We start from the raw sequence: 54,315 nt of genomic DNA on the forward strand, positions 1-54,315 counted from the left end.
CCCTACTTTCCGGAAGCCGTGCCCGCCCCGCGCGCTCGACGCGAGTCTCACGCGGGCGTGATGGCATGCGCGTCGCCGATCGTGTCTCGGACGACGCCCACCGTGTCGATCGCCAGGCCCCCGGCCGTCGCCTCGGTGTACGACAGCACCGGCAGCCCGTCGGTCTGCGACGAGATGAGGCGCCGCACGGCCGAGCGCAGCGACGGCGCACACACGAGCACGGGCTCGGGGCCTGGGCCGGCCGCTTCGAGGGCGGCGCGAGCCGAGGCCACGACCGCCTCGAGCCGGTGCGGGTCCAGGGCGATGTGCGGACCGTCCTCGCTCGGTCGCATCGCCTCGAGCATCGACTGCTCCAGCAGCGGGTCGATCATGACGATGCGCAGCCGCCCCTGTTCGGCGAAGCGCGTCGCCACGGCGGGACCGAGCGCGAGACGTGCCGCCTCGATCAGGGCGTCGGGGTCGGTCGTCGTCTTGGCGCGCAGCGCGAGCGCCTCGTAGATCCGCGTGAGGTCGTTGATCGGGATGCGCTCGGCGAGCAGGCCCTGCAGCACGCGCTGCACCTCCGCCAGCGAGAGCAGCGCCGGCGTGAGCTCCTCGACCGCTGCCGGGCTGGACTGGCGCAGCGTCTCGGTGAGCTGACGCACGTCCTCTCGGCTGAGCAGCCGGGCGGCGTGGGCCTGGATGACCGCGGACAGGTGGGTGATGATGACGCTCGCGCGGTCGACGACGGTCGCTCCGGCGAGCTCGGCGCTGTGCCGCATCTCGAGGGGAACCCACTTCCCGTCGATGCCGAACACGGGGTCGGGCGACGCCCGCCCGGGCAGGGTCTCGAGGCCCGAGCCGAGCGCGAGGAGCGAGGCGCGGGGCGCGACGCCGCGACCCGCCTCGATCCCCGCGACCCGGATGACGTAGGTCGAGGGCGGCAGCTCGATGCTGTCGCGCGTGCGCACGGGCGGAACGATGAGCCCGAGCTCGAGCGCGGTCTTGCGCCGCAGCGACCGCACGCGTCCGAGCAGGTCGTCGGGACCGCCGGTGACGAGGTCGACGATGTCGGGAGCGAGCAGGATCTCGAGCGCGTGGACCCGCATCCGCTCGGCCAGCTCCTCGGGGGTGTCGACGGCGCCGCGCGGGTCGACGGCGGGGGCGTCCTCGGCCGCCTGCGTCTGCTCGCGCCGGCCGACACGCTGCGCGATGAGCAGCAGGGTGGCGCCGATGACGAGGAACGGCAGCATCGGCATCCCGGGGATGAACGACATCACGATCGCCGCGCCGCCCGCGATCGACAGGGCGTTGCGCGACTGCGTCAGCTGCGCCGCCGCGGCCGAGCCCATGTCGGACTCCGCTCCCGAGCGGGTGACGATCATGCCCGTCGCGACCGCCATCAGCAGCGCGGGGATCTGCGTGACGAGGCCGTCGCCGATCGTGAGGAGGGCGTAGGTGTTGAGGGCCTCGCCCGCCTCCATGCCCTTCGAGAGCATCCCGATCGCGACGCCGCCGACGAGGTTGATGATGATGATGACGAGTCCGGCGATCGCGTCGCCCTTGACGAACTTCGAGGCGCCGTCCATCGCGCCGTAGAAGTCGGCCTCGGCCGCGATCTCGGCGCGCCGGCGCCGCGCTTCGGCGTCGCTGATGAGGCCGGCGTTGAGGTCGGCGTCGATCGCCATCTGCTTGCCGGGCATGGCGTCGAGGGTGAACCGGGCGCCCACCTCGGCGACGCGCTCCGCGCCCTTCGTCACGACGACGAACTGGATGACGATGAGGATCAGGAACACCACGATGCCGATGACGAGCGATCCGCCCACGGCGATCGCGGCGAACGCGTCGATGACCTGCCCCGCGTGCGCCTCGCCCAGCACGAGCTTCGTCGAGGCGACGTTCAGGCCGAGCCGGAACAGCGTCGCCACCAGCAGCAGCGAGGGGAAGACCGCGAAATCGAGCGGCCGCTTGACGAACATCGCCGTCAGCAGGATGAGCAGGGCGAACAGGATGTTGGTGATGATCAGGACGTCGAGGATCGGCGGCGGCACCGGCACGATCAGCAGCATGATGATGCCGACGACCCCGATCGGCACGAGCGACCTTCTCAGGATGTTCATCGGGGTGCCTTCCTCTCGGGAACGGTGTGGACGCCGCGCGCCGCGCCGCGGCGCTTGAGCCCGTCGACGAAGACGAGCACGCGGGCGACGGCGGTGTAGAGATCGCCGGGGATCTCCTGGCCGAGCTCGCAAGCGCCGTGCAGGGCGCGTGCGAGCGGGATGTCGCGGACGAGCGGGACGCCGGCCTCGTGCGCCCGCTCGCGGATGCGCTCGGCGATGAGGCCCTGCCCCTTCGCGACGACGCGCGGCGCCGACTTGCCCGGCTCGTAGCGCAGGGCGACGGCGATGTGCGTGGGGTTCACGAGCACGACATCCGCATCTCCGACGGCGGCGATCATGCGGTTGCGGCTCATCGCCATCTGCCGGGCGCGGCGCTGGCTGCGGATGAGCGGGTCGCCCTCGGAGTTCTTGTGCTCGTCGCGCGCTTCCTTCTTGGTGACGCGGGTGTGCTTGCGGTTGCGCCGCATGACGACGAGGACGTCGATCGCGGCCAGCAGCACGCCGACGGCGACCGCGGTGATGAGCAGCGCGGTCACGACGTTCGAGGCGATCTCGAGCAGCCGGGTGATCGGGTGGGCACCGCTCATCGTCAGCACGGGCATGAGCCCGGCGACGACGAACCACAGGGCGAGGCCGATCGCGGCGGTCTTGAGCAGCGCTTTCGCGCCCTCCCACAGTGCCTGCACGCCGAACAGCCGTTTGACGCCGTTCAGCACGTTGAACTGCTCGAAGCGCGCCGGCACGCCGCGCAGATGGATGCCGCCCTGGGCGACCGACCCGACGATCGCGACGATCGCGACGGCGAGCAGCGCCGTGCCCAGGATGGCCGGGATGCTGCCGAGCGCCGACGACAGGACGGCGACGGCGTGCTCGGGGTCGGGGTGGCGGATGACGGCGGCGATCTCGACGAACTGCGCGGCCCCGGCATCCGCACCCGCTCCGATCATGGCGGGGAGGACCAGCGCGACCGTGCCGATCGCGAGCCAGGCGGACAGGTCCTGGCTGCGCGACAGCTTGCCCTTGCGGTGTGCCTCGCGCAGCTGCCGGCGGCTGGCCTGCTCGGTGCGTTCCCCGCTGTCGCTGCTCATGACGCGCCGCCGTTCATCGGGTTCCGCCGATCAGCAGCCCGGTCGCCTGGTCGGTGAGCGCCCCGACGACGGCGGGCAGGGCGAGGATGACGCTTCCCGCGAGGAGGAAGGTCAGGATGATCTTCAGGGGGAAGCCGAGCGCGAACGCGTTGAGGGCGGGGGCGACGCGGCTGACGAGCCCGAGCGCGATGTCGGCGAGGAAGAGGACGAGCAGCAGGGGACCGGCGATCTGCAGCGCGGCGACGAGCAGCTGCGACGCGGTGTCGACCAGCAACTCGGCCGGGCGGGCGAGGTCGAGGACCCCATCGACGGGGATCGCCGTGAAGCTCCGGGCGAGCCCCGCGAGGATGAGCTGGTAGCCGTTGCTCGCGAAGAGCAGGGCGAGGGCGATCATCTGGAACAGGCGCGTGAACTGGGCGCCGTTGACGTTCATCTGCGGATCGAAGGCCTGCGCGAGCTGAAAGCCGCCGAAGACGTCGATCAGCCCGCCGGCCGACTGCACGACGGCGAAGCACGTCATCACGAGGAATCCGAGCAGCGCCCCCGTGACGACCTGAGCGGTCAGGGCGAGGAAGAACGGGCCGGTGCCGAGGCTCTGGTAGCCCGGCGCCACCGTGCCGCTGAGAGCGAGGGCGACGCCGATCGCGACCATCGCCTTGATGCGCGCGGGGAAGGCGCCGTACGAGAAGGGTGGGGCGGTGAAGACGAAGGCGGTCGTGCGGACCGCGGCGAGTCCGGTGGCCTCGATCCAGGCGAAGTCGAGCAGCAGCTGCATCTCAACCGCCCGAGAGCAGGTGCGGGATGCGGTCGAACATGGTGTGGGTGAAGGCGATCGCCTCGGCGATCATCCAGTGCCCGCACACGACGAGTGCGATCGCGACGGCGACGGCCTTCGGCACGAACGAGAGCGTGACCTCCTGGATCTGCGTGATCGACTGCAGGAGCGAGATGGCGAAGCCGACCACGAGTGCCGTGATGAGCAGCGGAGCGGCGAGCTTCGCGGCGAGCACGACGCCCTCCATGCCGATGTCGAGGACGGCCTCAGGGTTCACGCGTACCCCCGGTCATCCGCCCGCTCCGTAGCTCTCCATCAGGGTGCGGAGGATGAGTCCCCACCCGTCGACGAGCACGAACAGCAGGATCTTGAAGGGAAGCGAGATCATCACCGGCGGGAGCATCATCATGCCCATCGACATCAGCGCTGCGGCGACGACGAGGTCGATGACGAGGAACGGCACGAAGATGACGAAGCCGATGATGAAGGCCGCGCGCAGCTCCGAGATCATGAACGCCGGGATGAGGGTGATCATCGGGACGCTCGCCGGGTCCTCGGGGTTCTCGGCGCCCGCGAACCGGGTCATGAGCGCGAGATCCTCCTCGCGCGTGAACGACAGCATCCAGGTGCGCAGTGGGTCGGCGCCGACGCCCACGGCATCGGTGAACGTGATCGAGCCGTCGACGTAGGGCTGGACGGCGACCGTGTTGATCTCGGTCAGCACCGGCCACATCACGAAGAGGGTGAGGAACAGGGCGAGGCCGGCGAGCACCTGGTTGGGCGGGATCGTGGGCAGCGAGAGGGCGTTCCGGGTCATCGCCAGCACCACGAAGATCTTCGTGAACGACGACATCATGAGCAGCAGTGCCGGGGCCACCGACAGCAGCGTGATGCCGATGAGGGTCAGGACCGACGACGAGGGTGTGCCGTCGATGCCGTTGATGTCGACGGAGATGCCGCCGTTCGGCGGGGGCGTCGAGGCGGCGACGAGCACGAGCGCGCCGAGCGCGCCGCCGGAGATCACGCGCCCAGGGCCCGGCGCAGCACCTGTGCGGCATCACGCGCGGTCATGGTCGCCGGGCGGGTGGTGCGGGCAGTGCGTTCGGCGCGGGCCTGCGCACGGAGCAGGGGCACGGGCGGTGCGAGGGGCGCGTCGTCCGCGACATCCCGCAGGACCGGGCGCGCCGTGTCGTCGCCGTGCGCGGCATCCGCTGTCGCGTGGGGCCCCGTCGTGGTGCCCGGCGTCGAGTCGATGCGGTCGAGCATCGACACCCCGCCCTCGGTGATGCCGAGCACGTAACGGGCCCCATCGATCTCGACCACGGCGACCTGGGCCTTCGGCCCGATGCCGCGCTTGGCGACGACGGTGATGTCGGCGACGGCATCCGTACGTGTCGACTTGAGGCCTCGCGGGCGGTTCGCGCGTGCTCCGTTAGCGCTGCCGCGAGAGAAGCGACGCTGCAGCACCCACACGATCGCGAGCACGACGCCGAGGGAGACGACGACGCGCAGCGCGAGCAGCAGATCGTCGATCTCAGGCCTCCGCGTTCTCGATGATGCGCGTGATGCGCACCGCGTAGTCCTGGTCGACGACGACGATCTCGCCATGGGCGATCAGCCGCCCGTTGAGCTTGACGTCGGCGGGGGCGCCGGCCGAGCGGTCGAGCTCGATGATGCGCCCGGGCTCGAGATCGAGCACGTCGCGGACGGTCATGCGGGTGCGACCGACCTCGACGGTCAGCTCCATCTCGACGCCGGCGATGCGCTGCAGGCGGCGCGGCGAGGCCGCGGCGGGGTGCGACACGCGCACGGCGAGGCGTCCGATCACGCGGGCATCCTCGTCGACGAGGTCGAACACCTGCGCGGCGGGGTGCGCGAAGAGCGCCGAGGCGTCTCCGATCGTCGCCTCGCCGAGCACGCTCGGGCCGAAGGCGGTCGCCGCGGCGTCGAGCGCGTCACGGAGTCGTTCGGGCAGCGGCAGGGCGGCGTCCGCGCCGAGGAGCGCCGACTCATCGAGGACCACGACCGCGAGCGCGGCGCTCGTGTCGCCGACCGACGAGACGATGACCGCGTCGCCGGTCTCGCCCGCGCTCGTCCCGGGGCGGGCGGTGATGCGCGACGCGGTGGGCAGCCGGTCGGCGAACGCGGCTGCGGCTGCGGCCTCGTGGGTGGTGGTGCTGGTCATGGCGACTCCTCGGACAGTGCGGGGGAGAGATCGGATGCCGTCACGACGCACGCGAGCCGCGCGCCATGAGATCCCACGGCGGCGGAAGCGACGACCTGCTCGTCGACGGTGAGATCGAGGGGGCGGTCGGCGGCGTGCGCGAGCGAGATGACATCGCCGACGGCGAGGTCGAGCACCTCGGCGGGGCGGACGGCACGCGGCGCGAGCCGCAGCGTCACTTCGACGGGCGTCTGCTCGACGTGCCGGCGGACGAGGCCCGGGTCGTTCGTCGCCCGCGGCGCCGAGGCGCTGTCGGACAGGCGCTCGAGCAGCGTCGCGGCGGGGAGGGCGATCGTCGCGGTCTCGGTGCGGTCGGCCAGACGCATCGAGAAGCGGGCCACGACCACGAGGTCCTGACCGCCGACGACCTGAGCGAAGGCCGCGTTGTACTGCACCGCGCCGACGCTCAGCTCGCGAGGCAGGAGGGAGCCGAGGGCTGTGCGCAGGTGGCCGAGGGTCTCGTCCATCAGCGACCGGATGAGCGCCTGCTCGATCGCCGTGAGGGCGCGGGCCTCGGGGCGCTGCGAGCCGTCGCCGCCGAGCATCTTCACGATCCACGACAGGGCCGACGGCAGCGGGAACTCGATGACCGCACGATCGTCCGAGGTCGCATCCGAGCACAGCACGAGCGTCGTGGTCGGCGGGATCGTCGCGACGTACTCGTCGTAGGTCTCGAGGCTCACCCGTTCGAGGGCGATGTGCGCGCGCACGCGGGCCTTCGCGGCGAGGAGCATCGCCCACTGGCGCGCGAACGCGTCGAAGGCCCCCGCCAGAGCGCGCGTGTGCTCACGGGACAGTGCCGCGGGTCGGCCGAAGTCGTAGCGTTCCGGGGCCGCGGTCGCGGCATCCTCGGTTCGCACGCTCGGGGCGGTCGGCACGGTCTGCACGCCACGGACTATCGGTCGCGTGTCGCCCGCGGTTAGGCCCGGGCCTCGCGGGTGGGTGTGGGCTCAGGTTGGGTTGGCAGTTTGTGCCCACTCGGGGCACGGGATGGGGCGGGAACTGCCAGGTGGGTCCTGGCGGTGACGTGAGCTCAGGTTGGGTTGGCAGTTTGTGCCCACTCAGGGCTGGGGATGGGGCGAGTTCCGCCAGGTGAGACCCCGGGTGGGCGCGGGCTCAGGCTGGGTTGGCAGGTTGTGCCCACTCAGCGCACGGGATGGGGCGGGGGCTGCCAGGTGAAGGCCGAGCCCGGAGTCAGCCGTCGGCGGCGGCGAGAGCGGGGAGCTCGCCGCGCACCTGGGCGTCGGCGTCCGAGAGCACGACGATGTCGACGCGACGGTTCTGCGCGAGGGCCTCGGCGCTCGAGCCCTCCGCGAGCGGTCGCGACGACCCGAACCCGACGGAGCTGATGCGCTCCCTCGCGACCCCGCGCGCCTCGACGAGGTAGCCGAGCACACCATTGGCCCGCGCGGTCGAGAGCTCCCAGTTGTCGGCGAACGGGGCGATGGCGGGGCGGGCGTCGGCGTGGCCCTCGACCGAGATGAGGTGCGCGTCGGCGGCGAGGACGGTCCCGGCGGCGTCGAGCACGGCCCGGGCACGGTCGCTCAGGTCGGTGCTGTTGGTGTCGAAGAACGTCTCGGCGCTCACGAGACCGATGGTGAGGCCCCGGTCGTCGATCGTGAAGGTCGCGGCGTCACCGAGGCCCTGCTCGGCGAGAGCGCCCTCGAGGCGTGAGCGCAGGTCGTCGAGCGAGCTGTACTCTTGCTCGGCCGGGGTCGGGGCGGTCGGGGTCTCGACGAATCCCTCGCCCTCCTCCTCGACCAGCTCGGGCGGCACGACGACGCCCTCCGAGACGTCGCGGGTCTCGGAGATCTCCGAACCGAACCCGGTCGCGAGCGAAGCGCGCAGCTGCTCGAACTTCTCCTGGTCGACGTTGGACATCGCGAACATGACGATGAACATGCACATCATCACGGTGATCATGTCGAGGTACGACGCCATCCAGCGCTCGTCGGGGCCCTCGTGCGAGGACTCCATGACCCGGCGGCGACGAGGCGCGCTCATACTCCGGCGTCCGCGGGCTCGTCGGCCGCCGCCTTCGCGCGGCCGCGCCCGGGCTTGGTCTCGGGGGCGAGCGCCCGCAGACGCTCGGCGACGAGCATCGGCGGGTTGCCCGCCTGGACGGCGAGCATCCCCTCGGTCACGAGCGTCATGCGGTCGACCTCGATCTCGGCGAGGCGCTGCAGCCGCGTGCCGATCGGCAGCCAGATGAAGTTCGCCGACAGGAGGCCCCACAGGGTCGCGACGAAGGCGGCGGCGATGAGGGGCCCGAGCTGGTCGGGCTTGTCGAGGTACTCGAGCACGTGGGTGAGCGAGACGACCGTGCCGACGATGCCGACCGTCGGGGCGTACCCGCCGAGGGCCGAGTAGAAGCGCGAGGCCGTGCGGCGCTCCGCGGCGACGGTGGCGACGCGGTCTTCGAGGACGACGCGCAGGTCTTCGGCATCCGTTCCGTCGGCGATGCTCTGCAGGGCATGGCGCAGCAGCGGGTCCTTCTCGTCTGCCACGGCGCTCTCGAGCGCGAGCAGCCCCTGGGCGCGCGCCTTCTCGGCGTATCCCACGACGGTGTCGATGAGCGCCTCGGTCGATCCCTTGATACCGACGAAGGCCCGCGGCAGCGCGCGCACGGCGCCCGCGGCATCCCGCAGCGTGCCGCCGGCGATGCCGATCGCGATCGTCGCGCCGAAGACCAGCACCATCGGCGCGGGCAGGAGCAGGGCGTTGAGGCTGGCCCCCTCCAGCTGGATCATCGCCCACAGGCCGCCGAAGGCCAGCAGGATGCCGATGAGGAGTGACGGATCCATCAGCGCTCACCCTCCGGCGCGGCGGCGGCGGCCGTGGAGGCCGACTGGGATGCGGACCCGGATGCCGCGGCATGGCCGAGCGCCGTCGCCAGCACGCGGGCGCGGAACTCGACGATGCTCTGGATGACGGCATCCATCGTCTCGGCGACGACGAACGTCGCCCCGTCGACCAGGGTGAGCGTCGTGTCAGGGCTCGCCTGGATGCGTTCGACGAGGTCGGGGTTCACGGCGAACCGGTGACGGTTCAATCGTGTGAGAACGATCATGTCGCCCTTCTCGTCGGTCAGCGCGCGGGGGAACGGGTCGTCGCGGGTACGGCGGCTCCGAGGAGACTGTCGGCAGCGGGCGGCGGTCGGTTAGCGTTGCGCTCGTGTCAGCGTCGTCATCGGAGCCGTCGTTCTTCCGACCCGTCGAGCCGCGGGAGATCCCCGGCGACGACCATCCGCCGCTCGACATGCCGGCGTGGATGGGGCCGCCCTGGCATGTCGCTCCGGCGATCGTGGCGCTCGACCGCGAGGTGGGTCGCTCGTCCGACACGGTCGTGTCGCTGGAGCTCGCGCGCGTGTACCGCGAGGGCGTCGTGCTGCGGTTGGCGGTGCGCGTGGCCGAGACCGGCCGGGTCGCGCGGCAACGGATCTGGGGATACCTCGATCGTGCGCACGGCCGGGGGCAGCTCGATGACCGGTTCGATCCGACGGGCCTGCGCTGGGGCGTCCGCTTCGCCGATGGGCGGACGATCACGACGCAGGACGATTCGCCGTGGGCACGGGGAGACGTGACCGACGCGCAGGTCGAGGGGCCGGTGATCGAGGGGCTCGGCCGCCCGCAGGGTTATGCCGACAGCTGGGCGCGCGAGTTCTGGGTCTGGCCGACACCCCCGCTTCCGACGTTCGAGGTCGGGGTGGAGTGGAGCGCCCGCGGTATCCCCGAGACGGTGACCGAGTTCGACGCGGCTGCGCTCGGGGCGGCGTCTGCCCGAGCGCTCCCGCTGTGGCCCTGACCGGCCGCGCACAACTCCTCAGAAACCGTCGTGACCGGCGCCGCGCGCGGGCCGCGAGGCCGAACCAGCGGGGATTCTGAGGAGTTGCGGGCCGCGCCCGCGATCAGCGCTTGAGGTTGGTCAGCTCTTGCAGCACCTCGTCGCTCGTGGTGATGATGCGGGCGTTCGCCTGGAAGCCCCGCTGAGCGACGATCAGGTTCGTGAACTCCTGCGAGAGGTCGACGTTCGACATCTCCAGAGCCCCGCTGACGAGCCCGCCGCGGTCGTCGGTGCCCGCGGTGCCGACGGCGGCCGCGCCCGAGTTGGCGCCGGCGCGGTACTGCGACGACCCGGCCTTCTCGAGCCCCTCGGGGTTGTCGAACGATGCGAGGGCGATCTGCGCGAGCACCGATGTCGCTCCGTTGCTGAAGGCGCCGACGAGGCTGCCGTCGGCCGACAGCGTGTACGACACGAGGCTTCCGGGCGCGCGGCCGTCCTGACCGCCGAGCTTGACGGTGCTGAGGTCGGCGTAGCCGGTGATGGCCGAAAGGTCGACCGCGACACCGCCCGAGGCGATCGTCGCGGGCGTCGTCGTCAGGCGTCCGTCGGCGAAGGCGAGCTGCGTCGTCGTGGCGCCGTCGGTGACGTCCCAGCCGCCCGCGGTGCGGGTGAAGGTGAGTGCGAGCTGGCGGGACTCGCCCTGCGCGTCGTAGACGGTGACGTCGCGGACGAGCTTCTCGCCGACCGCGGCGCCCGAGGGCAGGTTGCCGGTCACCGCGGCGGACGTCGTCGCGCGCCCGGGCGAGGTCGCGCCCACCGGGAGCGCGATGTTGCCGACCGGCCCGCCCGTCGGCACGACACCGTCGACGGCGGTCCAGCCCTGCACGAGCGCGCCGTCCTTGGTGGTCAGGCGACCCGCGGAGTCGAAGCCGAACGAGCCGTTGCGCGTGTAGAGCGTCTCGGCGCCGTTGCGGACGACGAAGAAGCCGTCGCCCGCGATCATGAGGTCGGTGGGCACGCCGGTGGCCTGCTGCGATCCCTGCGTGAAGTTCGTGCGGACCGCCGCGACCTGGGTGCCCAGACCCACCTGCGCGGCGTTCGTGCCTCCGGCGTCCGCCTGAGCGGCGCGGGAGTTCTGGACGATCTGCGAGAGCGTGTCCTGGAACTGCACCGAGCCCGCCTTGAACCCGACGGTGTTGACGTTGGCGATGTTGTTGCCCGTGACGTCGAGCATGGTCTGGTGTGAGCGGAGACCGGAGATTCCGGCGTAGAGCGAACGAAGCATGGGGTGTCCTTCGGTGAGGGGCTGACGTGGTCGTGGGGTAGCCGGAGTGGCCGTGGCTCAGGATGCGGATGCCGCGGGCGGCGCCGTCGCGGCATCCGACACCGCGATGCCCGAGACGACGTCGAGGGGGACCGCGGTGCCGCCGATCGTCACGAGCGGCACGCCCTTCTCGAACGACACCTGGGTCACGCGACCGCTGCGGGTCGCGCCGTCGGCGTCGACGTACGAGGCCTGCTGGCCGACGAGCGCGGCGGCGGTCTGGCGCATCGTGAGGGCGAAGTGCTCCGACGAGGTGGTGGTGAGCGCGACGAGCTGCTCCATCATGGCGAGCTGCGTCGTCTGCGCCATCATCTCGTTGGTGTCGAGCGGCGAGCTCGGGTCCTGGTTCTTCATCTGCGCGACGAGCAGCTGCAGGAAGACCTCGGAATCGAGGGTCTGCTTCGGCGCGGGCGGCGGGGCGGCTGCGGTGGGCGTGGCACCCACGACGCCGACGGGCGGAATGCTGCTCATGGTGGTTCTCCGATTCAGGCGTAGAGGTCGATGCGACCGGCCTCGAGAGGCGCGGGATGGGCTGGGTCGTCCGTGCGGTCCGCGGGAGCGGCAGGCCAGGCGGGCCCGTGACCGGGGCGCCCGCCGCGGCCCGGATCGTCGGCGGTCTGCTGCGGCGTCCGGCCGGATGCGCCGCCGTCCGATGGGTGGCCGCCCGACCCGCCTGCTCCGCCCGCCGCGGCGTGCTGTGCCAGGGCGGGGAGCTGCGACGACGCCCGTGACGGATCGTCGCCCGGGGTCAGGCTCACGGACGAGAAGGGCGCGAGCGCGGCGAGCTCGCGGCGCAGGTCGCCGAGGACCGCCCGGACCGCGTCGTGCGCCGCCGCCGTGCCCGAGCTCAGCTCGACGGTGATGGAGGACCCGGAGATGTGCGCCGTGACGGTGATCGGTCCGAGGCTCTCGGGCGAGACCCGCAGCACCATGGTGTGGCGGCCGGGCTCGGCCGCGACGAGGGAGAGGACGGGGCCGCGCAGCTGAGGCGCGAGGGCCGGCGCGGATTGCGCATGAGCGCCTTGCGTGGGCGTGGGCGTGGGCGTGGGCGCAGGCGCGGACTGAGCCGGGCCGGGCTGAGCGGGCGCGGGCTGCGAACCGGGCGTCGGCGTCACGGATGCCGCTGCGGACACGTCCGCGGATCCCGGCACGGGCTCCGGTGCGGTCCGCGCCGTCGGCGCGGCCACGGCGGGGATCGTGCTCGCTGCGTCCGGCGGTGACGCGCTCATGGCTGCGGGTGTCGCCCCGGCGGACGTCGTCTCTCGTGCTGTCGTCTTCTCGGGCGCCGTCGTCGGGGCTGCGTCGGTCGCCGTCGCGGCTGCTGTTTCCGTCGCGGTTGCCGTCTCCGCCGTCGCTGCCGTCTCCGGCGCTGTCGGCGCCTCTGCCGTCGCCCCTGCCGCCGGCGCGCCCCTCGTTCCTACCAGCGCTCCTCCTGCCAGCGCTCCTCCGGCCATCGGTGTCGCGCGATCGGCGCCGACCGGCACAGTCCCGGTCGACGGCAGCGTCTCGGCGCCGAGTTCTCTGCTCGTCATCCCCGCAAGCGGACCCGCATCATCCGAGATCCCGATGCCCGACATTCCGCCCGTGGGCCCGGCGCCTGTGCCCGCACCCATGACGGCGAGCAGCGCTGCCGCATCGCCCGTTGCCGCGTCCGCGTCGTCGTCGAGAGCTGCCGCCTCCGCCGCGTCCGACGAGTCGATGCCGAATGCCCCGCCGAATGCCCCGCCGCCCGCTCCGACGCCGGCCCCGGCAGCGTCCACTCCGCCCACGGGCACCGCGACCGCGGCCTGCCCGGCGAGCACGAGCGCGAAGGCATCCGATGCCGTCGCGCCGTCGCCCCCGTCGTTCGAGGCTCCGCCGCCCCGCGGACGCACCGCAGCGCTCGTCGTTCCGAGTGCGAGACCCCACAGACTCATGACGCCCCCTCTGTCCGGTCCGGCGCGTCCGGTGCGCCCGACGTCCCGCTCGCCGAGCGCAGCGCGATCTCGTCGAGAACGGCCTGCTCGGCGGCATCCCGTCTCGCGCGTTCCCGTTCGTGGAAGGCATCGGCCAGCCGCTCGATGCCTCGCTCGGCCCGGCGGGCGTCGTCGAGGCCCGCGCGAGCCGCGTCGACTTCCGCGCGCTGCGCTCGCCGGAGCGTGTCGAGGTCGGTCAGCAGGCTGCGCGCGGCCACACGGCTGGCGGCGAGGGCCGCGAGCGTGCGGATGTCGCCGGGCGTCTCGGCCGACGTCGTCAGGGCCGCGCGCAGCTGCCGATCGCGCGCCTCGGTGCGCTGCTCCTCCATCGCGGCGCGCGAGAGGTGCGCTGCCGCGGCACGCTGCTGGATGCCGCGGATGCGCAGCAGCCCGGCCAGGGGGAAGCCCCGCTTCATGAGACGTCCCCGAACGATGCGACGAGCTCCCCGAGGCGGCGCCACGACTCGGCTGCGGGGGAGCGGTCGTCGAGGTCTTGCCGGAGGAAGGCGTCGATCGCCCGTGCCGAGGCGACCGCGGCGTCGACCCGCGGGTTCGCTCCCGCCTGGTAGGCGCCGACGCCGATGAGGTCCTGCGCCTCCTGGCGTGCCGCGAGCACCGAGCGCAGCGTCGTCGCGAGGCGTCGCTGATCACCGGTCGCGACCTTGCCCGCGAGCCGGGACACCGATCCGAGTACGTCGATCGCGGGGTGGTGCCCGGTGACGGCGAGCGTCCGGTCGAGCACGAGGTGTCCGTCGAGGATCGAGCGCACGGTGTCGGCGACGGGCTCGTTGTGGTCGTCTCCCTCGACGAGCACCGTGTAGATCCCCGTGATCGAGCCGTGCCGGTCGGTGCCGGCGCGCTCGAGCAGCCGCGCGAGCACGGGGAAGGTCGAGGGCGGGTAGCCGCGGGTCGCGGGCGGTTCGCCGGCGGCCAGTCCGATCTCGCGCTGCGCCATGGCAACGCGGGTCAGCGAGTCCATCATGAGCACGACGTGCTGACCGTCGTCGCGGAACGACTCGGCGATGCGCGTCGCGGTCGAGGCCGCCCGCAGGCGCGCCATGGCGGGCTGATCGGAAGTCGAGACGACGACGACCGAGCGTGCGAGCCCCTCCGGCCCGAGATCGTCCTCGAGGAACTCGCGCACCTCGCGGCCGCGCTCGCCGACGAGCGCGATGACGTTGGCCGAGGCCGACGACCCCCGCGCGATCATCGACAGCAGGGAGGACTTGCCGACGCCAGATCCGGCGAACAGCCCCACGCGCTGGCCGCGGCCGAGCGGCGTGAGGGTGTCGATCGCGCGCACGCCCGTGACGAGCGGCTCGGTGATGCGCTCGCGTCCCATCGCCGAGGGAGGCGCATGGTCGAGGTCGACGCGAGGCGCGACGAGAGGGCCGCGACCGTCGATGGGTCGGCCGAGCCCGTCGACCACGCGCCCGAGCACGGCGGCGCCGACCGGCACGCGGGCGCGGCCGGAAAGAGCGCGGGCCGTGTCGCCGACGCGCAGTCCGTCGGTGACGCCGAGCGGCATGCAGCGCAGGATGCCGCGGTCCGCGGCGACGACTTCCGCGGGGATGCCGGCGGCCCCGCGATCGGCCGTCCCGCCGAGTTCGACCAGGTCGCCGACGGCCCCGTGCACGCCGCGGATGTCGACACCGAGCCCGACGATGCGCGAGACCGTGCCGGTCCGCAGCGGACGCGCCGCCTCGATGACCGCCGGCCAGCCCCCGCTCACGCGCTCTCCTCGAGAGCCCGGCGGGCCCGCGCGAACGCGGCGGCGATCCGCAGGTCGATCGCGCCATCGGCGAGACGGATCGTCGCGTCGCCGGGCGCGAGTCCCGGGTCGACCTCGACCTCGACCGATCGCGGCAGCGTGGCGGTCCCGCTCTCGGCGGCATTCGCGGCGCCGGTGAGGATCGCCGCGTCCGCGGGGGAGAGCCGGACCACGGGCGCCTCCGCAGCCTCGAGATCCGAAACGGCGTTCCCCACGCGTGCCGCGGTCGTGAGCGCCGCGCGCACGGGGTCGGACAGCTCGCGCTCGACGATAGCCTGCGCCAGCTCGATCGCCATCGCGTGGAGCTCGGCGACGACGGGCGCCGTCAGTTCGGTTGCGCGGGCGTCGAACCGGGCGGACGCGCGCTCGAGCGCCGCGAGGGCGGCAGACGCGCGCGCCCGGGCGGCTGCGTCCGCCGCCTGCTCCCGTTCGGCACGTTCCGCTGCCTCGCGTTCGGCGTGGGCCGCGGCCTGTCGCATCCCCTCGGCGTACCCGGCGGCGTGACCGCGGGCGCGGGCCCGATCGCGTTCCTCGGTGAGAGCCGGGCCCGACAGTCGGGGGATCTCGAGGCGGGTGAAGGCGTCAGACGACATACTCCTCCTCGACCCGTTGCACCCGGATGTCGCCGGCGGCCTCGAGCTCGCGGATCGTCCGGACGATCGCCGCGCGCGCCTCCTCGACCTGCGAGACGCGCACGGTGCCGAGCAGACGCGACTCCTCCTGCAGCGCCTCGCGGTTGCGCTCGGTCATATTGCGGAGGATCACGTCGGCCACCGGGCCCGACGAGCCCTTCAGCGCCAGAGCGAGCACACGGACGTCGATGCCGCGCAGCACGCGCTGGGCGTCGCGATCGTCGAGCACGACGATGTCGGCGAAGGTGAACATGCGCGAGCGGATGTCTTCGGCCAGGGCGCTGTCGCGCGCCTCGATGCTCGCGAGCAGGGCCTTCTCGACGGTCGCATCCGACCGGTTGATGATGTCGACGAGGGGCTGCACGCCGCCGAGGGTCTCGCGGGCGTCGCGAGTGGTCAGCGCCCCCGAGCGAGCGCGCAGCGCGGTGGCGACGACGGCGACGGCATCCTGTGTCGCGGTTCCCATCGTCGCGATCGCCTGCGCGACATCGGTGCGGGCGGGGTCCGCGATCTCGGCCAGGACGGCCGCGGCGCGCTCCACCGGCAGGTGCGCGATGACGAGCGCGACGGTCTGGGGCAGCTCGCCGTCGAGGATGCTCGCCACCTGGGCCGGCTCGACGGCGGTGAGGAACTCGAACGACGAGCTCGTCATCGACGACGACACCTTCGTCAGCACACCGGCGGCGCGCTCGGGGCCGAGCGAAGCCTCCAGCAGTCCCGTCGCGAGGTCTCGCCCGCCGCGGACGGGCGGCAGGTGTCCCCGCACGACCCGCTGGAAGTCGGTCAGGGCATCGCGCGTGGTCTCGAGGTCGAGGTCGCGCAGCCGGATGATCTCCGCCGCGATCGCCTCGGCCTCGTCGTCGGAGAGGTGCTTGAGGACTTCGACGGCCTGCGCCCGGTCGAGGTTCATGATGACGACGGCAGCCGTCTGTGTCCCGGTGAGCTCGCTCATGCGTCGGTCGAGTCCCGGACGAGCCGGCGCAGCAGGTCGGCGGTGCGGGCGGGGTCGCGGCGGGCGAAGTCGCCGATCTCGGCGCGACGGCGGTCGAGGGCGACCTGCACGGGCTCCGGGTCGGGCTCCGGCTCGGGATCGACCGACATCGCGGGCAGGGGGACCGTCGGCGCCTCGTCGAGGAGCGGGGTCGCGAGGCCCCGGGTGAGCGCGTCGAAACGGTCGAGCGGCTCGTCGACCGGCGTGAGCGTCATGACCGGCTCTTCCGCCGCGGCGGCGCGTCGGCGGCGGACGATCACGACGCCCGCGATCGTCGCTCCGATGAGCCCGAGCACCACCACGACGGCGATGATCGCGGTGCGGAGCGTCTCGGCGGCGCGCTCGGCTTCCTCCGTCTCGCGCGCGGCGTCGAGTGCCGCCTGGGCGGCCGCGGCGCCCTGATCGCTGAAGGCGACGAGCTCGACGGTCACCTGGTCGCCGCGGGCGCGGTCGATGCCGGCGGCCGAGGTCACGAGGGCCTCGAGCTGCGCGACGTCGACGACATCGGTGCCGTCGGCGTTGACCGCGACGGCGACGGTCTGCCGCGCGACGGCCCCCGCCGGCGTCGAGGTGCTCTCGACGGTCTTGTTCACGACGTTCGAGCGGTTCGTCTGGGTCGATTCGTAGGTGCCCGCACCGCCGACGCCAGCCGGAAGCTCGGTGCCCAGCACGCCGGTCTGTCCGCCGGTGCCCGTGTAGGTCTCGGTGCTCGACTCCTCGGTGGCCGGCAGGGCACCTTCGACCGGCGTGTAGGTCTCGTCGACGCGCTCGGTCGCGGCCTGCTGCATCTCGGCGGCGACCGACACGGTCGCATTGCCGGTGCCGAGCACGGTGTCGAGCATCTGCTGCACGCTCGCCGTCATGCGAGTCTCGTACGCCCCCGCCTGCTGGTCGGCGTTGCGCGTGCCATCGCCGCCGATCGCCGACAGGGTGCGGCCTGCGGCATCCACGACCGCGACGTTCTCGGGCTTCATCCCGCTGACGGCCGCCGAGGTGAGGTGCACGATCGCCTCGACCTGCTCGGGCGGCAGCGCGACTCCGCGGGAGGTCTCGATGAAGACGGATGCCGTGGGCTCGACCTTCTGCGAGACGAACACGCTCTCCTCGGGCAGCGCGAGCTGCACCGAGGCCGTCGTCACGTTCTCGAGGGCGCCGATCGTGCGGGCGAGCTCGCCCTCGATCGCGCGCTTGTAGGTGACCGACTGCTGGAACTCCGAGCTGGTCACGCCCATCTTGTCGAAGAGCGAGTACCCCGACGACTCGGCGCTGGGAAGTCCGGCCGCGGCCGCGGCGAGGCGCTGCTCGTACACCGCGGTCTCGGGCACGAGCACGGTCGAGCCGCCGTCGGTCAGCTCGTAGGGGATCGAGCCCGAGCGCAGCTGCTCGACCACGGCGCTGGCGTCCGAGGCCGACAGACCCGAGAACAGCGGGGTGAGGGTCGGACGCGACATCCAGCTCGCCAGGGCGAACACGCCCATCGCGAGCACCGCGATGCCGATGATCGCGATCGTGCGCTGAGCCAGGGTGAACCCGGCGATGGTCGTGCGCAGGCGCGTCCAGAGCGACGTGACGGCGGCGGGCATCAGGCCTGCATCCGCATGATGTCGTTGAACGCCTCGATGCCCTTGTTGCGTACGGCGGCGACGAGCTCGAGGGTCACCGACGCGCGCGACGACGCGATCATCGCGGAGTGGATGTCGTCGAGGTCACCGGTGACGGCCGCGACGGCCAGCTCGTTCGACGTCGACTGCATCGCGCGGAGCTCGTCGACGGCGCCGGTGATGCTCGCGCCGAAGTCGGCGCCGTCGGTCTGCTGGGGCGGGCGGGTGCTCGACGTGAGGGCGGATGCGGCCGCGCCCAGGGCGTCGATGCCCGACAGCGGCGGCATCAGCGGCGTCCGATCTGGAGGGCGGCTTCGTAGGTGGTCTTCGCACGGTCGACGACCGCCGCGTTGGCCTGATAGCCGCGCTGCGCGAGGATCAGGTGGCTCATCTGCTCGCCGAGATCGATGTCGGGGTAGCGCACGTAGCCGTCGGCGTCGGCGAGCGGATTGTTGGGCTCGTGCACGAGCCGGCCCTCTGTGCCGCCCCAGACGGCGCCCGCGACGCGCACGCCGCCCGGGTCGCCGGCCGACTCGACCGCGATGTAGCGCTGGCGGAACGCGTCGTCGCCGGGCGCGACGGCGGTGTTGATGTTGGCGATGTTGTCGCTGAGCGCGTCGAGCCAGGTGCGGTGGGCCGTCAGGCCCGACCCGGCGATGCCGATGGCGTCGAAGGTCATGAGGTCCTCATCGCGGTCTGGAGCGAGCTGAAGGTGCCGCCCACGGCCTGCGCTGCGAACTGGTACCGCAGCACCGCCTCGATGTTGGCGAGCGTCTCGGTGTCGAGGTTGACGTTGTTGCCGTTGAGCCGGGTGGGGGCGGTCGACTCGCGGACGGTCGCCGTCACGGCGCCGTCGCCGCGCTCGACCGAGCGCGCCAGAGCGCTCTCGAAGCTGACGACCTTGGCCCGGTAGCCGGAGGTGTTGACGTTCGCGATGTTGTCCGCGATGGCGCGCTGGCGCTCGGCGAGGCCCGAGAGGGCGCTCGTGAGCGCGGTGGTGGTCACAGATTCGAGCACGAAGGCGTCTTCCGTCGAACGATGTGGCCGATCCCTGGCCGATGGATGAGCGATCCGTGCTCAGCATCCCCTATCGGCCGCCGCAGCGACGCCGTTAGACGGGCATCCGGCGATCCGCGCGCCCGGTCAGCCGTCGACGTCGAGGTAGACGGCGTCCGACTGTGACTGCGGGATGCGATCGAGAGCGTCGAGGTGTCGGCGCAGGGCGTCCCGTTCGGCGCGCAACGCCCGCGCGCGATCGGCCTGCGCGCGCAGGATCGCCCGGGCCCGGTCTTCGAGGTGCGCCGGGATCGGGCCGAGATTCGCGGGCGCATGCCACGGCTGAGCCGGGGAGGTGTCTGCAGCGAGCTCCGCCTCGAGCCCGTCGAGCAGGTCGGACCAGGTCACGCGGGCGCCGCTTCCGCCGCGCCGTGCCACGCCTCGCGCAGGGGAGCGATGAGATCGCGGCATTCGCGGGTGCGCTCGGGATCGCGGCCGATGTTGGCCCCGATGAGCGTGCGGGTGATGTAGTCGTAGACGGCCCGGAGCGCCGCCGATCCGCTCCAGCTGTCGTCGAGCGAGCCGGTCAGCTCGACGAGGATCCGCTGCGCGTGCTGCAGCTGCTCGTTGGCCGTCTGCCAGTCTCCCGACCGCTGCGCCGCCTCTCCGCGTTCGACGTCGAGGAGCAGCCGGTCGAACAGGAGCGTGACGAGGCGCGACGGGCTCGCCGAGAGGATCGTCTCTTCGCGGTAGCGCTGCTGCGCGCGGAGGGCGGCGTTCACTTCTTCGCCGTTCCCGACAGGGCCGACAGCTGCGACTCGAGGTACGACGACTGGGTCTGCAGCCGCGAGAGCATCGTCTCCATTGCGGCGTACGTGCGTTCGAGTGTCGCTCGCCGCTGCTCGAGCCGCAGGTCCCAGCGCGCCAGCTGCTCGCCGAGCATCTTCACCTCGGACTCCTGCCCCGTGATGCGGGCCGTGAGCAGGCCCTCGTACTTGTCGGAGTAGCGCTCGGCGACATCCTGAACCCGCGCCGCGACCCCCGCGAAGACCTGCTGCACGCCGGCGGGGTCGTCGGCGAGGGCTTTCGTGAACGCGTCCTGGTCGAAGGTCAGCGCGCCCCACCGGTCGACGCTCAGGCCCATCGTCGAGGGGGCGACCCCGTCGAGCGGCAGCTGCACGGCGCCGGTGAGCGCCTGGTGGAGCGCGCGCACGGTGCTGTCACCCGTGAACACGCCGAGGGTCGTCTGCTGGCCCGGGGTCGTGGCGGCCGTGGCGGTGGACCCGCGGGCGATGCCAGCCAGCAGCGTGCCGATCTGGGTGACGAACGCCTTCGCGGCGGCCGCGCTGCCATCGGCGTCCGCGGCCACGGTGACCGAGACCGGCGTGGCCGCGGCCCGGGTCACCGTCACGTCGACGCCGGCGAACAGGGACCTGAAGGTGTTGCTCGCCGAGGTCACGGTCTGCTCGGCGGCGGTTCCCGCCCACAGACGCACCTGCGCATCCGCGCCCACCGTCACGATCGCCGATCCGGGTTCCGTGGCGAGGTCGCTCGCCGTGCCTGCCGCGACCGCTGCCGCGTCGCCGCGGAACACCTGGAACGTGTTCTCGGCGCCCGTCTCGGTCGCGGTGATCTGCAGGCGCCACAGGGCCTGGCCGTCAGCATCGACGCCCGCCGACACCGCCGACGCGGTGATGCCGGTGCCGGTCGCGCTCAGCGCGTGGGCGATGTCGGCTGCGGCGCCCGACGTCGGGCGGACCTCGACGGGCTTGCCGTCGGCGCCGAGCACCGTGAAGACGAGCGGATCGTCCGTTGCCGAGCCGAAGGCCCCCGTGACGACGCTGTGGGCGGTGGCGACGCGGTCGACGACGACGTCGGCGCGCAGGACCGGGGCCCCCGCGGATGCCGTCACCGTGAGGCTGTCGTCGGAGCTGGTCGCCGTCCGCTGCCGGAGCGCCGTCGGGCCGGCGGCATCCTTCGCCTTCGTCGCCAGGGACTGCAGCGACGCATTGAGTGACTGCAGCTGGGCGATGACGGCTTTGCGGTCGTCGGACTTGGCGCTGAGGATCGTCCGCGGCAGGCGCTCGACGTTCATGAGCGCGTCGATGATCGCCTTGGTGTCGAGTTTCGAGGCGAGGCCGTCGATCGAGATCGCCATGTGCCCGTCCTGTCGTTCGTCGGTGCGGCCGCGTGCGCGCCGTCCGTTCGCTCTATCGACCGTGCGGGCGGGATCGTTAGCCGGCGCGACGCGTCAGAGCGCGACGGATGCCGCCGGCGCCACGCCGCGGCCGCTGCGGGGCACCATCGCGGTGATGCGGGCGAAGTACGCCTCGCGCGTCTCGACCGAGACCCGTGAGATGGGTTCGGCCTGCTCCTCGGCCGCGAACCGCTCCAGGGCGTCGCGGAGCAGCCGGATGGCTTCGGCACGCTGCTGCGAGACGGCGGAGTGCGAGACGCCCAGCTCGGCCGCGATCTCCTTGACGGGGCGCTCGTCGATGTAGACAGCCTGGACGATGGTCCTCATGCGCTCGGGGAGAGCCGCCACGGCGCGCTCGAGCACGTCGCGCCGTTCGCGGAGCACGGCGGCCTCGTCGGGCAGGACCATCGGGCTCGGCACCTCGAGCGCCGTCGCGTCGTCGATGCTCGTGACCGTGCGCGCCGCGTCGTCGAGGGCTTCGACGACCGCGGCACGCGGCAGGCCCATCGTGGCCGCGATCTCGTCGACGCCGGCGACACGGCCGAGGCGAGCGGTCAGGGTGTCGCGGACGGCCGTGGTCTCCTTGATGCGCTTGCGGATGCCGCGCGAGGCCCAGTCCATCGATCGCATCTCATCGGCGAACGCGCCGAGGATGCGGCGCCGTGCGTACGCGCCGAAGGGGACACCGAGGGCGGGGTCGAACGCGTCGGCGGCCGTCACGAGGGCGAGGGCGCCGACCGACGCCAGCTCCTCCAGCGGCACGTGCGTGGCCCGCGAGTGCAGATCCCGCGCCAGATAGCCCACGAGGGGCAGGTTCTCTTCGATGAGTCGATTGCGTTCCGCGTGACCGAGGATGTGCAAGGGGGGCCTCTTTCGTGGCGTGCACCCGCTTCCGCGGCCCGAATTCGCGGAAGCCGTCACGCCGGCTGAGGCCATCATAAGCAAAATGAGAAACATCTCATACGGAATCCTGAGGAGATGTAACGGGATCGACTCATCGGCCGATAGACGAGGATGATCGCTTCAGAACGGTTCGTCGGAAGAGCGAGTCGTTCGATGCGGTCCATGGGGGGCTGCTCAGGTAAGGGGGACACCTTGGGAGCTAATGAACTGTCGATGCAGCTGTGGCGCGAACGCGAGCTGCTCGAGATGCTGATCTTCAAACTCGAGGAGCAGCGCCTGCTGCTCGAGGCCGGGAACACGCGCTGGATCCATCTCGCGTCGCGCGAGATCGAGCGCGTCCTGGAGGAGCTGCGCGAGTCGGGCCTCGGCCGCGACGTCGAGGTGGCCGCCGTCGCGCGCGAGTGGGGCGTGCCCGAAGCCGCCACGCTGTCGGAGCTGCTCGATTCGGCCCCGACCGGCACGTGGCGGGATGTCTTCGCCGAGCACCGCGCCGCGCTCACCGAACGCATGGCGGAGGTCTCGCAGCTGAAAGAGGCGAACGAGACGCACCTGCGCGCAGCCAGTCGCGCAGTGGACGAGACGCTCGCCGGACTCGAGTCCGGCACGGGCGAGTACACCACGGGCGGTGGGCGAGTCCGCGAGGACACCGCGCGCATCGTCGACCGGGAGATGTGAGGACGCAGATGTCGACATTCAGCGGGTTGGGGACGGCCGCGAGTGCGCTCGCCGCGGCGCGGCGCGGCATGGACCTCGCGGGACAGAACGTCGCCAACCAGCTGACGCCCGGATACACGCGGCAGCGGCTGGAGACGTCCGCGGTCGCGCCGCCGGCGGGCGCGACGCGCTTCGGACCGGTCGCCGGCCAGGGCGTCTCCGTCGACGGGATCGCGCGGCTGGGGGATGCGGTGCTCGATGCGCGGGTCCGCGACACCCTCGCGGCATCCGGCTACTGGTCCGCGCGTGCGCAGGCCGCGGTGCGCGCCGAGGCCTCGCTCGCCGAGCCGGGCAAGAACGGCCTGGCCGACCAGCTCTCGCAGCTGTGGACCGCATGGCAGGACCTGTCGAACGCTCCCGACTCCACGGCGGCTGCCGCCGCCGTCGTGACCCGGGGTGAGACGCTCGTCGCACGGATCGCCGACGGATACCGCTCCGTCGCCGAGCAGTGGTCGTCGGCGCGCGACGCCGCCGAGCTGACGGTCGATCAGATCAACGCCGCCGCGGCCGAGATCGCCGAGCTCAACGCTGGGATCCGCGAGGTCGGCGTGGCGGGCGGCTCCGCGAACGAGCTCATCGACCGGCGGAACCTGCTCGCGCAGACCGTCTCGCGGCTCTCGGGCGCCGTCGGCACGGTGGAGTCCGACGGCACCCTCACCCTGAGGGTCGACGGGAACGCCCTCGTCTCGGGCACGCGAGCCCGCGAGCTCGAGGTCATCGGTCCCCGCTCCATCGGCGCGGACGAGCCGGTCGTGCTCGCCTGGCGCGAGCCCGGTGCTCCGCCCGTCGGGGTCTCCAGCGGCGAGCTGGCCGGCACCCTGTCGGTGCTCGCGCCTGCCGAGTCCGGCGGCGTGCTGGCGGGGCTCGCGGCGTCGTACAACGACCTCGCGGCATCCCTCGCCACGACGGTGAACGCGCAGCACCGGCTCGGGTCGACCGCGTCGGGCGTGCCGGGCGGTGACTTCTTCGCCGTCGCGGCGGACACGCCCGCTGCGCTCGCGCTCAGCGTCGTACCCCGCGGCCGCGACGACTTGGCAATCGCCGCTCCCGGTGCGGGCGCTCTCGACGGCGGGAACGCCGACGCGCTGTCGGGCATCGGGAAGCGGTCCGACGGACCCGACGCGCGGTGGAGCGATGTCGTCTCGCGTCTCGCGGTCGCCACCGCCGCCGAATCGGGACGGGCCGCGCGCGCCGAGACGACGGCGGTGGCCGCGGCGGCCGCGCAGCAGTCGGTCGCCGGCGTCGACAACGACGAGGAGACCATGAGTCTGCTGACGTACCAGACCGCCTACCAGGCGGCGGCGCGTGTGCTCACCGCCGTCGACGAAGCCCTCGACATCCTCATCAACCGCACCGGCCTCGTCGGCCGCTGACACCCGGAGCGCCATGATCAGCCGAGTCACATCGCAGACGCTCGCGCAGTCCGCCCTGCGGAACCTGCAGTCGGGCCTGAACGACCTGTCCCGCCTCCAGAACCAGGCGACCTCGCAGCGGGCGTTCGCCGCCCCGTCCGACGACCCCGCCGCCGCGTCGGCCGCTCTCGACCTCCACGCGGCCCAGCACCGGAACGCCCAGTACGCGCGCAACATCGGCGACGGCCTCACCTGGGTGACGACCGTCGACAACGCCATCTCGGCCTCGACGTCACTGCTCGGGCGTGCGCGCGACCTCACCCTGCGCGGCGCGAACTCGGGGGCACTCGACGCCAACGCGCGCGAGGCGATCGCGCTCGAGCTCGAGACCATCGCCGATGAGCTCTTCGCCCAGGCGAACACGACGCTGCTCGGACGCTCCGTCTTCGCCGGCACCACCGAGGGCAGCGCCTTCGCAGCCGACTTCACGTTTGCGGGCGTGCCGGGCAGCGAGGTGCGCCGACGCGTCGCCGACGGCGAGACGGTGCGCGTCGACGCGAGCGGCGCGGAGGTGTTCGGCTCGGGCGAGGACTCGGTCTTCGCCCTGATCGGATCGATCGTCGCCGATCTGCGCGGCGGAGCCGACATGCGCGGCCGCATCGACCAGATCGACGACCGCATGAACGCGATGCTGGGGGTGCAGGGCACGGTGGGGGCGAGGCAGAATCAGATCATGCGAGCCAAAGACGCGGCGGCCGACGCGACGGTGTCCCTCGAGGCGCAGCGCGCGGCGGTCGAGGACATAGACACCGTCGAGGTGCTCGTCGCCCTGAAGTCGCAGGAGCTCGTCTACCAGTCCGCACTCGCCGTCACCGCGCGGGTGATGCAGCCGACGCTGATGGACTTCCTCCGATGACCGCGCTCCAGTTCGTGACACCGCCCCCCGGGCTGTCGCCGCACACGTCGTTCTCCCTCGACGAGGTCGACAGCGCTGGAGGCCTCTACGCGCTGACGGCCGCCGACGACCCGGGGGTGCGGCTGTTCGCCGTCGATCCGGGGGCCGTCATCGACGACTACGCGCCGACGCTCTCCGACGCGAACGTCGCCGACCTGGGACTGTCCGAGCCGGCGGATGCCCGGGTGCTCGTGGTGGCGCGGATGACGGACGAGGGCATCGGCGTGAATCTCCTCGCCCCCGTCGTGATCAACCGGCGCACCGGCGTCGCGGCGCAGGTCATCCTCGAGGGGCAGGACCTGCCCGTTCGGGCCCTGCTGGCCTGACCCCGGCCCGGCCCGTCTCAGGCCGCGGTGCGCGCCGCGGCCGTCCGCGGAAGCGATGACGCCGACCCGGCGGCATCCGCATCGATCGCCGCGAGATAGCGCGGCTTGTGTCCCGTGCGGATGCCGGTCGCGCTCGGCTTGTTCTCGTAGACGCCCGCCGCCCAGTTGCCCTCCACGAGCACCGGACCGGTCGGCGACACCGCGATGTCCCAGCCGACGTATCGCACCTGCGGTACGACGCGGGCGAGACGGTCGACGAAGTCGAGCACCTCCTCGAACATCGGCAGGCGGAAGTCGGCGATCCGGATGCCACTGTCGGGGTGCGTCGGATAGACGCGGTCGTTCGAGTCGTAGCCGTCGCCTGTCGCGCGTCCCGTCTCGTCGAGCATCGCGTAGAAGCCGCCGAAGGCGTTCTGGTCGCTCACGGCGCCCCGGCCGAACTTCTGCGCCATCGCGAGGATGTGCGTGCGCTCGCCGTCGAAGTAGGTGGTCACGCGCGTCGTGTTCACGGTGCCGGCGCAGAGGGCGGCGAGCTCGTCGTGCTGGCTGATGACCTCTTCGATGAGCGTCTCGCCGCGCTCGAGCAGTCCGCCGTGGAACCGGGACCAGTCGGTGACGTCGCGGGCGAGGTAGCGGTGGACGCCGAGTCCCGCGCGTCCCATCGGCTCCTTGGTCACGATCGTTCCGTGTCGCAGCGCGAAGGCGCGCACGTCGTCGGCGTTGTCGTCGGCCACGACCATCCACTCGCGCTGCAGGTGCGGGGCGAAGGTGTCGTTGAAGGCGATCTTGTCGTGGAAGAGGTGCCGGTAGGCCGGATCGTCGAACCGCACTGCGAGGCGGTGCGAGACGGGGCTCGTCATGTAGGTCGCGCGCTCAGCACGGGTGAGCATGGCGAAGTCGTAGTCGATGTAGTCCTGGAACCCGACGCCCCGCGCCCCGGCCTGCCAGAGCATGTCGACGACGACGCCGAGCGTGCTGCGGCCGTGCCGCTGTCCGGCCCGCCGCGCGCGGGCGACGAGGCTGCTCGGGTTGACGCGTCGAGCCCGCTCCCACAGGAAGGGGAGACCGGGCGTCAGGGTTCGGGGGGATGTCATCGGGTTCCTCGTGTGGTTCTCAGGCGCGTTCCCGCGGTGCGCCCGCGACGGCGATGGGTCCTGCGTCGGGCGGCGCAGGACCCACCGTCGCGAGGCTTACCGGAGCAGCTGGAGCACGCCCTGGTTGGCCTGGTTCGCCTGCGCGAGCATGGCGGTGCCCGCCTGCGACAGGATGTTCGCCGCGGTGTACTTGACCATCTCGGCCGCCATGTCGGTGTCGCGGATGCGGCTGTTGGCCGCCGACAGGTTCTCCGCCGACACGTTCAGGCTGTTGATGGCCGACTCGAAGCGGTTCTGCGAGGCACCGAGGCTCGCGCGAGCCGTCGAGATAGCAGCGATCTGCGTGTCGATCGTGCCGATGGCCGCGAGACGCGTGGTGGCGTCGGTCTCGACGTCGACGCCCTGCGCCGCCGTCGCGATAGCGCTCACGTTGGTGAGCGAGACCGCGATCTGGTCCTCCGCCGCGACGTTGCCCGCGCCCACCTGGAAGGTGAGCGTGGCGTTCGAGCCGTCGAGCAGCTTGATGCCGTTGAAGTTCGACGACGACGCGACGCGGCCGAGTTCCTCGCCGAGCGAGTCGAGCTCGGTCTGGATCGCGGTGCGCGAGGCGGGGTTGTTCGAGTCGTTGCCCGCCTGCACCGTCAGGTCGCGCATGCGCTGGAGGATCGAGTGGACCTCCGTCAGGGCGCCTTCCGCGGTCTGGATGACCGAGATGCCGTCCTGAGCGTTGCGCGCGGCCACGTTGAGCCCGTTGACCTGAGACTTCAGGCCCTCCGAGATCGCGAGGCCGGCGGCGTCGTCCGCGGCGCGGTTGATGCGCAGACCGCTCGAGAGCTTCTCGAGCGACTTCGACACATCGTTCTGCGTGTTGGACAGGTTGCGGTAGGCGTTGAGCGCGCCCACGTTGGTGGCGATCTGCATTCCCATGGTTCATTCCTCCGTGATTGGGATGAGCGGGAGCCCGTCCTGGGCTCCCGGAGTCCGTCCGTGGACTCCTGGATGCCTCTATCGACCGCTCATCGTCATCGGTTAGGCGGGTACGCTGACCCGGTGAGCCTGCTCGATATCCGTGGTGCCGCGCTGCGGCGTTCGGGCCGCGAGCTGTGGAGCGGTCTCGACCTCACCGTCGAGCCGGGCGAGCTCATCGCGGTCCTCGGTCCGAGTGGTTCGGGCAAGACGACGCTGCTGCGTGCGATCCTCGGTCTCGAGCGTCTGAGCGAAGGGTCGATCACGGCGCTCGGCCGGCCCGTCAAGCACAAGGGCAACCGATCGATCGGCTACCTGCCGCAGGCGCGGCCCCTGCCGCGCGACACCGCGCTGCGCGCCCGCGACCTCGTCGCCCTCGGCGTCGACGGTCACCGCTTCGGTCTGCCGCTCCCGCGGAAGCGCGACCGCGAGCGCGTCGACCGGCTGCTCGACGGCGTCGGAGCGAGCGCATTCGCCGACCGTCCGGTCGGGGTCCTCTCGGGCGGCGAGCAGCAGCGCCTCCGCGTCGGCCAGGCACTCGCCGACGACCCGCAGCTCCTGCTGTGCGACGAGCCGCTGACGAGCCTCGACCTGGCGAACCAGCAGGCCGTCGTCGGACTCATCGATCAGCATCGGCGCTCGGGCGCCGGGGTGCTGCTCGTGACCCACGACATCAACCCGGTGCTCGGCAAGGTCGACCGCATCCTCTACATCGCGAACGGCCGCTTCACGCTCGGCACCCCGAAGGAGGTGCTGACCTCGCCCGTGCTCACCGACCTGTACGGCGCGCCGGTCTTCGTGCTGCGGGCGGGCGACCGGCTGGTCGTCGTCGGGGCCCCGGACGCCGACGCGTCGCACCACCACCACGACCACGGAGACCACGCATGAACTGGGCCGACGTCTGGGACGCGATGTTCGGCGGCCTCCCCGTCTACGGCGACATCCTCGCGCTCGTGCAGAACTCGGTGTGGGCCGGAGCCGTCCTCGGGCTCGTCGGCGGGCTCATCGGGGTCTTCGTGCTGCAGCGCGACATGGCCTTCGCCGTCCACGGCATCAGCGAGCTCTCTTTCGCGGGAGCCGCCGCCGCGCTCCTCATCGGCGTCGATGTGGTGACGGGATCGATCGTCGGGTCGATGATCGCCGCCGCCCTCATCGGGTGGCTCGGGTCGCGCGCCCGCGATCGCAACTCGATCATCGGCGTGCTCATGCCGTTCGGTCTGGGGCTCGGCATCCTGTTCCTCTCGCTCTACGACGGCCGCAGCGCCAACCGGTTCAGCCTGCTGACCGGCCAGATCGTGTCGGTGCAGTCCGGTCAGCTGGGGTGGCTCATCGGCATCGGCGCGTTCGTGCTTATCGCCCTGCTGCTGATCTGGCGTCCGCTGCGCTTCGACTCGCTCGACCCGCAGTCGGCCGCGGCGCGCGGTGTTCCGACGGTCGCCGTCTCGCTCGGGTTCATGCTGCTGCTCGGCCTCATCGTCGCCGTCGCGGTTCACATCATCGGCGCACTCCTCGTGATGGCGCTGCTCGTCACGCCCGCCGCCGCGGCCGTGCGGGTGGCGACGGGGTCCCTCGCCGTTCCGCTGCTCGCGGCCCTGTTCGGCGTCGTCTCCGCCGTCGGCGGCATCCTGCTGGCGGTCGCGGGAACGCTGCCGGTCAGCCCCTACATCACGACCATCTCGTTCACGATCTACGTGGTGTGCCGCATCGTCGGCGCGCGCCGCGGGCGGGTGCTGCGCACCCAGCCGACCCTGAGGCGCGCCGAGTAGACTCGCCGCCATGGCTCAGCGGAACACCTGGCAGCGCGAGCGCGTGCGCACGGCGCTGTCCGACGCCCGCGGGTTCGTCTCGGCCCAGGATCTCCACGCGTCGCTGCGCGACGACAACACCGGCATCGGGTTGGCGACGGTCTACCGTGCCCTCGCGACCCTGGCCGCCTCGGGTGAGGCCGATCAGCTCCAGAGCCCCGATGGCGAGGCCATCTACCGCGCCTGCTCGAGCGACGGTCACCACCACCACCTCATCTGCCGGTCCTGCGGTCTGACCGTCGAGATCCAGGCGACGGATGTCGAGGAGTGGGCGCACCGCACCGCCGCCGCCAACGGTTTCACGCAGGCCGAGCACATCGTCGACATCTTCGGCGTCTGCGCCGCGTGCTCCGCGGCCCGAGCCGATGAGAAGCGTGGCGGGGCCTAAGACCGCACGGCTCGCGCCCTCTCCCGCGACGCGTTCCGCCGTCGCGCTCGGGATCGGTGCGGCCGTCGTCGTCGCCCTCGTCGCCCTGGCCGCGCTCACCCCCGGGCCCGCGCTGCCCACGCGTGCGCAAGACGGGGTCACCCTCGGGCTCAGCGTGCTCATCGAGTCGCTGCCGTTCGTCCTGCTCGGTGTCGCGCTATCGATCATCGTGCAGGTGTGGGTGCCGCCGGGAGTCATCGAGCGTTGGATGCCGCGCCGGGCGTGGGCTCGCCGCGCCGTGCTCTCGCTGCTGGGAATGCTCATCCCCGTCTGCGAGTGCGGCAACCTGCCGTTCGCGCGCGGCCTCATGATCCGCGGTTTCTCGGTGCCCGAGACGATGACCTTCCTCATCGCGGCGCCGATCGTGAACCCCATCGTCATCATCACGACCCACCAGGCGTTCGGATTCGACGACGGCATCCTCATCGCCCGGCTTCTCGGCGGGTACGCCGTCGCGAACCTCATCGGGTGGCTGTACTCGCGGCATCCCGATCCCGACGGCCTGCTGACCGATCGGTTCCTCGCGGCCTGCGAGCTCGCGGCCGAGGACCCGGGCGGGAAGGGCCGCCGGAGCCTCGCCCAGTTCGTGGTCGAACTGCGGGCCGTGATGCCGGCGCTGATCCTCGGCTCGGCGATCGCGGGCGCCGTCCAGGTGCTGGTGCCGCGCGACACGCTGCTCGCGATCGGGTCGAACCCGGCCCTGTCGATCCTCGCGATGATCCTGCTCGCGATGATCGTGTCGATCTGCTCGAACGTCGACTCGTTCTTCGCCCTGTCGTTCGCCTCGACCTTCACGCCCGGCTCGATCGTGGCGTTCCTCATCGTCGGCCCGCTCGTCGACGTGAAGATGCTCGCGCTGATGCGCACGACGTTCCGCTCGCGGGTGCTCGTCGCGCTCGTCGTGATCGTCGTCCTCTTCGCGATCGCCGTCGGAGGGATGGTGAACCTCCTTGCCTAAGTCATCGGCCCTACTGACCCGGCTCTTCGGCGTCGGGCTCGCCGCCGCGCTCGCCGCGATCACCGTCGCTCTCGCCGCCACGGGTCGTATCGGGCTCTACATCAATCCCGAGTCGGCCTGGTTCGCCGTCGGCATGTCGGTGCTCGGCCTCATCGGAGCCGTCGTGAGCTTCGCGCTGCCGCTCGGCGCCGAGGCCGATCACGGGCACGACCACGGCGAGCTGCACGGGCACGGACGCGAGCACTCGCTCGAACACGAGCACTCGCACGAGCACGAACACATGCCGTCGGATGCGGTGCCGACCTCCCGTCGCGCCGCCCGCGCCGCGTCGCTCGCCGACGCCGCTGCTCTCGCCGGTGACACAGTTGCGCCCGGCGCCGCGGTCGCGCCCGTGTGTCCGCGCCCCGACTGGCGGCTCGTGCTGGGGTCCGCGGCTGCGGGAACCGGTGGGCTGCTCGCGACCGGCATCGTCGCGGTCGTCCTGGTGACGCCGCCGGCGACCCTGTCGGCCGAGCTCGCGATATCGCGCGACACGGGGACGCCGCCGCTGTTCCAGGGCGCCGACACGGTCGCGCTCGCGACGACGGGTGACACCTCGTCGTTCGGCGTCGGCGAGTGGGCGAGCGTCTTCGCGACGGCGACGAACCCGGAGGCCTTCGAGGGCGACGAGATCAGCCTGACCGGCTTCGTGACTCCGTCGAGCGCGGGAGGCTTCGGGCTGACGCGGCTCGTGATCACCCACTGCGTCATCGACGCGCAGCCCGCCAGCATCCCCATCGGCGACGCAGCCGACATCCCCGCGACGGGGGAGTGGGTCACCGTCACCGGCGTGATCCGCGACCGGGACGGCGCGCTCGTCGTCGAGGCCACGGGCGTGCAGTCCGTCGGCGAGCCCGAGGACCCCTATGAGTACTGATCGACGGGCCGGGGTCTCGCGCCGCGCGCGCACGCAGGAGCGCCGATCGCGGCGCTTCGTCGTCGCGATGGCGGCGGTGATCGGCGCGCTCGCGCTCGTCGGCGGAGCGAGCGGCGTGCTGACGACCGTTCAGGGGCCGCGGGCGACGGCGACGAGCGTCGACCCCGGGGCCGGGATCGAATCGGCGGGGTCGCGGCTGATCGTCACGACGACTCAGTCGCTCGAGGAGATCGACCCGGCGCAGGTGCACATCGAGCCGGCCGCGGACTTCACCGTCGACACATCGGGCCGGCAGATCGGCATCCGATTCACCCTGCCGCTGCGGGACGAGACCGACTACACCGTGCGGATCGACGGCGTGCAGGGCCTCGGCGGAGGGCCGGCGGCGACGATCGAGGAGTCGTTCTCGACGCCGGCGCTCGAGACCTACATCCTGCAGCGCGGCGGCGACGAAGACACCATCTTCCGCACCGGGATCGACGGTGAGAACGCGGTGCCGGTGTTCGCGGATCCGCATATCGAGGACTTCCGCGCCACGTCGACGCATCTCGCGATCGTGACCGCCGATGACGAGGGCGTCTCGACGCTGATCGTCACGGACCGCGACGGCGAGGGGGCGCGCGAGCTCGGCCTGCCGGGTCGCGGGTTCGTGACCAACCTGCAGACCGCCGACCGCGGCGACCTCATCGGTTACACCTACACCGACGCGGGCATCGGGTCGGCGGGCGGTCTCGAGAGCGCCCTGTTCACCGCGTCTCTCGCCGACGGCAGCGCCGACGATGAGCCCACGCAGCTGCAGTTCGCCGGCGGTGACGCGCGCGTCGACGACTGGCGCTTCGTGCCGGGGACGGATGCCGTGCTGCTGCTCGGCTTCGACGGGGCCCTGACGCTCGTTTCAGCTGCTGGAGGCGAGCCTGTCTCGCTCGGCAATGCGATCACGATCGACGGCATCGCCCGCGGCTCGACGGAAGCCATCGTGCAGCGGGCGACCGGCCTCGTCGCGATCGATCTCGCGACGGCGGAGGAGCGGCCGTTGAGCGCCGCGGATTCGGCAGCCGGCGAGACCCAGTCGGTCACGGCGTTGCCCGGCAACGCGGATGAGACGCTGCGCGTGCTCTCGCGGCTCGACGGGTTCACGGTGCTGTCGACGACGGCTGCCGTCGTCGGAGCCGACGGTGCGACCCGCGACGTGTTCACGGTCGCGCCGGATGACCTGCTGCTGCACACGTGCGTGTCGCCGAGCAGCCGGTACGCCGCGTTCCTCATCGCGCCCGACGCCGTCTCGAACTCGTATGACGCGTATGCGCTACCGCTGCCTGAACGCGTGCAGACCCACATCGTCGACCTCGGCACCGGCGAGGAGGTGTCGGCGCTCACCGGTTTCGACATCTCGTGGTGCCAGAGCGCGCCGCGGCCGTGAGCGCCGGGTTCCATCCCGCGGCCCGTGAGGAGCTCGCAGCGCTGCCCGTGCAGGTCGCGCCGCGCCTGCTCGGCGGGCTGCTCGAGGTCGCGGTCGACGGTGCGCGCGTCGTCGCGCGGCTGACGGAGGTCGAGGCGTATCACGGTCGCGATACGGGAGACCTGCCCGACCCCGGGTCGCACGCGCGCATGGGTCAGACCGCACGCAACGCCACGATGTGGGGCGAACCCGGCCACCTGTACGTCTATCTCAGTCACGGCATCCATTCGTGCGTCAACGTCGTCTGCGGGCCGGCCGGGGTTGCCGGCGGTGTGCTGCTGCGCGCCGCGGAGATCGTGGAGGGCGCGGATGTCGCCCAGCTGCGGCGGGCTGCGGCTCGGACCCACCGGGATCTCGCTCGGGGGCCCGGGAGGCTCGGCGAGGCGGTCGGTCTGCGGCATCCTGCGCACGACGGCATCGACGCTGTTTCCGGGCTCGAGCGCGCCGGCGCAGTCGCCCGACTGCTGCTTCGGGACGAGCCGGAGCGCGACGTTCTGACGGGCCCGCGGGTCGGGGTGGCCGGTGTCGCGGGAACGGAGGCGTTCCCGTGGCGATTCTGGATCGCGGGTGACCCGACGGTCTCACCGTTCCGCTGGGGGCGCGGCGCCGCCGAAGCAGCCGCAGAGGCCGGATCGTCCGCCCGCTGATCCCCGCGCTCTGGTGGCTCTCGTGGCTCCCGTGGCTCGCGTGGCTTTCGTGGCTCGCGTGGCTTTCGTGGCTCTCGTGGCGCGCTCGCGACTGATCGCGGACCACTGACGACCGCAGACGTAAGGGCAACGTGGGAACGCGGCTCGCGGTCGAGGCATGACCTCGAGGGGTGCGTCGCTGCAGCACGGGGTGAGGGGCGAACCCCGTCAGAACGGCGGCGCAGATCCCGGAGGCGTATCGAGGCGACCCGGTGATCGCGGTGGTGGGGAGGGCGCGCCGGGCGGTTGTTGATCGTCCCGTCCATCGGGTGGACTCGCCGCGGTGAAGGCGACCGTGAATGCGACGAGGGGTGGTGGTGCGTCTTCGCGATAGATCCGTCCGGTGGGTGAGGTCCAGATCAGCCTTCCGCCGGGGAGTTGTCGTACTCGCCATCGGGTGTGGTGTTTGACGTCGTGGTGTCTCTTGCAGAGGTTGGCGAGGTTGCACACGTGGGTGGCACCGCCGTCGGATGCGGCGATGGTGTGGTCGAGTTCGCAGCGGATGGCGGGTTGCCGGCATCCGGGGAACCGGCAGTGCCGGTCCCGGGCTCGCAGCAGCCTGACCATGGCGGCGGTGGGCCGGTAGCTGTCGCATTCGAGGACGGTTCCGGTGACCGGGTGGGTGAGAAGCCGGTCCCAGGAGGTCGCGTTGCCGGCGAGTTCGCGTGCGGTGTTCGCATCGATGGGGGAGCGCCCCGCCAGATCGGCAGGCCCCTCGTCTTGCCCCATGAGTGTCAGCGCGGACACGGCGACTTGCACGTGTGCCCGGATCGCCCCGAGCGTTCCGCCGCCGTCACCGGTGCCAGTCGGGTCGAGCGCCGGCGATCCAGTCAGGAGGAGGTCGGAGAACACGTCGGCGCGGACCTGATCGATCGTGCGGGCATCGTCGACGAACGACGACCCGTCGCGAATCGTCGTGTCGGCGCCGGGCGCGCGCCGGTGGCGTCGGCTCGCGTGTCGGCTCGAGCGTCACGCAAGTCGGCTCGAGCGTCAGCGCCGCCACCCGCCCCGTCAGCCTGGGCCCGCGCATTGATGATCTCCCGCGCCTGCCGCGTCAGCCGGTCCACAATCCCATCTGCGATCACCGTCGGCAAGGTCGCGATCAGGTCCGACATCCCATCCGCCCCGACCTGCACCCACACGCACCGCCCCGCGGCGGCCTCCTCGTGCCGCTCCGTGAACGACCGCGGGTGCATCGCTCCGCGATCATCCGCAACGCGTCCCGCACCCGGTTGGGTGTCTCGTCCTCGCACCGTTCGACCGCGACGCGTTCGAACTCCGCCCGCTCCTCCATGGGCACGAGGCATCCCGTCTCCTGAATCACCCGGACATGCCCGCGGACGATGCGCCCGGCTTCCCAGGCCGCCATCGTCACCGGGTAGTTCTCAACCAGGTCCCGCGCCTCGTCGATCCGCCGCTGCAAAGTGCGGTCGGTCGCGACGAACACCCCGGCCAGCTCCGCGGCGATCCCGCGCAGCGCCATCTCGCGCGCCTTGACCTTCTCCGACGCACCCGCGGCCTGCCTCTCAGCCAGCACCCCGGCCGCGGCAAGCACCCGAACCTCACGGATCTGCGTCAACCGCGCAGCATCCGAAACGCTCTCGGCCATCCGCGACGAGCTGAGCGAGCGCGTCGACATCGCTGTCGCTGCCCATCCCGCTGCCGAGCCTGTCATTCGAATGCATGTTCTAATGTTGCCACGGACCCCCGACATCGCGCCCCGACTCTCCACAGACGCGCGCGGGGCCTCGAACCCGCCTGGTCAGCCCGACAATGCACCGCGCCCGAGCCCGCCACCGCGCCAAAACGTGCACCGCGCCAGAGTGCTCCACCGCGTCAGTCCCAGCGTTCGATGACGGCGAGATCGCCCGCCACCGCGCCCCCGCGACGCGCCTCTGCCAGGAGGGCGAGTGCTTCCGGGCTGTCGACGAAATGGACCGTGCACGGACCGACGGTCCGCTGCCAATCCTCCGCGAAGGAGCGCAGACGCCCGCCGGCCATGCCGAACGACGCGGGCACGGCCAAGAACTGCGACCGGCCCTGCCCGCCACCCCCGCCGCGCGCACCGCTCCCAACACGGGCGCGCTTCAGCAGCCACCGTACGAGGGGCGATCGGCCGCCGGCATCCACCTGCAGCAAGAATCGCGGCGTGCGTATCGGTCCGAGCAGCTCCGACATCGCTCCGACGAAGACGTGCTGCTCGGCGAGGGTGGCATGGGTCAGGCGCAGTTCGAGGTGCTGGAAGCCGCCGGCATCCGTCGGTCGCTCGACGTTCACCTCCGGCGTCGCCCGGTCGCCGATGCGTCCCGCGCGCTGCAATGCGGCCACGACGGTGCGCGCGATGCGGCGATACAGCTCCGGCGCCTCAGCGTGGGCTCGACGGGAGCGCCACCAGGCGCGAGCGACCGGCGCACCGGCGGCCACGGCGCCGGTCAGCGCCACCGCCCCGGCCGCGACCCCGGCCACGCCGACCGCGCCGACCACGCCGGCGACCATGAGCGCGAGCGCCGCCGCGGCGACAATGCCCGCCGTTGCCGTGCCGGCCCCGAGCACGGCATCCGCTCGGCGCCGCGTTCGGAAGGTGGGGTCGGCGGCGCGCCGGACGATCACGGTCTCCGTCGACTCCCGGTCCAGATAGTCCGTTCCGATCTGCCATGACGCCCGCGAGAGCTCTCGCGGCTCGACGACCGTCAGGGAATTGAGCTCGTCCGCCGACGGGAGAGAACCCGGCGCGAGCAGGCGTCGCTGCTCGGCCGTCAGTGCGCCGGCGAGGCCGCGGACGATGCGGCGGGGATCGTCGCGGTGCACGCCCCACAGGCGCGCCTGCTTGCGCCGCAGTCGCGAGAGATCGGGGGCCGCGTCGATCGGCGAGGACGGCGGGAGCAACGCGGTGACCGTCCAGATATGCGCGACCTTCTCGGGCCAGTCCGGGTCGAGGCGCAACGCGCGTCCGCGCAGCTGCTGCGTCGCGGGGGCTGTCGCCACCGATGACAGATCGATGAGCGTGTTCACCGCGGGACAGTCCCACCCCTCGCCGAAGAGGCCGCGGGTGCCGACGACGACGTCGAGCTGGCCGCGGCTCAGCAGGGTCGCGGCGGCATGGACGAAGCCCGCGGCACCGACGCCGGGAGCGGAGATCTCGGTCACCGCCGGATTCTCGGCGACGGCCGCGGTCGCCACCTCGACCCCCAGGGCCGCCGTCCACGCTTCAGCCAACGAACCGGCGTGACGCGTCGCGATGCGCGTCGTCGATCCGGTGACCAGGGCACCGCGCAGGTCGGCGGTCGCGGCATCCGTCGCCAGGACGTCGAAGGTCCGCAACGCGCCCGCGCGGCTGACGAGTCCACCGTGGCGGTTGCCGTGCTCGCTGAAATCGGACACGACCAGTGCGCGCAAGCGCGTGCCCATCCGGTCGCGTTCGAGGCGGAGGATGTCGCACACCGCGCGGTCCTTCGACAGCGATGACGCCAGCATCGTGTCGATGGGGTCGCGCGTGCGGCGCAGGCCACGGTCGGTCAGCGAGAAGCCGAAGTCGGCGAGTGCCGACCGGATCCGATCCCACCGGTCTCGGGCGGCCGGGTCGGGCAGCACGCGGTCGAGCGCGAAACGGCCCAGCAGTCGCAGCGATTCCTCCGTCGTCGGCTTTCGTCGCGCTGCGGTCGGCAGGCGTGCGACGAGTGGATGGTCGGGATGGACGGTCGCGAGCATCGCCGCCGCAGCCTCGGCGCCCGCGAAATCGTCGGCGAAGGCTCGTGCGAGGCGGATGTCGGCGTCGTTCGGCGCCGCGCGTGCCGATGAGGCCGGCGGCGGGGGAGCGAGCGCCGGCCCCGGCGTCTCGGCGTCGCCGTCCGCATCCGCGCCGGCCTTGCCCTCGGCCGGAGGCTGGAGCATCCCGATGAGATGTGCGGCCCCGTCGCCGTGGGCGAAGGTCGAGCGGATGAGCACCGCGAGGCCGGTGGCGGCGCCCGACAGGAACGCGAGCTCGTCCGTCGTCGGCTCGACGAACCGCACGTACTCGCGGTACGGGGCGAGATTGCCCTCGCGGACGACCGCAGGGATAGGCACCTCGTAGTCGACCTCGCCGAGGAGCGAGGTGTAGTTGTCGTACGCGTTGCCGTCGTCGGGCGAGGGGAGCGTCGCGGTCAGGCCGACCACGAGCGGAGACCTGCCCGCGTCGCGCAGCCGTGCCACCAGAGCCGCGACGACGAGCGCCCAGTGGTCGAGCAGGTGATGGCACTCGTCGAGGACGACGGTGTCGACGCCGTGGTCGACGAGGCTCTCGATCAGCGCGCGAGCATTGGGGTGCAGTGCGCGCGACAGGGCGCCCGGGTCCTCCTGGGCGATGCGGCGTCGCAGCGTGCGCGAGCGCCGGGCTATCCCGGCGGCGTACGCGCGGTGGTTGCCCGAGCGCAGAGCGTCGAGCCAGGCGGATGCCGCATCCGTCGACCGGCCGTCCGCCTCGAGTTCGCGCAGCCAGCGCTCGTGGGCGAGCGCTGCGAGGGGATTCTCGCCGTCGAGCACGCTCAGCGACTGGTATGTCAGCGCCGTCAGTTCGCCCGGGGCTTCGCTCGTGGTCGAGACGGCGCCGGCCTCGGGGGCCAGCCGCCGCGCCTCGGCGGCCCACTGGTCGCGAATGGTGATCGTCGGGGCGAGGACGAGGGTCCGCGTCCCGCGCCGCATCGCGAGCAGGAGCCCGAGCAGGGTCTTGCCCGAACCGGGCGGAGCGACGATGTGCAGCGGACCGGAGCCGGAGGGGTCGACCCGTTCGAGCACGTCGGCCTGATAGTGCCGCAACCGTCCGTCGAAGAGCCAGCGCCGAAGGGGAGCCTCGACCTCCGGCGACATAGCGGCAGTATGGCAGACCGTGCCGACGCGGCATCCGCGGGTCCCCTCCGGCCGGTCGCCCGGTCAAGGCGACACGCCGTCGCGTGCTAGACTGACTGTTTGTCTGCGCGCACTCCAGCACGCAGTACGTACCCACTCCCCATCACAGGCCCGAAACGGCCGGATGAGGCGCGGGTGCAGACAAGGGATCTTGGGTGGCACCGTCCGGTGTCACGGTACTAAGGAGAATCACTATGGCAGCAGTGTGCCAGGTGACCGGAGCAGTTCCCGGCTTCGGTCACAACATCTCGCACTCGCACCGCCGGACGAAGCGTCGCTTCGACCCGAACGTGCAGAAGAAGACCTACTACGTTCCTTCGCTCGGTCGCAAGATCACGCTGAACGTGTCGGCTAAGGGCATCAAGGTCATCGACGCCCGCGGCATCGAGTCGGTCGTCAAGGACCTCATCGCGAAGGGTGTGAAGCTCTAATGGCGAAGAAGGCTCAGGACGTACGTCCGATCATCAAGCTCCGTTCGACCGCCGGTACGGGGTACACCTACGTGACGCGTAAGAACCGTCGCAACAACCCCGACCGCATCGTGCTCAAGAAGTACGACCCGGTGATCCGCAAGCACGTCGAATTCCGAGAGGAGCGCTGATCTCATGGCTAAGAAGAGCAAGATCGCGCGCAACAACCAGCGTGAAGAGGTCGTCGCCCGCTACGCCGAGAAGCGTGCCGAGCTGAAGAAGACCCTCGTCGACCCGAACGCGACCGACGAGGCCCGCGAGGCTGCCCGCGTCGGCCTGCAGAAGCTCCCGCGCAACGCGTCGCCGGTCCGCATCCGCAAGCGTGACGCCATCGACGGTCGCCCCCGTGGCCACCTCTCGAAGTTCGGCATCTCGCGCGTTCGCTTCCGCGACATGGCGCACAAGGGCGAGCTGCCCGGTGTGACCAAGTCGAGCTGGTAAGCCAGCCCGCGTAAAGCACCTCGAGCTGGTAAGCCAACCCGCGTAGAGCACCGAAGCCCCCGTACCGATTCGTCGGGACGGGGGCTTCGTCGTTCCCGCGCGACGCCTCCTCGGCGAACAGCCGTGCCGTCCACGGGAACGGGCATCCGTGACAGCGGCTACGGTCGGAGGATGGACGTCAGCTCGATGATCATGGGTGGCGCGATCGCGTCGGTGATGTGGATCGTCTTCGTGCCGTGGTCGAAGCTCCGGCGGCTGCGCGAGCTCGACGAGCGCACCGGGCGAACGGACGGAGACTGACCATGCCGCTCGATCCGTTCTTCGCCGAGCGGCTGCGCACGCACCGGCGGTACCTCCTGCGTCAGGCCTGGCGGTCCGTCACGTCGGCGGTGGCCGAGCGGATGCCGCGGATGCCGCGGTCTCCCGCCGCCGAAGGCGTGCCGGGCACCGCGCCCGCGGCGACGTCCGCGGCAGCAGCATCCGCGTCAGCAGGGCGCCCCGAGCCCGCGCCGACCCCCGCGCCGACCCCGGCTCCCGCCAAGCCCGGCGGCAAGCGCCCGCTCACCCCGCGCGAGCGTCACCGCAAGGCGGCGCTCGCCTGGGACCGCCAGGAGCTCCGCACGGTCGGTACACCGGGACCCGGGATCGCCACGTCCGAGCACGTCGTCCCCGTGGCCGGATACCCCGACGTGCGCGTCCGGGTCTACCGTCCGAGCACCCTGGTCGAGGGAGAGCCTGCGCCGGCGTGCCTGGTCTTCGGCGGCGGGGCGTTCCGTATCGGCGGCATCGACTACCCGACGGCGGATGCCGCGTGCCGACGCCGTGCCGACGCATCCGGGGTCGTGCTGATCGCGGTCGACTACTCGCTCGCGCCCGAGCATCGCTATCCGACCCAGATCGAGCAGGCGTACGCCGCGTGGGAGTGGCTGCACGACGAGGCGGCGACGCTCGGCATCGACCCGGACCGCGTCGGCATCTCGGGGTCGTCCGCGGGCGGGAACATCGCCGCCGTGCTGACGCTCATGAACCGCGACCGTGCGCGGCTGCCGGTCGCCGTGCAGATCCTCGAGGTGCCGGTGACCGACCTCACCGGGCGGTTCATCGATCTGCGCGCGACCTACGCGCTCGGCATCCCGGCCTTCATCGCGCTGCGCGAGCTCGTCTCGGTCGCCCGCACGTACCTCGGCGACCGCTCGCGCGCGCACGAGTCGTACGCGTCGCCGATGCGCGCCGATTCGCTCGCCGACCTGCCGCCGGCGGTCATCCTCACGGCCGAGTACGACCCGTTGCGCGGCGACGGTGCGGCCTATGCCGCGAAGCTTCGCCGCGCCGGCGTGGCGGCGAGTGCGACCCGGTACCTAGGCGTCACGCACGACACCCCGATCTTCGTCGGAGCGCTTCCCGCCGCGCGTCGCTGGGAGGCGGAGGTCGTCGCCGCCCTCCGGCGGATCTGACCCCCGCGAACGTCACATCCGTCCCACGCGCCCCGAAAACGGGCGACACGCCGGGTGAAAGCGGCCCCCGAAGCCGGTAAATCCGCGAGATTCCGCGGAATCCGCGTATATTCGGGACCGGTCGAACGACCAACCGTGGGACGCGAGTCCCCCGGGAACCACCCACGCTGTCGGCGGCGCGTCCGTCGTCCGCCGTCTGGAGGACAACCCTATGGCTGACAAGTCCATCACCAAGACCGAGCTCGTCGCGAGCATCGCCAGCGCCACCGGTCAGAGCCAGGCCGCCGTCTCGGGCGTGCTCGACTCGCTCTTCACGACCGTCTCCGAGGCCGTCGCCAAGGGCAGCAAGGTCTCGATCCCGGGCTGGATCGCCTTCGAGCAGGTCGACACCGCCGCTCGCACCGGCCGCAACCCGCAGACCGGCGAGGAGATCAAGATCGCCGCGGGCAAGCGCGTCAAGGTGACCGCCGGCTCGAAGCTGAAGGCCGCCGTCAAGTAATCGACGACGATTCACCGGAGGGGGATGCCGTACGGCGTCCCCCTCCGTCGTTCCCGCCCGCCCGCCGGGACCTCGCGGCTGAGAGGCTCAGACCTCCCGGCCGCCGTAGGCTGGTGGGGTGGAATCCCGAGCGCAGCGTCTCGCCGGACCGGCGATCCTCGCTGTGTCGGCTCTCATCGTCGTCCTCATCGGCCTCGCGGCCGGAGGCGGCGCCGCACCGCTGCAGCTGCTCGACCCGGGACCGGTCGTGCGCTGGGGCCTGCCGATCATCAAGCTCGTCGTCAATCTGGCGGCAGCCGGCATGGTCGGTTCCCTCGTCGTGGCGCTGTTCGCCCTGCGCGCGGGCGAGCGCCCGTTCGACACGGCCCTCGACACCGCGTCGATCTCGGCGGCGGTCTTCACCGTCGCGAGCGCCGGCACCGCGTTCTTCACCTTCCTGAACCTCCTGGGCGCAGCTCCGAGCGCGAGCGCGGAGTTCGGCCAGCAGCTCGGCCGGTTCCTCGTCGACACCGAGGCCGGGCGCGCCTGGCTGCTGACGACGATCGCGGGCGCGGTGCTGACGGTGCTGACGTTCGCCGTCCGCGGCTGGACCTCGACGCTGATCGTCGGCATCCTCGCCGCCGCATCCCTCATCCCGATGGCGACGCAGGGACACTCGGGCGAGGAGGCGAACCACAACATCGCGGTCACCGCCCTCGCCCTGCACATCGTCGCCGCGGCGGTGTGGCTCGGTGGGCTGCTGCTGCTCGTGATCATCCGGCCCGTCGTCGACCGAGCCGACATGGTCGCCATCGTGTCGCGGTACTCGAGCATCGCCCTCGTCGCGTTCGTCGTCGTCGCGGTTTCGGGAACGGTCCGAGCCGCCGTCGCGATCCTCTCGCCCGCGAATCTCTTCTCGCCCTACGGTGCTGTCCTGCTCGTCAAGGTCGTCGCCCTCATCGCGATGGGTGTCCTCGGTGCGTCGTACCGGGGCCGGCTCATCGCCAAGCTCGCGTCGTCGGGTGCCGCACGCGTGTTCTGGCTCCTCGTGACCGTCGAGATCGTCTTCATGGGCATCGCGAGCGGCGCGGCCGCGGCTCTCGCGCGGACGCCTCCGCCCGTCGACACGACTCTTCCCGAGCAGCAGACCCCGGCCCAGATCCTGACCGGCACCGTGCTGCCGCCCGAGCTGACGATCGAGCGCTGGTTCACGATGTGGGATGTCGATCTGCTCTGGGTCTTCGCCGTCGCGTTCGGTCTGTTCTTCTACCTCGCCGGGGTGCGGCGGCTGCGCAAGCGCGGCGACCGGTGGCCGATCTACCGGACCGCCCTGTGGGTCTTCGGCCTGCTCCTGCTGCTCTGGGTGACCAGCGGGCCCATCAACGCCTACCAGGACTACCTCTTCAGCCTGCACATGGTGGGGCACATGCTGCTCTCGATGGCGATCCCCCTGTGCCTCGTCGCGGGGGCGCCGGTGACGCTGGCGGCCCGCGCGATCCGCAAGCGCGACGACGGGACGCGCGGCGGCCGAGAGTGGATCCTCTGGGCCGTCCACACGCCCTTCTCGAAAGTCGTCACCCACCCCGCGTTCGCCGCGGTCATGTTCGTCGGCTCGCTCTGGGTCTTCTACTACACCGACCTGTTCCGCTGGACGCTGTACGACCACATCGGGCACGAGTGGATGGTCGCCCACTTCCTGATCTCGGGCTACCTGTTCGTGCTGTCGCTCATCGGCATCGACCCCGTGCCCTACCGTCTGCCCTACCCCTTCCGGCTCCTCACGCTCATCGCGGTCATGGCGACCCACGCCTTCTTCGGCATGGCGATCATGATGTCGTCCGGCCTGTTCGCCGCGGAGTGGTTCGGCTCGATGGGCCGCATGTGGGGGCCGACGCCGCTCGAGGACCAGTACATCGGCGGTGGTGTCGCCTGGTCGGTCGGTGAGATCCCGACGCTGATCCTCGCGATCACGGTCGCGATCCAGTGGAGCCGCTCGGACGACCGGATGCAGCGCCGCCGTGACCGGCAGGTCGAGCGAGCCGGCGACACCGAGCTCGACGAGTACAACGAGCGTCTCGCCGAGCTGGCCCGCCGAGACGCCGCGCGCAGCCGCTGACGCCGATCAGCCCTGGTCGGCCGACACCTGGATGGATGCCGTGCCGTCGGGGAGGATCGTGATCTTGCCGGTCAGGAAGAACTCGACGTCCTCCGAGACCTCGTTGAGTCGTCCGTCGTAGATCGAGCGGATGTCGACGTCGATGTGGGCGACCGCGCGGGTGCTCGGGATCGCCCACTGCGCGCCGTCGGGCACGACCTCGATCTCGGGATTCTGTGCGATCGACCACTGCGGGGCGCCCTCGACGCGGTTGCGGACGAAGTAGCCGAACGGGCATCCCGTCGGCTGCAGCACCTGCTGGGTCGCGCAGGAGGCGAGGAACTCGTCGACGCGGTCTTGCACGACCTCGATGAACTCCGGCGTGGGCTCGGTCTGCAGATCGACCGGCACGGATTTCTGCGGGGCATCCGAGAGCACGGCCACTCCGGGCGTCTGCGCCGTCGGGGTGTCGACCGAGATGGAGTAGGCGCCGGGAGAGAACACGAGCATCGACACGGGCACGAGCGGGTCGGCATCCACGCCCTCGGGCGCGACCTGCCGGGTATCGAGCTCGAAGCCGTTGACGGAGAACCGCGTGGCTCCTCGCACCGTGAGGTCGATCGCCGAGAGGGGACTGTGCGCGAAGCGCCACGCCGGGGCGACGCCGATCCAGCCGTCCTGCTCGACGTCGAACTGGGTGCGGCCGCGATGACCGTTCGCGAGGTAGGTGACGGTGATCTCGGTCACGTCGCCGCGGACGCGCTCACCGATGACCGAGACCTCGGACAGCGGTGCGAGGGCAGCGCGGCGCAGCAGCACCTCGGATGTCGTCGACGGCAGGTCCGCCGCGGCGAGCTCGGCGGAGTCCATGGCGACGCCGGGCAGTCGCAGCGCATCGGCGGCGCTGCCGCTGCTCAGCAGCGACAGGTAGCGCTCGACGAAGGCCGCAGGGCTGTAGAGCGTGCGGTACACCGCGACACCGCCGACGCCGAGCGCGCCGAGGGCGAGCACCGAGAGGAGCCCGATCGCGGTGAGGTCGAAAGCAAGGCGTCGCCGGCCCCGTCGCCGGCCCTGTCCGGTTCGTCGCACGCTTTCGGGCGCGCTCGACTCATCGTCGCCGATCGCGGCGTCCGGAGTCGTCTGCCCCTCGTGCACAGCACAAGTCTAGGAAGGCTCACCTGTGGCTACCATGAATCGGTGACCTTGCCGCCTCTCTCCGCTGAGCAGGAGGCGCTGTTCCGACGCATCGAGACGACCCGAGACCACGTCTTCGTCACCGGACGCGCGGGCACCGGCAAGTCGACGCTGCTGCAGCACCTGGCGTGGAACACCGACAAGCAGATCGCGATCTGCGCGCCGACGGGGGTCGCCGCACTCAACGTCGAGGGTCAGACGATCCACTCCCTCTTCCGGCTGCCGATCGGTCTCGTCGCTGACAGCGAGCTGGAGCAGTCCGAGCCGACCCGCCGCATCCTGAACGCGATCGACACGCTCGTCATCGACGAGATCTCGATGGTCAACGCCGACGTGATGGATGCGATCGACCGGTCGCTCCGGCAGGCGCGCCGACGGCGCTCCGAGGCGTTCGGCGGTGTGCAGATCGTCATGTTCGGTGATCCGTATCAGCTGTCGCCGGTGCCGCCCCGCGGCGACGAGCTGAAATACATCCGCGACCACTACCGGTCGTTCTGGTTCTTCGACGCGCAGGTGTGGGCGGGGCCCAAGGCGGAGGCCGGCGCCATCCGCTCGGACGGACTGCTCGATCTCGGACGGGTCGGCGCCCCGCTGCACATCGCGGAGCTGGGGGAGATCCACCGTCAGGCCGACCCGGGCTTCAAGGAGATGCTGAACGCCGTGCGGTACGGCGTCGTCACGGCCGACATCGCCGCGGCGCTCAATGCGGCGGGAGCCCGCACGCCGCCGCCGCCCACCGGCGACGAGCCTCCCGTGATCACGCTCGCCACGCGCAACGACGCCGTCAACCGCATCAACCAGCGTCACCTCGACGCGCTCACCGGCCCGGTGCAGACGGCGAAGGCCGACGTGAGCGGCGACTTCGGCCGCGGCGAGACGTCGTACCCGGCCGACCCCGAGCTGCAGCTGAAGGTCGGTGCGCAGGTGATGTTCCTCCGCAACGACGTCGCGGGGTACGCCGGCGACGGCCCCCGCTGGGTGAACGGCTCGATCGGCACCGTCACCCGCATCGCGGGGTCGTCGGTGCGCGTCGAGCTCGACGGCGAGGAGCACGACGTCGAGCCCGCGGTGTGGGAGAGGTTCCGCTACGCCTACGATCCCGGCTCGCGCAAGCTGACGCGCGAGATCGTCGCGGAGTTCACGCAGTTCCCGCTGCGGCTGGCGTGGGCTGTGACGATCCACAAGTCTCAGGGCAAGACCTACGACCGCGCGATCGTCGACCTCGGATCGGGTGCCTTCGCGCCGGGGCAGACCTACGTGGCGCTCTCACGCCTGACCTCGCTCGACGGGCTCTACCTGTCGCGGCCGCTCCGGCCCAGCGACATCCTGGTCGATCACGACGTACGGCGGTTCATGGCCGCCGTCCGCGCGGCCGGCATGTGACCGGCAGGGTCACGCCACGACGGAGGCCCCGGATGCCGCTGCGGCCGCGTCCTTCGCCCGCGCGAGGTCGGTGAACAGGTCGGTGTTGAACTGGTAGGCGACGAGCACCTCGTCGATCACCCGCTGCTGCTCGGCCTCGTCCCACGGCGCGGCGTCGAGCTGCTCGCGATAGCGCTCTTTGAACGCGGCCGGATCGGCGATGTCGCCGAAGATGTAGAACCCGATGCCGTTGGTCTCGAACCCGAACTGGCGGGCCATGAGCTTGCCGATGAACAGCCCGCCCGACAGGTCGCCCAGGTACCGGGTGTAGTGATGCGCGACGAAGCCGCCGGCCCAGGTGGCCCCGACCTCGTCGATGCGGGCGACATACCGCTCGGTGGTCGGCAGCGGAGTGATCCGCTCGCGCCAGTCCGGGCCGATGAGGAACTCGAGGTCGGCCTCGAGGGCGGGAAGCCGGGTGAGCTTCTCGCTGATGAACGGAGCGGCGACCGGGTCGGCCGCCATGCGGGATGCCGCGCCCTCGAGCGCTGCGTAGATGAACCAGTGCTGCGCGACCAGGGCGACATAGTCGTCGCGCGTGCCCTTGCCGCGCATGAGGTCGGACATGAAGCCGGCGCCTTCGCTGCCGGAGTGCGCAGAGCTCGACCGCTCGCGCAGAGCGGTCGAGAACGGGATCGGTTCGAGCATGGCCCGACGATAGCACTTAGGTACAGCTAACCTGAAGGTTTTTCGTCGAGCTCTTAACGACTTCGTAACGCTCAGTCGTGCGGGCGCGGCTCCACACCGAGGCGCTCGCAGGCGGCGTCGTAGAGCGCGACGATCTCCCGGCGCACCTCGCGACGCTCCGTGATCGGGCCACCGGGCCAGGCCACTCGGAGCTCCCGGGTGCCGCCGTCGGCCCGAATCGCCTGCCAATCCCCGCCATCGCCGTCGAAGAACGTCATCGTCGCCGCCGCGGCATCCGGTTCGCCGAACGCGCGCACGATGAGGAGATTGTCGGCGCGGTGATCGTCGTTCATGTGACCGAGCACACCCGAGATGGCGTCGGCGTCGAAAGCGTGTGTCATGCGTCCACCCTAGGTTCGCGGGTTCCACAGGAGCGGTGTGCTTCACTGGAGGCATACATCTCGGGGGGTGGCTCAGGAATGCGTGCGACTCGACGCCGTCGAAGCGCAGGGATCGCCGTTGCGGTCGCGCTCGCGCTCGGTCTTTCGGCGTGCGCTCCGGCGAGCGTCAGCAGTGTCGAGATGCCCCCGCAGGTCGACGGCGAGATCGGTGGCGACACGCGGGCGCAGCTCACCGCCGCGGTCGAGCGCGCGATGGCGATGACCGGCTCGGCCGGCGCGATCGCCGGCGTCTGGGTGCCGTGGTCGGGCGAGTGGGTGGCCGGCTTCGGCACCAACCCCGACGGAACCGAGGTCACCGCAGACGACTCCTTCAAAGCCGGCCCGGTCACGCGCGCGATGACGTGCGACGTGCTCTACGGCATGGCCGCAGACGGCACCGTCGAGCTCGATGACCCCGTGACGGAATGGATCGTCGGATTCCCCGCCACCCCGGTCGTGACCCTCGAGCAGCTCTGCGACAGCACATCGGGACTCGGGTCGTACCAGCCGCGTCTGCAGGCCCGGTGGGAAGCGAATCCCGCGCGTCCGTGGGCTCCGCACGAACTCCTCGCCTACGGGCTGGCTGCCTCGGGCCCGACGGGCGGTACGTCGTTCGCCAACTCGGACGCCGGATATGTCCTCCTCGGCATGGCTCTCGAGCGGGCCGCGAACAGCACCGCCGCGGAGCTGTTCCAGCGCTACGTCTTCGAGCCCCTCGGCATGGGCGGGTCGTCGCTGCCGGATCGGCAGGCCGACGTCGGCCTGCACGGCACGCAGTCGGTGCTGACCCCCGAGGGTGCGCCCGATTGCGCGACGGCTGCCGACCTCACCGCGTGGTCTCCCTCGGCTGGATTCACATCGTCGGGCGTCGTCTCGACGGCCGCGGACCTGGGGCGGTACGCGCGCGCACTCGCAACCGGCCTGCGCTCGTTCGACGACGACCAGCGGTTCGGCTCGCCCATCCCCGTCGGAGAGGACGTTCCGACCTGGTACACCGTCGACGGCGGCGCGTACCAGGCGGGCACCCTCATCGGCCAGTACGGCTCGATCCCCGGGTATCAGACCGCGGCTTTCGCCGACCGTGAGACGGGCCTGACCGTCGTCGCCGTGCTGAACAACTCCCGCGCCTCGGCCGAGGCGATCCGCGTGCTCGGGTGGGAGCTCGCCGCGATCGCGTCGAAGGCGCCCGCCGCCTCGGGAGAGACCGCCCCACCGGCGGGTCTGCCCTGGACGCCCGAGCAGATGGACGGCGACCTCGCCTCGGTCGCGATCTGCCCGCTTCCCTGACCGCAGCCGCGCTGCCTCGCGAACGTCGGAGGATGTCGTCGGCGTCGGAGTGATGCCGCGAAGGCATCCGATATCGCCGTGATTCTCCGAGTCTCGCGCGCCGCGACCGACGCCCGTCGTGTTTCGGGCGTGTGAAAAGACGGCCGGATCTCGTGACGATCGTGTCACACCGCCCTCCCCGACCCGCTCGACTCGGTAGAACGGATGCAGCGTGATCGTGCAATTGCACATTGCACCGTGATGTTGTTTTATGGACAGCACTCGACGCAATGGAGCAGAGAAAGGGAAGGTCCACCGATGACCACCACCAGGAGATTCGCCGGCATCCTCGCCGCGGGAACGGCCATGGCACTCGCCCTCACGGCGTGCGGCGCCGGCGGCGGCGGTTCGCCGCAGCAGACCGGCACCGACGGCACGCCGCAGGCCGGCGGAACCGTCCACATGCTCCAGAACGCCGACTTCTCGTACCTCGACCCGGCCCGCGGCTGGGACGGCGGCGTCAACGCGTTCTACCGTCTGCTCTACCGCGGCCTCACGATGCAGGCCGCCGGCGACTCGGATGACCCGAACGCCATCGTGCCCGACCTCGCGACAGGTCTCGGCGAGGTCTCCGACGACGGACTCACCTGGACCTACACGCTGAAGGACGACCTCTTCTTCGACAACGGCGACCCGATCACGTCCGCCGAGATGGAGTTCGGCATCTCTCGCGCGTGGGACCCGCAGATCGGCATCGGCTCGCCCTACCTGAAGTCCGTCATCGACGCGCCCGCGGACTACCAGGGCCCGTACGTCTCGGGCGACCTCCCGACGATCGAGACCCCGGATGAGAAGACGATCGTCTTCCACCTCAAGGCCCCGTTCCCCGAGTTCGACAACGTGCTCGCCCAGCCCAATGCCGTGCCCTTCCCGATCGGTTCCGGCGGAGGCGACGAGTTCATCAACGACGTCATCGCCTCGGGCCCCTACACGCTCGACGCTTACACCCCCGGCAGCACCATCAAGCTCGTGCGCAACGAGCACTGGGAGCCCGAGACCGACGACGTCCGCAAGGCGTACCCCGACCAGTGGCAGTTCGACATCGGCATCGACGGCGCGACGATCGACGAGCGCATGATCGCCGGTCAGGGCGCCGACCAGAACGCGATCGCGGGCAAGATCGCGGGCGCCACGCTGCCCCGCATCCAGACGCCGCAGCTGCAGGAGCGTGCCATCACCGCCCCCGCGTACTGCACGACCTACATGTCGCTCACCACGTCGAAGCCGCCGTTCGACGACGTCCGCGTGCGCCAGGCCGTGAACTGGGCGCTCGACCGTGCCAGCATCCAGAACGCCTCGGGCGGGAATCAGCTGGCGGATGTCGCGACGACGATCATTCCGCCCGCCGTCAGCGGTCACCTGGACTACGACCTGTACCCCTCCGACGACAACACCGGCGACGTCGACGAGGCCATGGCGCTGTTGGAGGAGGCCGGGCTCGGCGACGGGTTCGAGTTCACGCTCGACATCCGCTCGAACCCCGTCGCGCAGGCGCAGGCCGAGGCGGTGCAGCAGGGCCTCGAGCGCATCGGGGCGAACGTGAAGCTCAACGTCATCGACACCTCGATCTACTACGAGACGATCGCGACGCCGTCGCAGCAGAACAACGCTGCGATCACCGGGTGGTGCCCGGACTGGGCCTCGAGCGCCAGCACCTTCATCCCGCCGCTGTTCGACGGCGCGGGCATCACCGAGAAGGGCAACCAGAACCTCGCCCAGCTCAACGATGCGGCCGTCAACGACCGGATCGCCGAGATCCGCGCGATGACCGACGTGGACGCCGCCAACGAGGCGTGGGGCGAGCTCGACAAGCAGATCATGGAGCTCGCGCCGATCGCCCCGATGGTGTTCGAGAACGGCATCTTCCTGCCGGGGTCGAACATCGCCGGCTACATCCCCAACACCAACATGACCGACCTCACGATCGTCGGTCTGAAGGACCCCTCGAAGGGCTGACATGACCTTCAATTCGGCCCCCCTCGAGGTCGAGGCCACGCCGGGCGGTGATCCCACTCTCGATGAGTCGGTGGAATCCCGTCCGGCGTCCGGCCGGAAACTCCTCCGAGGCTTCCTCACCGATGTGCCCGCGATGCTGTCGCTGGCCTACATCGTGCTCGTGCTGCTCATGGCGGTGTTCGCTCCCCTCATCGTCCAGATCAGCGGCTGGTCGCCCTACCAGTTCGACCAGAGCGCGATCGATCCCAACATGGGCGCGATCCCGATCGGGCTGCTCGGCGGCATCAGCGCCGAGCACTGGTTCGGCGTCGAGCCCGGCAACGGCCGCGACATCTTCGCCCGCATCGTCTACGGCGCCCAGGTCTCGATGACGGTCGCCCTCTCGGCGACGCTGCTGACGACGGTGCTCGGAGTCGTGTTCGGGATGCTGGCGGGTTACCTCGGCGGCTGGGTCGACACGGTCATCTCGCGGGTCATGGAGTTCCTCATGGCCTTCCCGGCGCTCATCTTCATGATCGCGATCCTCTCGGCGCTCCCCGCCGACAATCGCGTGCTGCTGCTCGTCGTCGTGATCTCGCTGTTCGGCTGGCCCTACCTCGCCCGCATCGTGCGCTCGCAGACGCTCTCGCTCAAGGAGCGCGAGTTCGTCGAGTCGGCTCGTGCGTCGGGTGCGTCGAGCGTGCAGATCATCTTCCGCGAGATCCTGCCGAACCTCTCGTCGACGATCATCGTCATGGCGACCCTCGCGGTGCCGGGCTACGTCGGCACCGAGGCGGGGCTCTCGTTCCTCGGCGTGGGCGTCGTGCCGCCGACCCCCAGCTGGGGTCAGATGATCGCTTCGGCGGCGCCCTGGTACGCCGTCGATCCCATGTACTTCCTCATCCCGGGCGCCTTCCTCTTCCTCCTGGTGCTCTCGTTCACGACCCTGGGCGACCGCATCCGCGCGCTCGTCGGCAGCGCGGAGGTGCGCGCGTGACCCGCTTCGTCCTCTCGCGCGCGACCGGCATGGTCGTGGTGCTGTTCCTCGTGACGCTGTTCACGTTCGTGATCTTCTTCGTGCTCTCGCCCGACCCGGCGGTGCAGATCTGCGGCAAGAACTGCACGCCCGAGCGCATCGACCAGATCCGGGCGAACCTCGGGCTCGACCAGCCCTTCCTCACGCAGTTCTTCACGTACCTCTCGGGCCTGTTCGTCGGCCGTGAGTACGAGATCGCGGGCGCGACGGTCGCGTGCGGCGCCCCGTGCCTCGGGTACTCGTTCCAGACCGGGCAGCTCGTGGGCGACATGATCGTGCAGCGCCTGCCGATCTCGGCGACGATCGCGATCGGGGCGGCGGTGCTCTGGCTCGTCGGCGGCGTCGTCGGGGGCGTCCTCAGCGCGGTGCGCGAGGGGAAGTTCACCGATCGGTTCATCGCCGGGCTGACGCTCGGGTCGATGTCGATCCCGAACTACGTGCTCGCTCTCGCGCTGCAGTTCGTCCTCGTCGTCTCGCTCGCCTGGCTGCCGTTTCCGCAGGCCGTTCCCTTCGCCGACGATCCGGTGCAGTGGTTCCTGAACTTCCTCATGCCGTGGATCGTGCTCGCGGTCGGATATGCCGCCGTCTACACGCGGCTCACGCGAGCGAACGTGATCGACACCCTGCAGGAGAACTTCGTGCGCACGGCGCACGCGAAGGGGCTGCGGCCGAGCCTGGTGTGGCGTCGCCACGCGCTGCGCCCGGCACTGACCCCCATCGTGACGATCTTCGGGATGGACGTCGCGGGCCTTCTCGGCGGCGCGGTGATCACCGAGACCGTGTTCGGCATCAACGGCGTGGGAAAGCTCACCGCCGACTCGATCTCGTCGAACGACCAGCCGGTCATCATGGCGGTGACGCTGCTCTCGGCGTTCTTCGTCATCGTCGGCAACCTCGTCGTCGACCTGCTCTACGCGGCGATCGATCCTCGCGTGCGAACGGCGGCGAAAGCATGAGCCGCGAAAGGATGCCGATGACGGATGACCTCCTGCGCGTCGATGACCTGACGGTGCAGTTCCGCACCGCCGGGGGCACCGCCCGCGTCGTCGACGGCCTGAGCTTCGCGATCCCGCGCGGCGGGGCGCTCGGCATCGTCGGCGAGTCGGGCTCGGGCAAGTCGATGACGAGCCTCGCGATCATGGGGCTGCTCCCGAAGGGAGGCAGCGCCACGGGCTCGGTCACCTTCGACGGACGCGATCTGCTCACCCTTCCCGGCCGGGAGATGCGTCAGGTCCGCGGTGACCGGATCGCGATGATCTTCCAGGACCCCCTGTCGTCGCTGAACCCCTATTACACCGTCGGCACGCAGATCGCCGAGGCGTACCGCTCGCACCGGTCGGGCGTCTCGCGTCGCGAGGCCCGGCGGGTCGCGATCGAGGCGATGGAGCGGGTGCACATCCGGGATGCCGCGAAGCGTGTCGACCACTACCCGCACCAGTTCTCGGGCGGGATGCGGCAGCGCATCATGATCGCGATGGCTCTCAGCATGGAGCCCGAGCTGATCATCGCCGACGAGCCGACCACGGCCCTCGACGTGACGGTGCAGGCGCAGATCCTCGACCTACTCGCGGAGATCCGTCGCGACACGGGCGCCGGTCTCATCCTCATCACCCACGACCTCGCGGTCGTCAGCGAGGTGACGGAGCAGATCGTCGTCATGCGAGCCGGTCGCATGGTCGAGAGGGGCAGCGTCGAAGAGGTCTTCAGCGACCCGCAGGAGGAGTACACGCGGCGACTGCTCGACGCCGTGCCGCGCATCGACGACGCGATCGGCGAGCTGCGCACGACCGACATCGCGATCGTGCCGGACAACGAGATCGAGGAGGAGACGGCATGACCGACCAGACCGCGCCGCTGTGCCGCGCGACGGGCCTCGTCAAGGAGTTCGCGAGCCCCGGCGCGACGATGTTCTCGCGCAGCAGTCGCTTCCGCGCTGTGGACGGCGTCGACCTCGACATCCGGCGGGGCGAGACCCTCGCGCTCGTCGGCGAGTCGGGCTCGGGCAAGTCGACCGCCGCGCGACTGATCGCCCGTCTCATGGACACCACGGCGGGGACGATCGAGTTCGAGGGACGGGATGTCACGCACCTGCAGGGGCGCGATCTTCTGGCGTTCCGCAGCGACGTGCAGGTGATCTTCCAGGACCCGTATTCGTCGCTCAACCCCAAGCACACCGTCGAGCGACTCGTGACGGCGCCGCTGCGGTATCAGAACCGGAAGATCCCGGGTGGGGCGCGCGCCTTCACGCGATCGCTCATGGACCGGGTGGGGCTCAATCCCGACCATTCCGACCGCTATCCGGCGCAGTTCTCGGGAGGTCAGGCGCAGCGCATCGGAATCGCCCGGGCGCTCGCGGTCGGCCCGAAGATGGTGATCTGCGATGAGGCCGTGTCGGCGCTCGACGTCTCGGTGCAGGCGCAGGTCATCAACCTGCTGACCGCGTTGCAGCGCGACGAGGGCTTCGCGTACCTCTTCATCGCGCACGACCTCGCCGTCGTGCGCCAGATCGCTACGCG

61 protein-coding genes (1 of these 61 only partly in view) are annotated in these 54,315 nt (G+C 71.3%); 26 read left to right on the forward strand and 35 right to left on the reverse strand.

Going from position 1 to position 54,315, the window contains the following annotated elements; all coding sequences use genetic code 11:
* Window positions 1-47: 47 nt before the first annotated feature.
* The 11 genes from ACLBWJ_RS09785 to ACLBWJ_RS09835 form a co-directional block, all read right to left on the reverse strand.
* On the reverse strand, window positions 48-2,099 hold the full coding sequence (locus ACLBWJ_RS09785) for a flagellar biosynthesis protein FlhA (protein WP_282501688.1): 2,052 nt from the start codon (window positions 2,097-2,099) through the stop codon (window positions 48-50).
* The gene (locus ACLBWJ_RS09790; protein ID WP_269268335.1) at window positions 2,096-3,187 is read right to left on the reverse strand and encodes an EscU/YscU/HrcU family type III secretion system export apparatus switch protein; all 1,092 of its coding nucleotides are present in this window, start codon (window positions 3,185-3,187) and stop codon (window positions 2,096-2,098) included. Before ACLBWJ_RS09790 ends, ACLBWJ_RS09785 begins: the two co-directional genes overlap by 4 nt.
* A 13-nt stretch (window positions 3,188-3,200) precedes the next feature.
* Window positions 3,201-3,962, reverse strand: coding sequence for a flagellar biosynthetic protein FliR (locus tag ACLBWJ_RS09795; RefSeq protein ID WP_112615241.1), 762 nt, complete (start codon window positions 3,960-3,962; stop codon window positions 3,201-3,203).
* A 1-nt stretch (window position 3,963) separates the two neighbouring features.
* On the reverse strand, window positions 3,964-4,239 hold the full coding sequence (fliQ, locus tag ACLBWJ_RS09800) for a flagellar biosynthesis protein FliQ (RefSeq protein WP_023953659.1): 276 nt from the start codon (window positions 4,237-4,239) through the stop codon (window positions 3,964-3,966).
* 12 nt (window positions 4,240-4,251) lie between these two features.
* Window positions 4,252-4,986 (reverse strand): flagellar type III secretion system pore protein FliP, encoded by a 735-nt coding sequence (gene fliP, locus ACLBWJ_RS09805; protein WP_114588711.1) that lies wholly within the window; start codon window positions 4,984-4,986, stop codon window positions 4,252-4,254.
* Window positions 4,983-5,447: a flagellar biosynthetic protein FliO gene (locus ACLBWJ_RS09810; protein WP_282501687.1), complete on the reverse strand. Its 465-nt coding sequence runs from the start codon at window positions 5,445-5,447 to the stop codon at window positions 4,983-4,985. The genes fliP and ACLBWJ_RS09810 overlap by 4 nt, the downstream gene beginning before the upstream one ends.
* 49 nt (window positions 5,448-5,496) lie before the next feature.
* Complete coding sequence (fliN, locus tag ACLBWJ_RS09815; RefSeq protein ID WP_269268333.1) at window positions 5,497-6,147, reverse strand: flagellar motor switch protein FliN; 651 nt, start codon at window positions 6,145-6,147, stop codon at window positions 5,497-5,499.
* Entirely contained in the window at window positions 6,144-7,073 is a 930-nt protein-coding gene (locus tag ACLBWJ_RS09820; RefSeq protein ID WP_112615233.1) for a flagellar motor switch protein FliM, read from the reverse strand. Before ACLBWJ_RS09820 ends, fliN begins: the two co-directional genes overlap by 4 nt.
* 307 nt (window positions 7,074-7,380) lie before the next feature.
* Entirely contained in the window at window positions 7,381-8,190 is an 810-nt protein-coding gene (locus ACLBWJ_RS09825) for an OmpA/MotB family protein (RefSeq protein ID WP_447660218.1), read from the reverse strand.
* The gene (locus ACLBWJ_RS09830; protein ID WP_274179497.1) at window positions 8,187-8,990 is read right to left on the reverse strand and encodes a motility protein A; all 804 of its coding nucleotides are present in this window, start codon (window positions 8,988-8,990) and stop codon (window positions 8,187-8,189) included. Before ACLBWJ_RS09830 ends, ACLBWJ_RS09825 begins: the two co-directional genes overlap by 4 nt.
* On the reverse strand, window positions 8,990-9,256 hold the full coding sequence (locus ACLBWJ_RS09835; protein WP_269268331.1) for a flagellar FlbD family protein: 267 nt from the start codon (window positions 9,254-9,256) through the stop codon (window positions 8,990-8,992). The genes ACLBWJ_RS09830 and ACLBWJ_RS09835 overlap by 1 nt, the downstream gene beginning before the upstream one ends.
* A gap of 104 nt (window positions 9,257-9,360) precedes the next feature.
* On the opposite strand from ACLBWJ_RS09835, the gene ACLBWJ_RS09840 reads away from it, so the two are divergent.
* Window positions 9,361-9,990: a hypothetical protein gene (locus tag ACLBWJ_RS09840; RefSeq protein WP_282501684.1), complete on the forward strand. Its 630-nt coding sequence runs from the start codon at window positions 9,361-9,363 to the stop codon at window positions 9,988-9,990.
* 103 nt (window positions 9,991-10,093) lie between these two features.
* Here ACLBWJ_RS09840 and ACLBWJ_RS09845 read toward each other — a convergent pair whose 3' ends face one another.
* The 15 genes from ACLBWJ_RS09845 to ACLBWJ_RS09915 all read right to left on the reverse strand — a co-directional run bounded on the left by ACLBWJ_RS09845 (window position 10,094) and on the right by ACLBWJ_RS09915 (window position 22,291).
* Window positions 10,094-11,254, reverse strand: coding sequence for a flagellar hook protein FlgE (locus ACLBWJ_RS09845; RefSeq protein WP_269268330.1), 1,161 nt, complete (start codon window positions 11,252-11,254; stop codon window positions 10,094-10,096).
* A gap of 57 nt (window positions 11,255-11,311) precedes the next feature.
* Window positions 11,312-11,764 carry a flagellar hook assembly protein FlgD gene (locus tag ACLBWJ_RS09850; protein WP_274179494.1) on the reverse strand — a complete coding sequence of 151 codons (453 nt, stop codon included), beginning with the start codon at window positions 11,762-11,764 and terminating at the stop codon, window positions 11,312-11,314.
* Window positions 11,765-11,778: 14 nt separating this feature from the next.
* Window positions 11,779-13,209, reverse strand: a complete 1,431-nt coding sequence (locus ACLBWJ_RS09855; protein ID WP_282501683.1) for a flagellar hook-length control protein FliK — start codon at window positions 13,207-13,209, stop codon at window positions 11,779-11,781.
* Window positions 13,206-13,664 carry a hypothetical protein gene (locus ACLBWJ_RS09860; protein ID WP_269268327.1) on the reverse strand — a complete coding sequence of 153 codons (459 nt, stop codon included), beginning with the start codon at window positions 13,662-13,664 and terminating at the stop codon, window positions 13,206-13,208. Before ACLBWJ_RS09860 ends, ACLBWJ_RS09855 begins: the two co-directional genes overlap by 4 nt.
* Window positions 13,661-14,980, reverse strand: coding sequence for a FliI/YscN family ATPase (locus ACLBWJ_RS09865; RefSeq protein ID WP_282501682.1), 1,320 nt, complete (start codon window positions 14,978-14,980; stop codon window positions 13,661-13,663). The genes ACLBWJ_RS09860 and ACLBWJ_RS09865 overlap by 4 nt, the downstream gene beginning before the upstream one ends.
* Complete coding sequence (locus tag ACLBWJ_RS09870; protein ID WP_282501681.1) at window positions 14,977-15,612, reverse strand: FliH/SctL family protein; 636 nt, start codon at window positions 15,610-15,612, stop codon at window positions 14,977-14,979. The genes ACLBWJ_RS09865 and ACLBWJ_RS09870 overlap by 4 nt, the downstream gene beginning before the upstream one ends.
* Window positions 15,602-16,603, reverse strand: a complete 1,002-nt coding sequence (gene fliG / locus ACLBWJ_RS09875; RefSeq protein ID WP_274179490.1) for a flagellar motor switch protein FliG — start codon at window positions 16,601-16,603, stop codon at window positions 15,602-15,604. Before fliG ends, ACLBWJ_RS09870 begins: the two co-directional genes overlap by 11 nt.
* Window positions 16,600-18,225, reverse strand: a complete 1,626-nt coding sequence (gene fliF, locus ACLBWJ_RS09880; RefSeq protein WP_282501680.1) for a flagellar basal-body MS-ring/collar protein FliF — start codon at window positions 18,223-18,225, stop codon at window positions 16,600-16,602. Before fliF ends, fliG begins: the two co-directional genes overlap by 4 nt.
* Complete coding sequence (gene fliE / locus ACLBWJ_RS09885; RefSeq protein WP_269268323.1) at window positions 18,225-18,530, reverse strand: flagellar hook-basal body complex protein FliE; 306 nt, start codon at window positions 18,528-18,530, stop codon at window positions 18,225-18,227. Before fliE ends, fliF begins: the two co-directional genes overlap by 1 nt.
* A complete protein-coding gene (locus tag ACLBWJ_RS09890) occupies window positions 18,530-18,922 on the reverse strand; it encodes a flagellar basal body rod protein FlgC (protein WP_023953675.1) in 393 nt (130 codons plus the stop codon). Before ACLBWJ_RS09890 ends, fliE begins: the two co-directional genes overlap by 1 nt.
* Window positions 18,919-19,260 carry a flagellar basal body rod protein FlgB gene (locus ACLBWJ_RS09895; protein WP_023953676.1) on the reverse strand — a complete coding sequence of 114 codons (342 nt, stop codon included), beginning with the start codon at window positions 19,258-19,260 and terminating at the stop codon, window positions 18,919-18,921. Before ACLBWJ_RS09895 ends, ACLBWJ_RS09890 begins: the two co-directional genes overlap by 4 nt.
* Window positions 19,261-19,386: 126 nt before the next feature.
* On the reverse strand, window positions 19,387-19,647 hold the full coding sequence (locus ACLBWJ_RS09900; RefSeq protein ID WP_282501679.1) for a hypothetical protein: 261 nt from the start codon (window positions 19,645-19,647) through the stop codon (window positions 19,387-19,389).
* Window positions 19,644-20,021 carry a flagellar export chaperone FliS gene (fliS, locus tag ACLBWJ_RS09905; protein ID WP_112615207.1) on the reverse strand — a complete coding sequence of 126 codons (378 nt, stop codon included), beginning with the start codon at window positions 20,019-20,021 and terminating at the stop codon, window positions 19,644-19,646. Before fliS ends, ACLBWJ_RS09900 begins: the two co-directional genes overlap by 4 nt.
* The gene (gene fliD, locus ACLBWJ_RS09910; RefSeq protein WP_447660219.1) at window positions 20,018-21,397 is read right to left on the reverse strand and encodes a flagellar filament capping protein FliD; all 1,380 of its coding nucleotides are present in this window, start codon (window positions 21,395-21,397) and stop codon (window positions 20,018-20,020) included. Before fliD ends, fliS begins: the two co-directional genes overlap by 4 nt.
* Before the next feature lie 93 nt (window positions 21,398-21,490).
* Complete coding sequence (locus ACLBWJ_RS09915) at window positions 21,491-22,291, reverse strand: sigma-70 family RNA polymerase sigma factor (RefSeq protein ID WP_404568586.1); 801 nt, start codon at window positions 22,289-22,291, stop codon at window positions 21,491-21,493.
* Window positions 22,292-22,531: 240 nt separating this feature from the next.
* Here ACLBWJ_RS09915 and flgN point away from each other — a divergent pair, with 240 nt between their 5' ends.
* Genes flgN through ACLBWJ_RS09935 form a run of 4 tightly spaced genes read left to right on the forward strand, consistent with a single transcriptional unit; the run spans window position 22,532 to window position 25,686 of the window.
* Window positions 22,532-23,014 (forward strand): flagellar export chaperone FlgN, encoded by a 483-nt coding sequence (gene flgN / locus ACLBWJ_RS09920; protein ID WP_036304750.1) that lies wholly within the window; start codon window positions 22,532-22,534, stop codon window positions 23,012-23,014.
* Between the two features lie 8 nt (window positions 23,015-23,022).
* Window positions 23,023-24,426 carry a flagellar hook-associated protein FlgK gene (flgK, locus tag ACLBWJ_RS09925; RefSeq protein ID WP_282501677.1) on the forward strand — a complete coding sequence of 468 codons (1,404 nt, stop codon included), beginning with the start codon at window positions 23,023-23,025 and terminating at the stop codon, window positions 24,424-24,426.
* A gap of 13 nt (window positions 24,427-24,439) precedes the next feature.
* Entirely contained in the window at window positions 24,440-25,321 is an 882-nt protein-coding gene (locus ACLBWJ_RS09930) for a flagellin N-terminal helical domain-containing protein (RefSeq protein WP_112615201.1), read from the forward strand.
* Window positions 25,318-25,686, forward strand: a complete 369-nt coding sequence (locus ACLBWJ_RS09935; protein ID WP_112615199.1) for a flagellar assembly protein FliW — start codon at window positions 25,318-25,320, stop codon at window positions 25,684-25,686. The genes ACLBWJ_RS09930 and ACLBWJ_RS09935 overlap by 4 nt, the downstream gene beginning before the upstream one ends.
* Window positions 25,687-25,703: 17 nt before the next feature.
* Here ACLBWJ_RS09935 and ACLBWJ_RS09940 read toward each other — a convergent pair whose 3' ends face one another.
* Both ACLBWJ_RS09940 and ACLBWJ_RS09945 read right to left on the reverse strand, forming a co-directional pair.
* Window positions 25,704-26,780, reverse strand: coding sequence for a sugar-transfer associated ATP-grasp domain-containing protein (locus ACLBWJ_RS09940; RefSeq protein WP_447660220.1), 1,077 nt, complete (start codon window positions 26,778-26,780; stop codon window positions 25,704-25,706).
* A gap of 96 nt (window positions 26,781-26,876) precedes the next feature.
* A complete protein-coding gene (locus ACLBWJ_RS09945; RefSeq protein WP_447660221.1) occupies window positions 26,877-27,707 on the reverse strand; it encodes a flagellin N-terminal helical domain-containing protein in 831 nt (276 codons plus the stop codon).
* 72 nt (window positions 27,708-27,779) lie between these two features.
* Here ACLBWJ_RS09945 and ACLBWJ_RS09950 point away from each other — a divergent pair, with 72 nt between their 5' ends.
* The 7 genes from ACLBWJ_RS09950 to ACLBWJ_RS09980 are packed head-to-tail and all read left to right on the forward strand — an operon-like array spanning window position 27,780 to window position 33,958.
* Window positions 27,780-28,634: a metal ABC transporter ATP-binding protein gene (locus ACLBWJ_RS09950; protein ID WP_447660222.1), complete on the forward strand. Its 855-nt coding sequence runs from the start codon at window positions 27,780-27,782 to the stop codon at window positions 28,632-28,634.
* On the forward strand, window positions 28,631-29,512 hold the full coding sequence (locus ACLBWJ_RS09955; RefSeq protein WP_112615193.1) for a metal ABC transporter permease: 882 nt from the start codon (window positions 28,631-28,633) through the stop codon (window positions 29,510-29,512). The genes ACLBWJ_RS09950 and ACLBWJ_RS09955 overlap by 4 nt, the downstream gene beginning before the upstream one ends.
* 10 nt (window positions 29,513-29,522) lie before the next feature.
* Window positions 29,523-29,939: a Fur family transcriptional regulator gene (locus ACLBWJ_RS09960; protein ID WP_112615191.1), complete on the forward strand. Its 417-nt coding sequence runs from the start codon at window positions 29,523-29,525 to the stop codon at window positions 29,937-29,939.
* Complete coding sequence (locus tag ACLBWJ_RS09965; protein WP_447660223.1) at window positions 29,917-30,936, forward strand: permease; 1,020 nt, start codon at window positions 29,917-29,919, stop codon at window positions 30,934-30,936. Before ACLBWJ_RS09960 ends, ACLBWJ_RS09965 begins: the two co-directional genes overlap by 23 nt.
* The gene (locus tag ACLBWJ_RS09970; protein ID WP_447660224.1) at window positions 30,929-31,852 is read left to right on the forward strand and encodes a TIGR03943 family putative permease subunit; all 924 of its coding nucleotides are present in this window, start codon (window positions 30,929-30,931) and stop codon (window positions 31,850-31,852) included. Before ACLBWJ_RS09965 ends, ACLBWJ_RS09970 begins: the two co-directional genes overlap by 8 nt.
* A complete protein-coding gene (locus ACLBWJ_RS09975; protein WP_447660225.1) occupies window positions 31,842-33,272 on the forward strand; it encodes a hypothetical protein in 1,431 nt (476 codons plus the stop codon). Before ACLBWJ_RS09970 ends, ACLBWJ_RS09975 begins: the two co-directional genes overlap by 11 nt.
* Complete coding sequence (locus ACLBWJ_RS09980) at window positions 33,248-33,958, forward strand: DNA-3-methyladenine glycosylase (RefSeq protein WP_447660226.1); 711 nt, start codon at window positions 33,248-33,250, stop codon at window positions 33,956-33,958. Before ACLBWJ_RS09975 ends, ACLBWJ_RS09980 begins: the two co-directional genes overlap by 25 nt.
* Window positions 33,959-34,165: 207 nt before the next feature.
* On the opposite strand, the gene ACLBWJ_RS09985 is transcribed toward ACLBWJ_RS09980, so the two are convergent.
* The 4 genes from ACLBWJ_RS09985 to ACLBWJ_RS10000 all read right to left on the reverse strand — a co-directional run bounded on the left by ACLBWJ_RS09985 (window position 34,166) and on the right by ACLBWJ_RS10000 (window position 38,842).
* A complete protein-coding gene (locus ACLBWJ_RS09985) occupies window positions 34,166-34,849 on the reverse strand; it encodes an HNH endonuclease signature motif containing protein (RefSeq protein WP_447660227.1) in 684 nt (227 codons plus the stop codon).
* Window positions 34,850-35,099: 250 nt separating this feature from the next.
* Complete coding sequence (locus tag ACLBWJ_RS09990; RefSeq protein WP_447660228.1) at window positions 35,100-35,552, reverse strand: DUF222 domain-containing protein; 453 nt, start codon at window positions 35,550-35,552, stop codon at window positions 35,100-35,102.
* Window positions 35,553-35,559: 7 nt separating this feature from the next.
* Window positions 35,560-35,682, reverse strand: a complete 123-nt coding sequence (locus ACLBWJ_RS09995) for a hypothetical protein (protein ID WP_447660229.1) — start codon at window positions 35,680-35,682, stop codon at window positions 35,560-35,562.
* A 151-nt stretch (window positions 35,683-35,833) separates the two neighbouring features.
* The gene (locus ACLBWJ_RS10000) at window positions 35,834-38,842 is read right to left on the reverse strand and encodes a DEAD/DEAH box helicase family protein (RefSeq protein WP_447660230.1); all 3,009 of its coding nucleotides are present in this window, start codon (window positions 38,840-38,842) and stop codon (window positions 35,834-35,836) included.
* 233 nt (window positions 38,843-39,075) lie between these two features.
* Here ACLBWJ_RS10000 and rpmB point away from each other — a divergent pair, with 233 nt between their 5' ends.
* The 7 genes from rpmB (at window position 39,076) to ACLBWJ_RS10035 (ending at window position 43,840) form a co-directional block, all read left to right on the forward strand.
* Complete coding sequence (gene rpmB / locus ACLBWJ_RS10005; protein ID WP_005051771.1) at window positions 39,076-39,312, forward strand: 50S ribosomal protein L28; 237 nt, start codon at window positions 39,076-39,078, stop codon at window positions 39,310-39,312.
* A complete protein-coding gene (rpmG, locus tag ACLBWJ_RS10010; RefSeq protein ID WP_005051772.1) occupies window positions 39,312-39,482 on the forward strand; it encodes a 50S ribosomal protein L33 in 171 nt (56 codons plus the stop codon). Before rpmB ends, rpmG begins: the two co-directional genes overlap by 1 nt.
* Before the next feature lie 4 nt (window positions 39,483-39,486).
* Entirely contained in the window at window positions 39,487-39,792 is a 306-nt protein-coding gene (gene rpsN, locus ACLBWJ_RS10015; RefSeq protein WP_112617610.1) for a 30S ribosomal protein S14, read from the forward strand.
* Window positions 39,793-39,963: 171 nt separating this feature from the next.
* Window positions 39,964-40,092: a hypothetical protein gene (locus ACLBWJ_RS10020; RefSeq protein ID WP_258524735.1), complete on the forward strand. Its 129-nt coding sequence runs from the start codon at window positions 39,964-39,966 to the stop codon at window positions 40,090-40,092.
* Between the two features lie 2 nt (window positions 40,093-40,094).
* A complete protein-coding gene (locus tag ACLBWJ_RS10025; RefSeq protein WP_447660231.1) occupies window positions 40,095-41,246 on the forward strand; it encodes an alpha/beta hydrolase in 1,152 nt (383 codons plus the stop codon).
* A 211-nt stretch (window positions 41,247-41,457) separates the two neighbouring features.
* Window positions 41,458-41,745, forward strand: coding sequence for an HU family DNA-binding protein (locus tag ACLBWJ_RS10030; RefSeq protein WP_036304753.1), 288 nt, complete (start codon window positions 41,458-41,460; stop codon window positions 41,743-41,745).
* A gap of 118 nt (window positions 41,746-41,863) precedes the next feature.
* Window positions 41,864-43,840 carry a cytochrome c oxidase assembly protein gene (locus ACLBWJ_RS10035; protein WP_404568512.1) on the forward strand — a complete coding sequence of 659 codons (1,977 nt, stop codon included), beginning with the start codon at window positions 41,864-41,866 and terminating at the stop codon, window positions 43,838-43,840.
* A gap of 6 nt (window positions 43,841-43,846) precedes the next feature.
* Here ACLBWJ_RS10035 and ACLBWJ_RS10040 read toward each other — a convergent pair whose 3' ends face one another.
* The gene (locus ACLBWJ_RS10040) at window positions 43,847-44,974 is read right to left on the reverse strand and encodes a hypothetical protein (RefSeq protein ID WP_447660232.1); all 1,128 of its coding nucleotides are present in this window, start codon (window positions 44,972-44,974) and stop codon (window positions 43,847-43,849) included.
* A gap of 42 nt (window positions 44,975-45,016) precedes the next feature.
* Here ACLBWJ_RS10040 and ACLBWJ_RS10045 point away from each other — a divergent pair, with 42 nt between their 5' ends.
* A complete protein-coding gene (locus ACLBWJ_RS10045) occupies window positions 45,017-46,396 on the forward strand; it encodes an ATP-dependent DNA helicase (RefSeq protein ID WP_112617618.1) in 1,380 nt (459 codons plus the stop codon).
* Between the two features lie 9 nt (window positions 46,397-46,405).
* On the opposite strand, the gene ACLBWJ_RS10050 is transcribed toward ACLBWJ_RS10045, so the two are convergent.
* Both ACLBWJ_RS10050 and ACLBWJ_RS10055 read right to left on the reverse strand, forming a co-directional pair.
* Window positions 46,406-47,083, reverse strand: a complete 678-nt coding sequence (locus tag ACLBWJ_RS10050) for a biliverdin-producing heme oxygenase (RefSeq protein ID WP_112617619.1) — start codon at window positions 47,081-47,083, stop codon at window positions 46,406-46,408.
* A gap of 71 nt (window positions 47,084-47,154) precedes the next feature.
* Complete coding sequence (locus ACLBWJ_RS10055; protein WP_274179474.1) at window positions 47,155-47,463, reverse strand: DUF2470 domain-containing protein; 309 nt, start codon at window positions 47,461-47,463, stop codon at window positions 47,155-47,157.
* A gap of 180 nt (window positions 47,464-47,643) precedes the next feature.
* Here ACLBWJ_RS10055 and ACLBWJ_RS10060 point away from each other — a divergent pair, with 180 nt between their 5' ends.
* From ACLBWJ_RS10060 to ACLBWJ_RS10085, 6 genes are all read left to right on the forward strand, one after another.
* Window positions 47,644-48,789 (forward strand): serine hydrolase domain-containing protein, encoded by a 1,146-nt coding sequence (locus tag ACLBWJ_RS10060; protein ID WP_447660233.1) that lies wholly within the window; start codon window positions 47,644-47,646, stop codon window positions 48,787-48,789.
* Window positions 48,790-49,086: 297 nt separating this feature from the next.
* Window positions 49,087-50,784: an ABC transporter substrate-binding protein gene (locus ACLBWJ_RS10065; protein WP_447660234.1), complete on the forward strand. Its 1,698-nt coding sequence runs from the start codon at window positions 49,087-49,089 to the stop codon at window positions 50,782-50,784.
* A gap of 1 nt (window position 50,785) precedes the next feature.
* Window positions 50,786-51,760, forward strand: a complete 975-nt coding sequence (locus ACLBWJ_RS10070) for an ABC transporter permease (protein ID WP_447660235.1) — start codon at window positions 50,786-50,788, stop codon at window positions 51,758-51,760.
* The gene (locus tag ACLBWJ_RS10075) at window positions 51,757-52,755 is read left to right on the forward strand and encodes an ABC transporter permease (RefSeq protein ID WP_274179471.1); all 999 of its coding nucleotides are present in this window, start codon (window positions 51,757-51,759) and stop codon (window positions 52,753-52,755) included. Before ACLBWJ_RS10070 ends, ACLBWJ_RS10075 begins: the two co-directional genes overlap by 4 nt.
* Window positions 52,756-52,772: 17 nt before the next feature.
* A complete protein-coding gene (locus ACLBWJ_RS10080) occupies window positions 52,773-53,636 on the forward strand; it encodes an ABC transporter ATP-binding protein (protein ID WP_282501666.1) in 864 nt (287 codons plus the stop codon).
* A protein-coding gene (locus tag ACLBWJ_RS10085) for an ATP-binding cassette domain-containing protein (RefSeq protein ID WP_112617626.1) crosses the window boundary here: on the forward strand, window positions 53,633-54,315 show its 5' portion. 208 nt of this gene lie beyond the right edge of the window; only the first 683 of its 891 coding nucleotides appear in the window; the start codon lies at window positions 53,633-53,635; its stop codon lies off the right edge, out of view. Before ACLBWJ_RS10080 ends, ACLBWJ_RS10085 begins: the two co-directional genes overlap by 4 nt.

It is taken from the genome of Microbacterium sp. M4A5_1d (assembly GCF_053345465.1).

Coding starts and splice junctions, on each gene's coding strand:
- ACLBWJ_RS10030 (WP_036304753.1), top strand. CDS start 41,458: ATGGCTGACAAGTCCATCACCAAGACCGAGCTCGTCGCGAGCATCGCC.
- ACLBWJ_RS10000 (WP_447660230.1), bottom strand. CDS start 38,842: ATGTCGCCGGAGGTCGAGGCTCCCCTTCGGCGCTGGCTCTTCGACGGA.
- fliG (WP_274179490.1), bottom strand. CDS start 16,603: ATGAGCGAGCTCACCGGGACACAGACGGCTGCCGTCGTCATCATGAAC.
- ACLBWJ_RS09870 (WP_282501681.1), bottom strand. CDS start 15,612: ATGTCGTCTGACGCCTTCACCCGCCTCGAGATCCCCCGACTGTCGGGC.
- fliD (WP_447660219.1), bottom strand. CDS start 21,397: ATGGCGATCTCGATCGACGGCCTCGCCTCGAAACTCGACACCAAGGCG.
- ACLBWJ_RS09950 (WP_447660222.1), top strand. CDS start 27,780: ATGCCTCTATCGACCGCTCATCGTCATCGGTTAGGCGGGTACGCTGAC.
- rpmG (WP_005051772.1), top strand. CDS start 39,312: ATGGCGAAGAAGGCTCAGGACGTACGTCCGATCATCAAGCTCCGTTCG.
- ACLBWJ_RS10080 (WP_282501666.1), top strand. CDS start 52,773: ATGACGGATGACCTCCTGCGCGTCGATGACCTGACGGTGCAGTTCCGC.
- ACLBWJ_RS10060 (WP_447660233.1), top strand. CDS start 47,644: ATGCCCCCGCAGGTCGACGGCGAGATCGGTGGCGACACGCGGGCGCAG.
- rpsN (WP_112617610.1), top strand. CDS start 39,487: ATGGCTAAGAAGAGCAAGATCGCGCGCAACAACCAGCGTGAAGAGGTC.
- ACLBWJ_RS09995 (WP_447660229.1), bottom strand. CDS start 35,682: ATGCATTCGAATGACAGGCTCGGCAGCGGGATGGGCAGCGACAGCGAT.
- ACLBWJ_RS09935 (WP_112615199.1), top strand. CDS start 25,318: ATGACCGCGCTCCAGTTCGTGACACCGCCCCCCGGGCTGTCGCCGCAC.
- ACLBWJ_RS09955 (WP_112615193.1), top strand. CDS start 28,631: ATGAACTGGGCCGACGTCTGGGACGCGATGTTCGGCGGCCTCCCCGTC.
- fliN (WP_269268333.1), bottom strand. CDS start 6,147: ATGACCAGCACCACCACCCACGAGGCCGCAGCCGCAGCCGCGTTCGCC.
- ACLBWJ_RS09975 (WP_447660225.1), top strand. CDS start 31,842: ATGAGTACTGATCGACGGGCCGGGGTCTCGCGCCGCGCGCGCACGCAG.
- ACLBWJ_RS09855 (WP_282501683.1), bottom strand. CDS start 13,209: ATGAGTCTGTGGGGTCTCGCACTCGGAACGACGAGCGCTGCGGTGCGT.
- rpmB (WP_005051771.1), top strand. CDS start 39,076: ATGGCAGCAGTGTGCCAGGTGACCGGAGCAGTTCCCGGCTTCGGTCAC.
- fliF (WP_282501680.1), bottom strand. CDS start 18,225: ATGCCCGCCGCCGTCACGTCGCTCTGGACGCGCCTGCGCACGACCATC.
- ACLBWJ_RS09835 (WP_269268331.1), bottom strand. CDS start 9,256: ATGATCGTTCTCACACGATTGAACCGTCACCGGTTCGCCGTGAACCCC.
- ACLBWJ_RS09945 (WP_447660221.1), bottom strand. CDS start 27,707: ATGGGAATGCAGATCGCCACCAACGTGGGCGCGCTCAACGCCTACCGC.
- ACLBWJ_RS10025 (WP_447660231.1), top strand. CDS start 40,095: ATGCCGCTCGATCCGTTCTTCGCCGAGCGGCTGCGCACGCACCGGCGG.
- ACLBWJ_RS09790 (WP_269268335.1), bottom strand. CDS start 3,187: ATGAGCAGCGACAGCGGGGAACGCACCGAGCAGGCCAGCCGCCGGCAG.
- fliE (WP_269268323.1), bottom strand. CDS start 18,530: ATGCCGCCGCTGTCGGGCATCGACGCCCTGGGCGCGGCCGCATCCGCC.
- ACLBWJ_RS09795 (WP_112615241.1), bottom strand. CDS start 3,962: ATGCAGCTGCTGCTCGACTTCGCCTGGATCGAGGCCACCGGACTCGCC.
- ACLBWJ_RS09930 (WP_112615201.1), top strand. CDS start 24,440: ATGATCAGCCGAGTCACATCGCAGACGCTCGCGCAGTCCGCCCTGCGG.
- ACLBWJ_RS09965 (WP_447660223.1), top strand. CDS start 29,917: ATGAGAAGCGTGGCGGGGCCTAAGACCGCACGGCTCGCGCCCTCTCCC.
- ACLBWJ_RS09830 (WP_274179497.1), bottom strand. CDS start 8,990: ATGGATCCGTCACTCCTCATCGGCATCCTGCTGGCCTTCGGCGGCCTG.
- ACLBWJ_RS09785 (WP_282501688.1), bottom strand. CDS start 2,099: ATGAACATCCTGAGAAGGTCGCTCGTGCCGATCGGGGTCGTCGGCATC.
- ACLBWJ_RS09825 (WP_447660218.1), bottom strand. CDS start 8,190: ATGAGCGCGCCTCGTCGCCGCCGGGTCATGGAGTCCTCGCACGAGGGC.
- ACLBWJ_RS09940 (WP_447660220.1), bottom strand. CDS start 26,780: ATGACATCCCCCCGAACCCTGACGCCCGGTCTCCCCTTCCTGTGGGAG.
- ACLBWJ_RS09890 (WP_023953675.1), bottom strand. CDS start 18,922: ATGACCTTCGACGCCATCGGCATCGCCGGGTCGGGCCTGACGGCCCAC.
- ACLBWJ_RS10050 (WP_112617619.1), bottom strand. CDS start 47,083: ATGCTCGAACCGATCCCGTTCTCGACCGCTCTGCGCGAGCGGTCGAGC.
- ACLBWJ_RS10065 (WP_447660234.1), top strand. CDS start 49,087: ATGACCACCACCAGGAGATTCGCCGGCATCCTCGCCGCGGGAACGGCC.
- ACLBWJ_RS09860 (WP_269268327.1), bottom strand. CDS start 13,664: ATGAAGCGGGGCTTCCCCCTGGCCGGGCTGCTGCGCATCCGCGGCATC.
- ACLBWJ_RS09850 (WP_274179494.1), bottom strand. CDS start 11,764: ATGAGCAGCATTCCGCCCGTCGGCGTCGTGGGTGCCACGCCCACCGCA.
- ACLBWJ_RS10070 (WP_447660235.1), top strand. CDS start 50,786: ATGACCTTCAATTCGGCCCCCCTCGAGGTCGAGGCCACGCCGGGCGGT.
- ACLBWJ_RS10055 (WP_274179474.1), bottom strand. CDS start 47,463: ATGACACACGCTTTCGACGCCGACGCCATCTCGGGTGTGCTCGGTCAC.
- ACLBWJ_RS09845 (WP_269268330.1), bottom strand. CDS start 11,254: ATGCTTCGTTCGCTCTACGCCGGAATCTCCGGTCTCCGCTCACACCAG.
- ACLBWJ_RS09960 (WP_112615191.1), top strand. CDS start 29,523: ATGGCTCAGCGGAACACCTGGCAGCGCGAGCGCGTGCGCACGGCGCTG.
- flgK (WP_282501677.1), top strand. CDS start 23,023: ATGTCGACATTCAGCGGGTTGGGGACGGCCGCGAGTGCGCTCGCCGCG.
- ACLBWJ_RS10020 (WP_258524735.1), top strand. CDS start 39,964: ATGGACGTCAGCTCGATGATCATGGGTGGCGCGATCGCGTCGGTGATG.